This window comes from Bradyrhizobium monzae (assembly GCF_021458635.1).
Taxonomy (GTDB): domain Bacteria; phylum Pseudomonadota; class Alphaproteobacteria; order Rhizobiales; family Xanthobacteraceae; genus Bradyrhizobium.
On sequence record NZ_JAIRDQ010000006.1, the window covers coordinates 458611 to 515345 of the forward strand.

Consider the following 56735-nt stretch of genomic DNA (forward strand, 5'->3'; position numbering starts at 1 on the left):
ATCCGTAGCGACGGGCAGTCACACTTTGCGCCTCGCCCGCCAATCAGATAGAACGCTGGCCGCGTTAGTCCCGCCAGCGAGATCCGCCTCATGACCGAAATCTCCCCGCTCGACCAGGCCCGCATCCTGTCCGAAGCGCTGCCGCACATGCAGCAGTACGACGAAGAAACCATCGTCATCAAATATGGCGGCCATGCCATGGGCGACGAGGAGACCGCAAAGAATTTCGCCCGCGACATCGTGCTGCTCGAGCAGACCGCGATCAACCCGGTGGTGGTGCATGGCGGCGGGCCGCAGATCGCGACCATGCTCAAGCGGCTCGGCATCGCCTCGGAATTCGCGGCCGGTTTGCGCATCACCGATGCCGCGACCATCGAGATCGTCGAGATGGTGCTCGCCGGCTCCGTCAACAAGCAGATCGTCGGCTACATCAACGAAGCCGGCGGCAAGGCCGTGGGTCTCTCGGGCAAGGACGGCAACATGGTGAAGGCGTCGAAGACGACGCGTACCATCGTCGACCCGGATTCGAACATCGAGAAGGCGATCGACCTCGGCTTCGTCGGCGATCCCGAGAAGGTCGACCTCACGCTGCTCAACCAGCTGATCGGCTATGAGCTGATCCCGGTGCTGGCGCCGCTCGCGACCTCCAAGGACGGCCAGACGCTGAACGTCAACGCCGACACCTTTGCCGGTGCGGTCGCCGGCGCGCTGAAGGCCAAGCGTCTCTTGCTGCTCACCGACGTGCCGGGTGTGCTCGACAAGTCGAAGAAGCTGATCCCGCAGCTCTCGGTCAAGGACGCGCGCAAGCTGATCGCCGACGGCACCATTTCCGGCGGCATGATCCCGAAGGTCGAGACCTGCATCTACGCGCTCGAGCAGGGCGTCGAGGGCGTCGTCATCATCGACGGCAAGACGCAGCACGCGGTGCTGCTCGAGCTGTTCACCAACACCGGTACGGGAACGCTGATCCACAAGTGATGGAAGCGCAAGAAACGAAAACCGTCATGGCCGGGCTTGTCCCGGCCATCCACGATCTTTCGTCGCGCGCCAAGAACGTGGATGCCCGGGACTTTTCGGCCGAGTCGCGCTCCGCCCTTTTGCCCGGGCATGACGGGGAGAGAGCAAGGCGCCACCGCCGTTCCACCCTCACCCGCTTCCTGATGACCTTGCCGGCTGCGGCCATCTCGTTCTTCTTCTCCTCCGCGCCGGCGTTCGCCGACCTCAAGATCTGCAACCGCATGTCCTATGTCGTCGAAGCCGCGATCGGCATCGACGACAAGGCGGCGACTGCGACGCGGGGCTGGTTCAGGATCGATCCCGCGACCTGCCGCGTCGTGGTTCAGGGCACGCTCTCGGCCGACCGGATCCTGCTCAATGCGCGGGCGCTCGGCGTCTATGGTGCCTCGCCGATCCCGCAGAACGGCCGCGACATGCTGTGCGTGGCACAGGACAATTTTGTTATCGCGGCCGCGCGGCAGTGCCGCAGCGGACAGACCCAGGCTGCTTTCACGCAGATCACGCCGACGCAAGGCGACGACGGCAATCTCGTCGCCTATCTCGCGGAGGATTCCGAATATGACGACGAGCAGGCCCGTCTCGCCGGCATCCAGCGGCTGCTGGTGATCGCGGGCTACGACATCGGCGCGATCGACGGCGTCGACGGACCGAAGACGCAGGCTGCACTCGCTGCCTTCCTGAAGAGCCGCGGACTGTCCACCGACGTGGTTTCATCGCCGAATCTCTTCAAGACCATGGTCGATGCGGCGCAGTCGCCGTCGCCGAGCGGGCTGACCTGGTGCAACGACACGCCACACAAGGTGATGGCGGCGGTCGCGACCGACGACGGCAAGTCGGTGACGAGCCGCGGCTGGTACCGCATCGATCCCAAGACCTGCCTGCATCCGGACGTCGCCGGCCAGCCGAAGCAGATCTTCAGTTTCGCCGAAGCGGTCGATGGTGACAACCGCGCCATCAAGCTGAAGGACAAGCCGCTGAACTGGGGCGGCGACAAGCAGCTCTGCACGCGCGAAACCAAATTCGAGACCAACGAGCAGACCGATTGCGGCACGCGCGGATTCGCGCCGACGGGTTTTGGCGCAGTGGACATGAGCAGTGGCGGCAAGACGCTGCGGTTCGCTGTCCCGTGATTGAGAGAGTTGTGATGAAATCCCCCCGCGCCTTCAGCCACGTCGACACCTGGGTGTTCGACCTCGACAACACGCTCTATCCGCATCACGTCAATCTGTGGCAGCAGGTCGATGCGCGGATCGGGGAGTTCGTGTGCAACTGGCTGCAGGTCGGCCCGGAGGAAGCGCGCAAGATCCAGAAGGATTATTACCAGCGCTTCGGCACCACCATGCGCGGCATGATGACCCTGCATGGCGTGCGCGCCGACGACTATCTCGCTTACGTGCACAAGATCGACCATTCGCCGCTGGAGCCGAACCCGGCGCTCGGCAAGGCCATCGCAAAATTACCGGGGCGAAAACTGATCCTGACCAACGGCTCGGTCGATCATGTCGATGCCGTGCTGGCGCGGCTCGGTCTGGCCACCCATTTCGACGGCGTGTTCGACATCATAGCCGCCGAATTCGAACCCAAGCCGGCGGCCCAGACCTATCAGAAATTCCTGAGGCAACATGCGGTCGACCCGACCAAAGCCGCCATGTTCGAAGACCTCGCGCGCAACCTCACCGTCCCGCACGAACTCGGCATGACCACCGTGCTGGTGGTGCCTGACGGGACCAAGGAAGTGGTGCGCGAGGATTGGGAGCTTGAAGGCCGCGATGCCGCCCATGTCGACCACGTCACGGATCATTTGGCGAAGTTTTTGGTGCGGTCATTGTCACGGTAACCGCCGTCGTCCCGGGGCAAGCGACAGCGCAGACGCGGGATCCGTAACCACAGCGCTCCGCATGTCCGGGACGACCGTGGAGTATGCCTTGACTCCGTCCCTCCAAATCCCGAAAAAGCCCCCCAATCCATCAAAATTCCCGTCTGCTATTGAGGAAATCCCGATGTCCCTGTCCGCCCTGGAATCCACCATCAACAGCGCCTTCGACGCGCGCGACGGCATCTCGACCTCGACCAAGGGCGAGGTCCGCGACGCCGTGAACCAGTCGCTGGAGATTCTGGACAAGGGCGAGGCGCGCGTGGCCGAGCGCGGGGCCGATGGCAAGTGGAAGGTCAATCAGTGGCTGAAGAAGGCCGTGCTGCTCTCCTTCCGCCTCAACGACATGGACGTCATTCCCGGCGGCCCGGGTCAGGCGAACTGGTGGGACAAGGTGCCCTCGAAGTTCGAAGGCTGGGGCCCGAACCGTTTTCGCGATGCCGGTTTTCGCGCGGTGCCGGGCGCCGTCGTCCGCCGCTCGGCCTTCATCGCCAAGAACGTCGTGCTGATGCCCTCCTTCGTCAATCTCGGCGCCTATGTCGATGAGAGCACCATGGTCGACACCTGGGCCACCGTGGGCTCCTGCGCGCAGATCGGCAAGCGCGTGCATATCTCCGGCGGCGCCGGCATCGGCGGCGTGCTCGAGCCGCTCCAGGCCGAGCCCGTCATCATCGAGGACGATTGCTTCATCGGTGCGCGCAGTGAAGTCGCCGAGGGCGTCATCGTGCGCAAGGGCGCGGTGCTGGCGATGGGCGTGTTCCTGGGCGCCTCGACCAAGGTCGTCGACCGCGAGACCGGCGAGATCTTCATGGGCGAAGTACCGGAATATTCGGTGGTAGTGCCCGGCGCGCTGCCCGGCAAGCCCATGAAGAACGGCCAGATCGGCCCGAGCACGGCCTGCGCCGTGATCGTCAAGCGCGTCGACGAGCGCACGCGCTCGAAGACCAGCATCAACGAGCTGCTGCGGGATTGATCGGACGCGCATGACCGACGCTCTTTCGATTGCCCGCGATCTGATCCGCTGCCCCTCGGTAACCCCGGCTGACGCCGGTGCGCTGGGAGTGCTTGAAAAAGCCCTCAGCGCGGCGGGCTTCACCTGCCACCGCGTGACCTTCAGCGAACCCGGCACCGCCGACGTCGACAATCTCTATGCGCGGAACGGCACTGAAGGGCCGCACATCACCTTCGCCGGCCACACCGACGTGGTGCCGCCCGGCGACGAGAGCGCCTGGAGCGTCGGTGCATTTTCGGGCGAGGTGAAGGACGGTTTCCTGCACGGCCGCGGCGCGGTCGACATGAAGGGCGGCATCGCCTGCTCGGTCGCCGCGGTGCTGGAGCATCTCGCTGCGAACGACGGCAAGGCACGTACGGACGGCAAAGGTTCGATCTCGTTCCTGATCACGGGCGACGAGGAAGACGTCTCCATCAACGGCACCATCAAGCTGTTGCAGTGGGCCGCCGAGCGCGGCGAGAAATTCGATCATTGCGTGCTCGGCGAGCCCTCCAATGTCGAGACGCTCGGCGACACCATCAAGGTCGGCCGCCGCGGCTCGCAATCGGGCACGCTCTATGTCGACGGCGTGCAGGGCCACGTCGCCTATCCGCATCGCGCGGCCAATCCGGTGCCGGATATTTCGCGACTGATCGTGGCGATCTCGGACGAGCCGCTCGACCATGGCAGCGCGCAGTTTCAGGCCTCCAATCTCGAATTCACCTCGGTCGACGTCGGCAACAAGGCCAACAACGTCATCCCCGGCGAGGCCCGCGCAAAATTCAACATCCGCTATAACGACAACCATACGCAGGCGAGCCTGCGCGAGCTGGTCGAGACGCGCCTGGCAAAAGCCTGCGGCAACCGCATCCGCGCCCGCATCGTCTGGGAGCCCTCGAACTCCAACGTGTTCGTGACCAAGCCCGGCCCATTCACCGAACTCGCGGTCTCCGCGATCGAGGAAGTCACCGGCCGCAAGCCGGAGCTGTCGACCTCGGGCGGCACCTCGGACGCGCGCTTTATCTCGAGCTATTGCCCGGTGATCGAGTTCGGGCTGGTTGGCCAGACCATGCACCAGGTCAACGAGCGCGTGCCGGTCAAGGACCTGGAGCAGCTGACGAAGGTGTATCGCGGGATTCTGACGCGGTATTTTGGGTAGGCGCCGCGCTCGCCAAGCATTCCGCCGTCATGCCCGGGCTTGTCCCGGGCATCCACGTTCTTCAGTGCTCGCGACAAGAAAGAACGTGGATGGCCGGGACAGGCCCGGCCATGACGATGTGGTGAGAGTTCGGGCACTGGCCATGACGATGGGGTAAGAGAATCGACTCCCAACTAATAATCCACCTTCATCAGATACAGCCCCTCCGGCGGCGCGACGATGCCGCACGCCGCGCGGCTGCGGGCCTCCAGCGCTGCGGAGAGATCGTCCGCGGTCCAGCGGCCTTCGCCGACCCAGACCAGCGATCCCACCATCGAGCGCACCTGACTATGCAGGAATGAGCGCGCGGACGTGACAATGGTGATTTCGCGACCGTCGCTCAACACGTCGAGCTGGTCGAGCGTCTTCTCCGGCGACTTGGCCTGGCACTCGGTGTCGCGAAAGGTTGTGAAGTCGTGCTTGCCGAGCAGCCGCTGTGCGGCGGCATGCATCGCGTCGGCATCGAGCCGACGCGGCACGCGCCAGGCGTGGCCGATGTCGAGCGCGAGATTGGCGCGGGTGTTGACGACGCGGTAGCGGTAGTGGCGCTTCACGGCCGAGAAACGCGCTTCGAACGTGTCAGGGACGATCTCGGCCTCGAGCACAGCGATCGGATGCGGCCGCAAATGCGCATTCAAGCCATCGCGAAAACGGCCCTGCGGAAACTGCTTGTCGATATCGACATGCGCGACCTGACCGCGCGCATGCACGCCGGCATCGGTGCGGCCCGCGCCATGCACCCGCGCATCCGCGCCGGTCATTGCCTTCACCGCAGCCTCCAGCGCGCCCTGCACCGAGGGCAGCGTCTCCTGCACCTGCCAGCCGAAGAACGGCGCGCCGTCATATTCGATGGTGAGCTTGTAGCGGGGCATCAGACGAGCCGCATCGGCGGCTCAACCTTCACGCCGCGCAAAAAGTCCACGACCCGCATCCGGGCCTTGCCTTCGCGCTGCAGCTCTAGAATGCGGATCGCGCCTTCGCCGCAGGCGATGGTGAGCTGGTCATCGAGCACTTCGCCTGGCGCGCCGGCGCCCTTCGCGAGCTCGCAACGCAAAATCTTCACGCGCGCATTCTCAAGCTCGGCCCAGGCGCCGGGGAACGGCGAGAGGCCGTGGATGTGACGCAGCACTGCATGCGCGGGCTTGCTCCAGTCGATCCGGGCCTCCGCCTTGTCGATCTTGGCGGCGTAGGTGACGCCGTCCTCGCTCTGCTTCTTGAGCTGGAGCCCGCCGCGGTCGAGCGCGGCCATCGCGCGCGCCATCAGATCGGCACCAAGCCGGGACAGGCGATCATGTAGATCGACCGCCGTCATATCGTCGGTGATCGCGAGCCGCTCGGCCATGGCAACGTCGCCGGTGTCGAGGCCGACATCCATCTTCATCACCATGACGCCGCTCTCGGCATCGCCGGCCATGATCGCGCGATTGATCGGCGCGGCGCCGCGCCAGCGCGGCAGCAGCGAGGCGTGAAGATTGTAGCAGCCGAGCTTTGGCGCATCGAGGATCGCCTGCGGCAGGATCATGCCGTAGGCGACGACGACGGCCGCATCGGCACCAAACGCACTGAACTCGTCGAGTGCCTCCTGCGTCTTCAACGTCTTCGGCGTCAGTACGGGCACGCCGAGTTTTCGCGCAGCCTCTTCAACCGGCGTCGGCCGCAATTGCAGCCCGCGCCGCCCGCCGGGCTTCGGCGCGCGGGTGTAGACGGCCACGATCTCGTGGCCGTGCGCGACGAGCTCGAGCAGCGTCGGCACGGAGAAATCGGGCGTGCCCATGAAGATCAGGCGGAGGGGCATGTGGCGCGACAATCCTCGGAAACGAGCAAGGTACTCGTCATGGCCGGGCTTGTCCCGGCCATCCACGTTCTTCCTGCTCGCGGCGGCAAAGAACGTGGATGCCCGGCACATTAGCTTGAAGACGCGCTCCGCGCTTTCGGCCGGGCATGACGGCGGAGGACCTGGTTACTCCACGCGCTTGGCGGCTTTCTCGAATTTCTTGAGCACGCGGTCGCGCTTGAGCTTCGAGAGATAGTCGACGAACAGCACGCCGTTGAGATGGTCGATCTCGTGCTGGATGCAGGTGGCGTAGAGGCCTTCGGCGTCCTCTTCGTGCAGCTTACCGTCCAGATCCGTGAAGCGCACGCGCACCTTCGCCGGCCGCTCGACCTCCTCGTAATATTCGGGGATCGACAGGCAGCCTTCCTCGTAGATCGACAGGTCCTCGGAGGACGCGATGATCTCGGGATTGATGAAGACCCGCGGCTCCGGCTTGGTCTCGCCGTCCTGATCGGGCTTGGCGAGATCCATCGTGATCAGCCGCAGCGGCTGCGCGATCTGGATCGCCGCCAGCCCGATGCCGGGCGCGTCGTACATGGTCTCGAACATGTCGTCGGCAAGCTTGCGGATCTCCGGCGTGACCTTCTCGATCGGCTTGGAGACCAGGCGCAGCTGCTTGTCGGGCAGGATGATGATTTCTCGTAGGGCCATGGCCGCGATTTAAGCCGCGCGTGACAAGCGGTCAATGCGGTCGGGAACTGCGTTAACGGTCCGCTAACCATAAAACGTCAGGTTTTGTTAACCATAAAAATGAGGGATCGGTTAACCATAAATGTTCGCTATTCGTTCGTGCGCCCCGGCGAATCGGGTAGAAGAGCAGGCATGAACGAGATCATTTTCATGCTGGGCGACTGGCCGGTGCGCACGATCGACGCGCTGATCGGCTTCGGCGCCCTGGTTCTCATCCTTCTCGTGCTGATTGCGGTCGTGATCGCGCGCTCCGGGCGGCGCGGCGCGGAACTCGCAATGGCACACGCCATCCGGGCCGACGAGCTGGAGGAGCGGCTGAGCCAGGTGCTGCACGCCCAGAGCGAGGCCGCCGGCCGGGCCGACGCCATGACCCAGGCCCTGGCCGGCCGCCAGGCCGAGATGGCGCGCGCGGTCAACGAGCGGCTGGATTCGGTGACCCATCGGGTCGGCCAGTCCATGGAGCACTCGACCCGCAACACCATGGAGAGCCTGCGCGCGCTGCACGAGCGACTCGGCATCATCGACAACGCGCACAAGAACCTCACCGACCTCACCACGCAGGTGACGACGTTGCGCGACGTGCTCGCCAACAAGCAGTCGCGCGGCGCCTTTGGCCAGGCGCGGATGGAGGCGATCGTCCAGGACGGCCTGCCGAAGGGCGCTTACGAATTCCAGTTCACGCTCTCGACCGGCAAGCGGCCCGACTGCGTCGTGTTCCTGCCCGACCAGCGCCCGCTCTGCATCGATGCGAAGTTTCCACTGGAAGCGATGACGGCGCTGCACGATGCCCGCACCGACGAGGAGAAGCGCGCTGCCACTCAACGGTTGCGCGGCGATGTGATGAAGCATGTCAGCGACATCGCGGAAAAATACCTCGTCACCGGCGAGACCCAGGAGATGGCGCTGATGTTCGTGCCGTCGGAATCCGTCTACGCCGAGATCCATGACGGTTTCGACGACGTGATCCAGAAGGCCTATCGCGCCAAGGTCGTGCTGGTGTCGCCGTCGCTGCTGATGCTCGCGATCCAGGTGATGCAGCAGATCATGAAGGACGCGCGCATGCGCGACGCCGCCGACCAGATCCAGACCGAGGTGATCAAGCTCGGCGACGATCTCGGCCGCCTGCGCGACCGCGTGCTGAAATTGCAGAAGCACTTCGCCGACGCGAACGAGGACGTCCGCCAGATCCTGATCTCCGCCGACAAGATCGAAAAGCGTGCAGGGCGAATCGAGGAGCTCGATTTCAGCAAGACCGACGCGCCCGCAGACGGCCCGCGGCTGGTGACAACGGGCACGCCGGAGCTGTTTCCAAGGAAACTCCAGGCGGGGGAGTGAGGCCGAGTCGTCATGGCCGGGCTTGTCCCGGCCATCCACGCCTTTTCGACGGCACCAAGAACGTGGATGCGCGGGACGTAGGCGAGCGGAAGCGACGCCGTCCTTAGGACGGCTAAGCCCGGGCATGACGGTTTTGTAGCCGAGGCAGCGCCCCCAGAATCTGCTAACACCTCCCCATGACCGCACCCGACGCGACCTCCCCTGCCGCGACCTCTCCCCCTGCGACCTCCTGGCGCGACAGCCTGGCTGTCTACCTGCAGCCGCGGGTGCTGATCGTGCTGTTCCTTGGCTTCTCGTCCGGGCTGCCGCTGGCGCTGTCCGGCTCGACGCTGCTGGTGTGGATGCGCGAGGCCGGGGTCGATCTCAAGACCATCGGACTGTTTGCGCTGGTCGGCACGCCCTACACGCTGAAATTCCTGTGGGCACCGCTGGTGGATGCGCTGCATGTCCCGTTGTTCACGCGCGCATTCGGGCGGCGGCGGGGCTGGCTGCTGTTCTCGCAATTGCTGCTGATCGTCGCGATCCTGCTGCTGGCGATGACCGATCCGGCACGCTCGCCGTTCTATGTCGCACTCGGTGCGCTGCTGGTGGCGACGACGTCGTCGACGCAGGACATCGTGGTCGACGCCTTCCGCGTCGAGAGCCTGCCCGAGGGCGAGCAGGCCGCCGGCATGGCCGCCTACGTCGCGGCCTATCGCATCGGCATGCTGGTCTCGACCGCGGGCGCGCTGTTCATCGTCTCCGGCTTCGAGAGCACCGGCGTCACGCGCAATTCAGCCTGGATGTGGGGCTATGTGGTGATGGCGGCGATGGTGCTGATCGGGACCATCACGGCGCTCGTCGCGACCGAGCCCGAGCAATCGGTGCGGGCGGAAGCCGCGACGCAAACCGAGACCGCGTTCGCGCGCGTGTTGCACGCGGCGATCGGCGCCTTCTCCGAATTCCTCTCGCGCAAGGACGCGATGGCGGCGCTCGCCTTCGTCGTGCTGTTCAAGTTCACCGATGCGTTCTCGGGAACGATGACGGCGCCATTCGTGATCGACCTCGGTTTCACCCGCAACGACTATGCGGCGATCGTGAAGGGCGTCGGGCTCGCTGCGACGCTGATCGGCGGTTTTGCCGGCGGTTTTGTCGCGCGGCGTTACTCGCTGGCGACAGCCCTGTGGATCGGGGGCGTGGTGCAGGCGCTCGCCAACTTGTCCTTCTCCTGGCTCGCGGTCGCAGGCGCCAGCCAGTGGGCGCTCGCCTTCGCCATCACTTGCGAGAATTTCACCAGCGCCGTCGGCACCGTGATCTTCGTCGCCTATCTCTCGGCGCTGTGCCAGAACCCGCTGCACACGGCGACGCAATATGCGCTGCTCACCGCGCTCGCGGCGGTGGGGCGGACCTATCTCTCGTCGGGCGCCGGCTTCGTGGCTGATACGACCGGCTGGCCGCTGTTCTTCGTGATCTGCGTGCTGGTGGCGATCCCGAGCCTGGTGCTGCTGACGTGGCTGCAGAAGCGCGGGCATTTTGAGGCGCTGGGGCCGGTGCGGGTTTAGGCCCGGCACGCGCCACGCCCGCGATGCCCCTTACTTCCGCACTAAACTCCACTTCGTCACCACGGCCTCGCTCATCTGGCCGGGATCGCTGGCGCAGGCGATCTCGTCGACCTTGACCGAGATCTCCTTGCCGACGAACGATTTCAGCTGCGTGGCCTGCGCGTCGCTGGAGGTGACGAGCTGAAAGGTTTCAGGCCCGGTCTCGAGATCGCACAGTCCGTTCGGCGCCGGCAGGCGGCGTGGCTCTGAGGTGATCTGGTACATCGCGATTCGCTTGCCGGCGTTCTTGATGTCGCGGACCTTCATGGCGTTCAGCTCGCCCGAAAGCACCTCGCCGGTGCTGATCGGCTTGCCGGGCTTCGACGGCGGCGCCGCCGCCTCGCCGTCCTGCTGTGCGGCGATGGCCGGTGTCACCAGCAGCAGCATCGTCGCGACCAAAGCCGATCGTGTGGCGAAAAGTTTCGTCATGTCGTCCGTTCCGTCAAGTCTGGATGGCTAGAACAGGGTCCGCTGCCGCATCGCGGCCGATAGCGTGCCCTCGTCGAGATAATCAAGCTCGCCACCGACAGGCACACCATGGGCGAGCCGGGTTACTTTTACGTTGGCGTCCTGAAGCAGGTCGGTGATGTAATGCGCGGTGGTCTGCCCGTCGACCGTCGCATTCAGCGCAAGAATGATCTCGTGCACCTCGGCCGCATGCGCACGTGCGACCAGCGCGTCGATGGTGAGGTCCTGCGGGCCGACACCGTCGAGCGGCGACAGGGTCGCGCCCAGCACGTGGTAGCGCCCTTGGGTCGCATTGGCCCGCTCCAGCGCCCAGAGATCGGCGACGTCGGCGACGACGACGATGATGGCCGGATCGCGCTTCGGGTCGATGCAGACGGTGCAGGGATTCTGCGTGTCGATGTTGCCGCAGGTCTTGCAGACCTGAACCTTGTCCAGCGCAACCTGCAATGCCGACGACAGCGGCATCATCAGCGCTTCGCGCTTCTTGATCAGATGCAGCGCCGCGCGCCGCGCCGAGCGCGGGCCCAAGCCCGGCAGCCGCGCGAGAAGCTGGACCAGCCGCTCGATTTCGGGACCTGCGACCGCGCCCATATTACTGGCCGAACAGCCCCGGCGGCAGGCCGAGCCCGCCGGTCAGCGACTGCATCTTCTCCTGCATCGCCGTCTCCGCCTTGCGGCGAGCATCACCGAGCGCGGTGACGAGCAGATCTTCCAGCACCTCGCGCTCTTCGGCCTTCATCAGCGAGGGATCGATCTTGATGCCCTTGACGTCCATCTTCGCGGTCATGCGCACGGCGACGAGACCCCCGCCGGAGATGCCCTCGACCTCCACATTGGCGAGCTGCTCCTGCATCTCCTGCATCTTGGATTGCAGCTGCGCCGCCTGCTTCATCATGCCGAGAAAATCAGCCATGAGTCCTTGTCCTCAAAGTGCGTGTTCGTCCTTGGAAAGGTCGGGTCTAGAGATCGTCGTCGGCGTCGGAACCGTCGGGCGGATCGTCAGAGCCATAGTCGGCGTTAATATTGGATTCCGGCGTCTCGGGCGCAAGTCTGCGGACTTCGACGACTTTCGCGCCGGGGAAGCGCGACAGCACCTCCTGCACGCGCGGATCGGCCTCGGCGGTGCGCGCGTGTTCCTGCTTGGCCGCGTGGCTCACCGAACGCAGCGTCGGCTGGCCCTGCTCATTGGAGACGATCACGGTCCAGCGGCGGCCGGTCCACTGCTCGAACTTGCGCGCAAGCTCGGAGATCATGGTCTTGGAAGCGTTCGGCTCGAGCGCGACTTCCAGCCGGCCCTCCTCGAAACGAACGAGGCGCATGTCGCCTTCGAGCGCGCCCTTGGTCATGACATCGCGCTTCTGGCTGGCGAGCGCAACGAGCTGGGTGAAACTCGTGATGCGCAGCTGGGGTGCGGCCGCTTGCGGATCCGGCGCAGGTGCCGCCATCTGCGGCCGGGCGCCGCCGCCGAACGCTGTCGGCGATGAGGTCGGCATGCGAACCGGCGCAGCAGAGGTCACGAACGCCGCGGAGGCCATCGGTGCCGCCGGCGCGCCGCTGCGCGCAGCACCACTCGCGACCGGCGAACCGCCGCCGTTCTGCTCCAGCATCCTGATCGCTTCGTCCGGCGTCGGCAGGTCGGCGACATAGGCGATGCGCACCAGCACCATCTCGGCGGCCGCGGCGGGCCGCGTCGCGGCCTGCACCTCGGTGATGCCCTTGAGCAGCATCTGCCACATCCGCGACAGCACGCGCATCGAGATTTTCGAGGCGAAATCCTTCGCGCGCACGCGTTCGGTCTCGCCATAGGCCACGTTGTCGGCGGTCGCCGGCACGATCTTCACGCGGGTGACGAAATTGACGAACTCGGCGAGATCCGAGAGCACGACGATCGGATCTGCGCCGACGTCGTACTGGTCGCGGAACTCCTTGAAGGCGCTTGCAATGTCACCGCGCGCCAGCGAATCGAAGAGATCGATGACGCGGGTACGGTCGGCAAGGCCCAGCATCTGCCTGACCGCATCGGCCTTCACCTGGCCCGCCGCATGCGCGATGGCCTGATCGAGCAGCGACAGAGAGTCGCGCACCGAGCCTTCCGCCGCGCGTGCGATGATGCCGAGCGCCTCCGGCTCGATCTCGACGCTCTCCTTCGCCGCGATGTTCGCAAGGTGCTTCATCAGCACGTCGGCCTCGACGCGGCGCAGGTCAAAGCGCTGGCAGCGCGACAGCACGGTCACCGGAACCTTGCGGATTTCCGTCGTGGCGAACACGAATTTGGCGTGCTCCGGCGGTTCCTCAAGCGTCTTCAGGAAGGCGTTGAACGCCGCCGTCGACAGCATGTGGACTTCGTCGATGATGTAGACCTTGTAGCGGGCGCTGGCCGGCGCGTAGCGCACGCTGTCATTGATCTGGCGGACATCGTCGACGCCGGTATGCGACGCCGCGTCCATCTCCAGCACGTCCATGTGCCGGCTTTCCATGATCGCCTGGCAATGCACGCCGAGCGTCGGCATGTGGATGGTCGGGCCCTTCACCGAGCCGTCCGGCATCTCGTAGTTGAGCGCGCGGGCCAGAATGCGCGCGGTGGTGGTCTTGCCGACCCCGCGGACGCCGGTGAGGATCCAGGCCTGTGGAATGCGCCCGGTCTCGAATGCATTGGAGACGGTGCGGACCACGGCCTCCTGGCCGATCAGATCATCGAAGCTCGAAGGGCGGTATTTGCGCGCCAGCACGCGGTAGGGCGCGTTGGCGGCCTGGCCGGCGCTGTCTGGAGTGGGAGGGGCGCCAGCGTCGGTCATCGGTCAATCCGCAATGGAATGTCTCTCGGCTGGCTTTTGCGGACAGGAGCGCGCTGGCGGGAAGCCCGCCGGCGCAATTCGCTCGAAAAAACAGGTAGGAGACTGACGAGCGACCCGATCCGGACCTCGTTAGGGCTGCTTCCTTCCGGACCTGACCCGGTTGGCGAGTGGCTCGTCCACCGCCAATCTCCCGGTCCCTATTTGGGGCCAAAAGGGCGGGAAAGCAAGCGGGTATCCACGGATCTCGTCCTCCGTTGGAGGGACGACCGCCGGCCCGTTTGGATCCGACAGGCCCTCAACGCTCGCGCCGTGGAACTTCGGTGATTCGCGCAAATCGCTTGCGGTACTCGGCAGGCGTCACGCCGACATGGCGATGGAATGCACGACGCAGTGTATCGGCGTCGGCAAAGCCACAATGCAATGCCACCTGCTTCGGCGCTTCATTGCCGAACTCGAGCAGCCGCCTCGCCGCATTGACGCGGGCTTCCTCGACCCAAGTCGCAGGCGTAACGCCCACCTCGGCGCGGAACAGTCGTGCAAAGTGCCTCGAGCTCAGCTCCATGCGCGTCGCCAGGCTGGCAACGCTGTGGTCGAGCCCGGGATTGGCGGCGACCCAGCGCTGCAGCTCCTGCAGCGCTGCGCGGCCGGCGGGAACAGCTTCGCCCCCGCGGGTGAACTGCATCTGCCCACCTGGGCGTTTGAAGAACATCACCAGCTGGCTCGCGACCCTCATCGCCGTGTCGCGTCCAAGATCTTCTTCGACCAATGCCAGCGCGAGATCGAGCCCCGCGGTCACGCCGGCGGCTGTGCGGAGCTTTCCGTCGATGACGTAGATGGCATCCTTATCCACCGTAACCGACGGGAATTTTCTGGCCAGCGTGTCTGCAACCGCCCAATGCGTCGTGACTCGCCTGCCATCGAGGAGACCGGCAGCGGCGAGGAAGAAGGCCCCACTGCACACCGAGCCGAATCGGCGGGTCCTTGAGGTTCGTCGCCGCAGCCAATCGACAACGCTTCCATCTGTCGGGACTTCGGCTGCGTTCGGGCATCCCGCTACCAACAGGGTGTCGATGGGTTCCTGGAAGTCCCGGTCGACAATACGGTCAGGCATCAGCCGGACGCCTGAAGAGCTGCGGATCGGTCCCGGCTCAGCCCCCGCCACGAACAAGGCATAGGCCGGATAGCCGGCCTGCACGTTCGCCTCGGCAAACACATCGAGCGGTCCGGCGACGTCGAGCAGCTGCACGCCCGGCAGCGCCACGATCACGATCGTCCTCGGTTTCGGCTTTGCGCCCATGTCCGCCTCGATCCGGATTTGTCCGTCTTAGACGCATTACGTCGATTTAAGACAACGTAGCCTGGATTTACGTTGGGTGCGACCGAAATTTCAGGAGCTGATCATGTCAGACATCACCGAGGCCGCAATCATTCCCGACAGCAAACTGGCGCGCGCCATCACCGATTACATCCGCGATACCGAAACAGACCTGCTCTTCAACCATTCCAGCCGCGTTTACCAGTTCGGAGCGATGGCCGGCGTCCGCCGCGGGCTGACATTCGACCGCGAGCTGCTCTACGCCGGCGCCATGTTTCACGACATCGGCCTGGTGCCGGGCCATGGCAGCAGACACGAACGGTTCGAGGTCGACGGCGCTCACGCCGCGCGCGACTTCCTGCGCAGCCACGGCATTTCTGAAGCCGACGCCTACACGGTCTGGACCGCGATCGCGCTGCACACCACGCCGGGCATCCCTCAACACATGCATTCGGTCGTCGCGCTGGTGACCGCAGGCGTCGAAATGGACGTTCTCGGGCTCACCTACCGCGAATATTCCGACGCGGAGCGTGAAGCGGTCGTGAAGGCGTTTCCGCGAACGCCGCAGTTCAAGGAAGACATCATCCAGGCCTTCTACGACGGCATCAGGCATAGGCCGGACACGACGTTCGGAAACGTCAAGGCCGACGTCATCGCCGACAAGGAGCCGCATTTCCACCGCGGCAATTTCTGCAGCGTCATCCGCAACTCCCATTGGCATGGCTGAAGCCGCTTTGCGCTGTCGATTGCCAATCCCAACCCACATCATCAATCAGGAGACGACGACATGAGCGACAAGCGCCCCCACCTCACACACGCAACGGGTGCTCCCGTTAGCGACAATCTCAACATCATGACCGCCGGCCGTCGTGGCCCGGCACTGCTTCAGGATGTCTGGCTGATCGAGAAGCTCGCCCATTTCGATCGCGAAGTGATTCCGGAGCGACGCATGCACGCCAAGGGATCCGGCGCCTTCGGGACCTTCACGGTCACGCATGACATCTCCCGCCATACCAAAGCGAGGATCTTCTCGGAGATCGGCAAGCAGACTCCGATGTTCGCGCGCTTCTCGACGGTGGCCGGCGAGCGCGGCGCAGCTGACGCCGAACGCGACATCCGCGGCTTTGCATTGAAGTTCTACACCGAGGAAGGCAACTGGGACATGGTGGGCAACAACACCCCCGTGTTCTTCTTCCGCGATCCGCTGCGCTTTCCCGATCTCAATCATGCGATCAAGCGGGACCCGCGCACCGGGATGCGAAGCGCCGACAACAACTGGGATTTCTGGAGCCTGTTGCCGGAAGCCCTGCATCAGGTCACCATCGTGATGAGCGAGCGCGGCATTCCCAGAAGCTTCCGCCATATGCACGGCTTCGGGAGCCATACCTACAGCCTCATCAACGCCGCCAATGAACGAACCTGGGTGAAGTTTCATTTCCGGACGCAGCAGGGTGTCGAAAATTTGAGTGATGCCGAGGCGGAAACACTCATCGGCAAGGATCGCGAGACTCACCAGCGCGATCTGTTCGAAAGCATCGAACGCGGCGATTTCCCGCGCTGGACGCTGTTCGTGCAGGTCATGACCGACGATCAGGCCAAGGCATTTGCATTCAACCCGTTCGACCTCACCAAGGTTTGGCCGAAGGGCGAGTTTCCGCTGATCGAGGTCGGCTATTTCGAGCTGAACCGCAATCCAGAGAACGTCTTCGCCGAGGTCGAGCAGGCGTCGTTCTCGCCGGCCCATGTCGTGCCCGGCATCAGCTTCTCGCCCGACAAGATGCTACAGGCGCGGCTGTTCTCCTATGGCGACGCCGCGCGCTACCGCCTCGGCGTCAACCATCACCTGATTCCGGTCAATGCGCCGAAATGTCCGTATCACAGCTACCATCGAGACGGCGCGATGCGGACGGACGGCAATCTGGGCGGAACACCCACCTACTTCCCAAACAGCCGCGGCGAGTGGACCGACCAGCCCGACCTCAACGAACCGCCGCTAGAGATCGACGGCGCAGCGGCACATTGGGATCACCGCGTCGACGACGATCATTATCAGCAGCCGGGCAATCTGTTCCGCAAGATGAACCCGGCCCAGCGGCGGGTCCTGTTCGACAACACGGCACGCGCCGTCGGCGGGGCGGCAGTGCATATCCAGGAACGGCACATCGCCAACTGCACCAAGGCCGATCCCGCCTACGGGGCCGGTGTCCGTGAAGCGCTCTCACATCTTGCGGCCATTCACGCCGAGGCCGAAAAATAGGAGCGGTCGATCCGCACCGACATCTCGCCGTCTTCGGCGAACGGCGCCGACAAGGTGCCGTTCGCCTGACGCGCCGGCGTCAATTGCCTCCACCCAGGCGACCATTGCCCGGCGTTCGCATTTTTAAGGCGAGCAGCCGAAGTCTCTCAATTTTCTCGCGAAAATAGCTTGACCGGCCCGCTCACTGAACCGCGCCTGGCGCATCGCCGCGGCACTCTGCCGCGAAGCGCAGACTCAGACATTCGCCTCGGAAAGCGTCATGGCCGATAGGCTCCGTGCCTATCTTCAAGGCCCCGCTCATCCCTGAGGCAATCGAGTCTTGACAGGGCCCGTCCGGCGGCGCCTTAAATTCCTGCTGAACCGAAACAAAGGGTGCGCGGAGATCCAGAGCATTTTTCAATCAGCTTACGCCGATTGATGGGCGAATTTTTTGCGCGAGATCAACCACACACCTTCATCCAACCAGGAAAGCGATTCCTCAAAATGGTTACACGTCGTGATGTCGCATCGATTGTCGGACTTGGCGCGATGACTGCGGCCGCGCTGGCCTCTCCGGCCGTGGCGCAGACCGCGGCCGATCCCAACGAATCGACCTTTGCCCGCATCCGCCGCACCAAGAAGATGCGGATCGGCGCGGTCGGCGGCGGGGCGCCCTATTACATGAAGGACCTCGCCAGCGGCCAGTGGAAGGGTTTCTACATCGACATCGCCAAGGGACTGGCCGACGACATGGAGGCCGAGCTCGAGATCACAGAAACCACCTGGGGCAATTCGGTGCTCGATCTCCAGGCCAACAAGATCGACATCTTCTTTGGCCTCAACCCGACCCCGAAGCGCGCGCTGGTGGTCGATTTCTCGGTGCCCGTCTTCAACAACGCCTTCGGCATCCTCTGCAAGAAGGACTTCAAGCCGAAGAGCTGGGCCGAGCTGAACTCGCCCGACGTCAAGATCGCGGTCGACCAGGGCTCGTCGCACGACCAGGTCGTCAGCCGCCTGACGCCGAAGGCGCAGATCTCGCGGCTGAAGACCGCCGACGACGCCACCGCGGCACTGCAGACCGGCCGCGTCGATGCGCAATGCCTGATCACCATGCTGTCGCTGACGGTGCTGAAGAAGAACCCCTCGCTCGGCCAGTTCGTGCTGCCGACGCCGATCTTCGCCACCACGTCCAATGCAGGCTTCCGCCGCGAGAACGACAAGACGTTTCGCGATTACGTCAACACCTGGATCGACTTCAATAAGGGCCTCGGCTTCATCCGCAACGCGATCATCACCAACATGGAGCTGGTGGGCGTGACCGAAGCGGACATTCCGCCAGGCGTTTCGCTGTAAGTTCGCCTGGCGCATCCGCACCGTCATGGCCGGGCTTGTCCCGGTCATCCACGCCTTACCCGCGGCACCAAGAACGTGGATGCCCGGGACAAGCCCGGGCATGACGACGAGTTTCTGAACTGACCTCGGGTACGAGTTAAACACGCATGTATCAGTGGGACTTCGGCATCCTCTGGAGCTATCGCTGGCTCTTTCTCAACGGGCTCGGCGTCACCGTCGGCTTCACCGTGGTGATCGTGCTGCTTGGCCTCGTGTTCGGCCTGTTCGGTGCCTTCGGCAGCCTGTCGCGGTTCAGGGCCGTGCGCTTCACCGCGCTGACCTTCATCGAGGCGTTCCGCTGCACGCCGATCCTGGTGCAGCTGATCTGGTTCTATTACGCGCTGCCGATCCTCGCAGGGGTCGAAATGACGCCGATCACGGCCTCTGCGCTGGCACTGTCGCTCTATGGCGGTTCGTTCTATTCGGAGATCATCCGCGGCGGCATCATCTCGATCGACAAGGGCCAGTCGGAAGCGGGCGCCGCACTCGGCATGACGCCGGGACAAAGCATGCGGCGTATCGTGCTGCCGCAGGCGATCAAGCGCATGATCCCGGCGCTGATGAACCAGTCGATCATCCAGTTCAAGAACACCTCGCTGGTTTCGGTGCTCGCGGTGCCCGATCTGGTCTATCAAAGCCAGGTCGCCGCACATGACAGCTACCGGCCGCTGGAAACCTACACCGCCGTCGCGGTCGCCTATGCGGCGATCCTGATCCCGCTCACCATCATCGTCCGCCGCGGCGAGAAGCGACTGGCGGTCAGCGAATGAGCGAAACGTCCAAGACCACTTCGAAAATCGAGATCCGTGGCCTGCGCAAGAGTTTTGGCAGCAACGAGGTCCTGAAGAACATCGGCCTCGATGTTGCCAAGGGCGGCGTGGTGGCACTGATCGGGCCGTCCGGCTCGGGCAAGTCGACCCTGCTCCGCTGCATCAATCTGCTGGTCGCACCCGATGGCGGCAGCGTCCGGGTCGGCGATACACGGTTCCAGTTCGGCGACGGCGCAAAGCTGCCCGACGTGAAGACACTCGCGAGATTCCGCGCCACCACCGGCATGGTGTTCCAGCACTTCAACCTGTTCCCGCATATGACGGCGCTACAGAACGTGATGGAAGGACCGGTCACGGTGCGTCGCATGGCCAAGGCCGACGCCGAAAGGCTTGCGCGGGCCCAACTCGCCAAGGTGGGCCTTGCGGAGAAGGCCCAACAATATCCGGCGACGCTCTCCGGCGGCCAGAAACAGCGCGTCGCGATTGCACGCGCGCTCGCGATGGAGCCGGATGTCATGTTGTTCGACGAGGCAACGTCGGCGCTCGATCCCGAGCTTGTCGGCGAGGTCCTGAGCGTGATCCAGCAGCTAGCCTCCGAGGGCATGACCATGGTGATCGTGACCCATGAAATCGCGTTCGCGCGCGAGGTCGCAGACCGCCTGATCTTCATGCGCGACGGAATCGTGGTCGAGGAAGGCCCCGCGCGGCAGGTGATCGACAATCCAAGGGAAGCCGCCACGCGCGCCTTCCTCAGCCATTTCCACCGCACCGGCGCCCTGCCGCCGGCCAACGCGACATCATGATGCCCGATATCGACCGCGTCTATCTCGTCACCGGTGCCGCCAGCGGCATCGGTCGCGCCACCGCCAAATTGCTCGCGGCGCCAGGCGTCGCGCTTCTGATGCACACGCGCTCGAACGCCGAAGGGCTCGACACCACTGCGGCGGACGTGCAAGCGAAGGGCGCTGTGGTCGCAAAATGTCTCGGCGATCTCGCCGAGGAAGCAGCCGTCACCGACGCACTCTCCGCCACGCAACGCGCCTTCGGCCGGCTGGACGGACTGATCCTGGTCGGCGGCCACGCCCGCCGCGGCAGCGCGATCGGCACGCCGGCGGACCAGTTTCGCCAGGCGATGGATGAATCGGCACTGGCCTTCACGCGGATGGTCGAGGCGGCGCTTCCACTGCTGCGTGCGGGGCAAGATCCACGGATCGTCGCGGTGTCGTCCTTCGTGGCGCATGCGATCCGGCCCGAATTCTCGCCGTTCGCAGCAACGGCGGCGAGCCGCTCCGCGCTGGAAGCGCTGGTGCGGCTGAGCGCGATCGAGCTTGCGAAAGACGGCATCAATGTCAACGCGGTCGCGCCGGGCCTCATCGTCAAGGACAAGCCGAGCGAGAGCCGGCTGTCGCCGGAGCAGATCTCCGCGACCGAGGCGCTGATCCCGATGCACCGCCGCGGGCGGCCGGAAGAGGTCGCCGAGATCATCGCCTTCCTGGCGTCACCAAGAGCGTCCTACGTCACAGGCCAGATCTGGCACGTCAATGGAGGCCTGACATGACCGAAGCCACCATCGAACGTCTCCGCCTGTTCCTGATCGAAAGCCCGATCAAGATGGCGCGCCTGCAGGGCGTCGGCAACGTCAAGGGTACGGTGAAGCGCGTGCTGATCGAGCTCACCTCGAGCGACGGTGTCATCGGCTGGGGCGAGGCGGCGCCATGGGAGGTGTTCACGGGAACGGCTGAAGCGGCGTTCGCAGCACTCGACATTTACTTGAGGCCAATCCTGCTCGGCAAATCCGTGCGCCGCATCCGCGCGCTGATGGCCGAGCTCGACCGCGCGCTGGTCGGCCATGCAGAAGCAAAAGTCGCGGTCGAGATGGCATTGCTCGATATCGTCGGCAAATCGTCGGGTCTATCGGTTGCCGACCTGCTCGGCGGCCGCGTGCGCGACACGATCCCGCTGTCGTTCTCGATTGCCGATCCGGATTTCGCCGCCGATCTCGAACGCATGCGAAAAATGGTTCCGGACGGCAACGTCATCTACAAAGTCAAGACCGGCGTCAAACCGCATCGCGAGGACCTCGATCATCTCTCGGCGATCCGCAAGGAGTTCGGCGACAAGGTCGATTTGCGTGTCGACTACAACCAGGCCTTGGCGCCGTTCGGCGCCATCAAGATCCTGCGCGATGTCGAGGAGTTCGCGCCGACCTTCATCGAGCAGCCGGTGCCGCGCAAATTTCTCGACGTGATGGCGCAGCTCGCCGCGGCGCTGGAAACGCCCGTTCTGGCCGACGAAAGCTGCTTCGACCGCCGCGACATGATGGAGGTCGTGCGCCGCGAGGCGGCCGACGCGATCTCGATCAAGCTGATGAAGGCCGGCGGCCTGTTCGAGGCGCAGGCGATCATGGCGATCGCCGATATCGCCGGCCTGCCCGGCTATGGCGGCACGCTGTGGGAGGGCGGCATTGGCCTTGCCGCCGGCACGCAGCTGATCGCGGCGACGCCGGGCATCTCGCTCGGCTGCGAATTCTACATGCCGCATCACGTGCTGACCGAGGACGTGCTGGAAGAGCGCGTTGCCAATCGCGGAGGTCACGTTGTCGTGCCCGACGGCCCCGGCCTCGGCATTCGCGTGAGTGAGGCCTCGGTTCGCGCGAATGCGCGGGTGCTGGCGGAGGCGTAAGCCCGTCATTCCGGGTTCGCGCTTTGCGCGCCCCGGGACGACAGCGGAGCATGCCGCCCCCGCGGGCCCGATCCTTCCCCTCGGGGAATCGGTATCGTATGGTTCGGCCAAACGCGCCCGACTCCATCGGGCATTCTGGAAACGCATATGTCCGATCCCGCCTGGTCGCTGCACTCCCGCCTGAAAGAGGACACCATCGACATCGGCGATCTGCCGCTGTCGAAAGTGCTCGTCATCAAGGACGCGCATTATCCCTGGCTGCTGCTGGTGCCGCGGCGCGCCGATGCGGTCGAGATCATCGACCTCGACGAGGTCCAGCAGGCGCAGCTGATGACCGAGATCTCCCGCGTCTCGCGCGCGCTGAAGGAAATCACCAAATGCGACAAGCTCAATGTCGCAGCGCTCGGCAATCTCGTGCCGCAACTTCACGTTCACATCATCGCGCGCCGCACCAGCGACGCCGCCTGGCCGCGGCCGGTCTGGGGCGTGATGCCGCCCCTGGCGCATGACGCCACTGAAGTACAGAATTTCATCAGCGCACTTCGCCGAAAAATCTGGTTGGGTTGAAAGAACAAGAAATGTCAGCATTCGACTCGTTTCCGCTGGGGCAACCGGCCTTCGTCACCAACATCCTCGATCGCGCCGCGCATCTGCGCCGCGATGACGAAAAGCTGTTCGCGATGGAGCAAAAGCCGTCCTCGCGCGCCTATATCGTCTATCGCGACTCGCTGCTGGTGAAGCGCGACGGCGACAAGACGCGCGCGCTGCTCGGAATCGACGAGGCACTGAAATGCGGCGCCAATCCCGGCACGATCTTTCTGGGCTTGCGCGATGGCGCCGCGATCTTCGGCATGGGCCTGGCGCAGGCTGCCGCCGAGAAAATGATTGGCCGCGAGGACTACACCGTCACCGAGCTGCGCGGCATGGCGATGCAGGGCGCGATCCCGCCCGACGAGCTGTCGGCGGTCGCGATGGCGAAGTCGATGGTCGGCTGGCATCAGCGCCACGGCTATTGCGCCAATTGCGGCGCCCGCAGTGCGATGAAGGAAGGCGGCTGGAAGCGCGAATGCCCTGCTTGCAAGGCCGAACATTTCCCGCGCACCGACCCGGTCGTGATCATGCACGTCTCCTCCGGAGACAAATGCCTGCTCGGCCGTCAGAAGCAGTTTCCGCCGGGCATGTATTCCTGCCTCGCCGGCTTCGTCGAGGCCGCCGAGACCATCGAGGACGCGGTACGCCGCGAGATACTCGAAGAATCAGGTATCCGCTGCGCCGACGTGCAATACTACATGACCCAGCCCTGGCCCTATCCGTCATCCCTGATGATCGGTTGCAGCGCGCGGGCCTTGAACGAAGATGTCGTCGTCGATCATTCAGAACTCGAGGATGCACGCTGGTTCACGCGTGAGGAGGCTGCCCTGATGCTGAAGCGCACGCATCCCGACGGCCTCGCCGGCCCGCATCCCTTCGCCATTGCGCATCACCTGCTCGGCCGCTGGGTGCACAACAAGAGCTGACCGCCGATGGCTGCATCAAGGATCGCGCCGCGCATCCTCTGCATCGGAATTCCCGTGCGCGACCTCACCTTTCGGGTCGAGGCCGTGCCCGCGCGTGGCACCAAGGCGAACGCGACGCATTTTGCGGAAATTTGCGGCGGCAACGCGCTCAACGCTGCGATCGCGATTGCGCGGCTGGGCAGCCGCGCGTCGTTCGCGGGCCCCATGGGCGATGCCGGTGAAACATCGAGCCGCTTCATTCTCGATCTGATGGCCACCGAGGGCATCGAGTCCAAAGCAATCGTGCGCATGCCGGGCCTGATGACGCCGGTCTCGGCGATCATGATCGAGCCCTCCGGCGAGCGGACGCTGACGATCTATCGCGATCCCGCGCTGTGGACCGTGAAACTATCGGATGCAGACGAGCTCCTCGCCGATTGTCGGGCTGTCCTCGTCGAAAGCCGCTGCGGCGCCTTCTGCATTGACCTCTGCACCGAGGCACGGCGGCGTGGGATTGCCGTCATCGTCGGCGTCGATCGCGCGATGGCGCTGACCGACCCGCTGCTCACGGCCGCCTCGCATCTCTTGTTCTCAAGCGATCAGGTGCAGGAGACCGCCGATATCGCCGACGACGGCGAGGCGCTGAAGCGGCTCGCCAAGCTCACGCCAGCCTTCCTCGCCGCTACCCGCGGCCCGCAAGGCACGATCTGGCTGAACGAGACGGGCGTGCTCGAGGAGACGCTGGCCTTTCCGGTCGAGGCGGTGGATACGCTTGGTGCCGGAGACGCCTTCCAGGCCGCCTTCACGCTCCGCCTCGCCGAGGGCGGCGAGATACGGGAGGCGCTGCGATTCGCCGCGGCTGCCGCAGCACTGAAATGCACCCGCCATGGCGGCGGCCTCGCTGCCCCGCAACGCATTGAAGTTGAAGAGCTTTTGCGGACTCAGATGTAGAGCCATTCTGCGGCGGCGCCAAGATTATGGGGTTGCGAGGGAAGATTTTTCTCTATATGAGGGAAACAAACCCTCATATTGGAACAAAGTTCTTCAAATGACCGAACTCGCTGTCCAGCTCCCCGAGACCAGCCGCCGCCTCGACACCATCGACCGCAAGATCCTGATGGTGCTGCAGGACGATGCCTCCCTGTCCGTTGCCGAAATCGGCGACCGCGTCGGCCTGTCCTCGACCCCCTGCTGGAAGCGCATCCAGCGCCTGGAGGCCGACGGCGTGATCCTGAAGCGGGTGGCGCTGGTCGATCAGAACAAGATCGGGCTCGGCATCTCCGTGTTCGTGTCGGTGGAGAGTTCGGATCATTCCGACGCCTGGCTCAAGAAGTTCGCTGAAGCGGTCAGCGCCATGCCCGAGGTGATGGAATTCTACCGCATGGCCGGCGACGTCGATTACATGCTTCGCGTGGTGGTCGCGGACATGCAGGCCTATGACATCTTCTACAAGAAGCTGATCAGTGCCGTACCGCTGAAGAACGTCACCTCGCGTTTCGCGATGGAGAAGATCAAATCGGTCACGGCACTGCCGATCCCGGCCGTGGTCGCGGCCTGAGTCGCACCGCACGGAAGCTGTATCGCCCGGCTTCATGCGCAATTGCGCATCAGGACCGGGCAATCCAGTACGCCGCGGCTTCTCCGTATCCCACCAACGTCTCTGGAATACTGGATCACCCGCTTTCGCGGGTGATGACAGCGGTGGATACGGCAAGCGAAGGCTCGCCGGCTCCTGTTCAGATCTTCTGATTATACTCGCCGACCTCGGGGTGCGTACGCAGCACGCTGTTCACCATCTCGAACATGTCGTGCATGCGCTGCTCGGAGACCGGGCTTTCGACCACGACCACGAGCTCGGGCTTGTTGGAGGAGGCGCGCACCAGGCCCCAGCTGCCGTCTTCGACCGTGACGCGCACGCCGTTGACGGTGACGAGATCGCGGATCGACTGGCCGCCGATCTTGGCACCCTTGGCCTGCAAACCTTCGAAGTGCTTCACCACCTGGTCGATGACACCGTACTTCACCTCGTCGGCGCAATGCGGCGACATGGTCGGCGACGACCACGTCTTCGGCAGCGCGTTCTTCAAATCGGCCATCGACTTGCCGGACGCTCGGTCGAGCATGTCGCAGATCGCAAGCGCCGAGACGAGACCGTCATCATAGCCGCGTCCATACGGCTTGTTGAAGAAGAAGTGGCCGGACTTCTCGAAGCCCGCGAGCGCACCCGTCTCGTTGGTGCGGCGCTTCATGTAGGAATGACCGGTCTTCCAGTAAGCAGTCTTGGCGCCCTGCGCCTGCAGGACGGGATCGGTGATGAACAGGCCGGTCGACTTCACGTCGACGATGAACCGCGCGTCCTTGTGGATCGCCGACATGTCGCGCGCCAGCATCACGCCGACCTTGTCGGCAAAGATCTCCTCGCCGGTGTTGTCGACGACGCCGCAGCGGTCGCCGTCACCGTCGAAGCCGAGGCCGACATCAGCCTTGTGATGCAGCACCGCATCGCGGATGGCGTGCAGCATCTCCATGTCTTCCGGATTCGGATTGTATTTCGGGAAGGTGTGGTCGAGCTCGGTGTCGAGCGGAATCACCTCGCAGCCGATGGCTTCCAGCACCTGCGGCGCGAACGCGCCGGCCGTGCCATTGCCGCAGGCCGCAACGACCTTGAGCTTGCGCTTGAGCTTCGGCCGGCTGGTGAGGTCGGCGATGTAGCGCGCCGGATAGTTTTCGTGGAACTGGTAGGAGCCGCCGGCTTTGTTCTTGAAATCGGCGTTGAGCACGATCTCCTTCAGCCGCGTCATCTCATCGGGGCCGAAGGTCAGCGGGCGGTTGGCGCCCATCTTCACGCCGGTCCAGCCGTTGTCGTTGTGCGAGGCCGTGACCATGGCGACGCAAGGCACGTCGAGATCGAACTGCGCGAAATAGGCCATCGGTGTCACCGCAAGGCCGATGTCGTGCACCTTGCAGCCCGCCGCCATCAGGCCGGATATCAGCGCATATTTGATCGAGGCCGAATAGCCGCGGAAGTCATGGCCCGTGACGATCTCCTGCTTGACGCCGAGTTCCGCGATCAGCGCGCCCAGCCCCATGCCGAGCGCCTGCACGCCCATGAGGTTGATTTCCTTCTGGAACAACCAGCGCGCGTCGTATTCGCGAAAGCCGGTGGGCTTGACCATCGGCTCGGATTCGAAGGCGTAGGTGTTGGGCAAAAGCACGGATTTCGGCTTGGGAAACATTGAGACGGTCTCGTGAAATGGGCAGGAATTGCTGCAGCCTTAGCGAATGCCGGGCCGCAACGGAAGCCGGGAACGAAGGCCTATGGCCGATAATTGCGGCAGTTTGGTAACGGAAAATGATGCGCCGGAAGAGACCGGTATTCTGACCAGGTCGGCTATGGGCGCGCTATCTCATCTTCGACCGCGCCCTGAGAGGTTGCAGGGCCTGTTGAACGGTCTCCCACAGAAGATGGGCTGCAACGTCCTCATAATTGTGGCGATAAACATTGCCCGCCGCAGCCATCTGCCTCCATGCGATTGCGGGTGCCTCGCCTTCAGTTCCTCTGGAAGGCGGCGAGACGCTTCTGAAATTATCTCCAGGCATCGCGTCACCGGATAGACCGACCGCAGATCCGCCGCGAATGCCTCGCGATCGAGACCTCCGGCGAACTCAGTCGCCAAATCGATGTGATGCAGGATGTCTCGCAGAGTCCCGTCGGTGCGATCAGAAGGCATAGACAGCGTCGGCCGTCGCGGCGGGAGCGACGTATGATTTCAGGCCGTCGCGACTGACGACTTCAACCTGCCCATCAAAAAGGTTCGCGATATACTCTTTGAGCTCGACGTAGTCGAAGACCGTGATCCGCGCATCCGGATCGATCTCGACCATGATGTCGACATCGCTGCCGGAGTGATTTTCGCCCCTCGCCACCGAGCCAAACAACGCAGCATGCAAAACACCCCGCTCGCGAAGAGCAGGCTCAGACTTTCGCAGGATCGCTATCGCATCAGGGCTGTTCATGGGCAGAATATAGCACCCCGTTTACCCCACGGGAGACCCCCAAGGCGGGGCGAACTTACTGCTCAAGCACCATCTGGCCGTTGGCGTACTCAAAGCGCTTCAGGCGGGACAGGAAGGAGAGGCCGAGCAGGTTCTCGGACAATGCCTCATCCGGCAGCACCATGGCATCGACGTCACGCACGATGAGGCCGCCGACATCCAGCATGGCGATGCGGGTGCGCGCGGCCTTGATGGTGCCGTTGGCGGTGGTGACGGTGGCGTTGTAGTCGTTGCGCGAGGGACGCAGGCCGAAGCGGGCGGCCGAGGTCTCGTTCAGCGCCACCACGGAGGCGCCGGTGTCGACCATGAAGCCGATGCGCTGGCCGTCGATACGGCCGTCGGTCTGGAAGTGGCCACGGCCATCGCGGGGAATGTTGAGGCTGCGGCCGCCGACCGGCGCCGTGGTCGCAACCGCGACCGTCGTCTGCGGCGCTGACCTAGCGGACGCGGAGCTCATCTTGTCCGCCATCTGCGCCATGAACGTGCCGAGGCCGATCATGACGGCCGCGATGATCATAATGTTACGCATCACATCACTTCCGGGCCGAAAGCCCGATTTCATCACGCGGCACGCCGGTCCGCGAGCGCCGCCACGGCAGAGCCGGTGTCATTTTGACGAAAAGGATGAGCGTACGGTTAATGGCCGGGCGTGATTTCTCAGGTGCCGCGCGGTTTGACCCGCCGGGTCGGCAGCGCGCTTGCCGGATCTTCGGGCCAGGGATGCCGGGGATAGCGGCCGCGCATGTCGGAACGTACCGCGGCGTAACTGCCGCGCCAAAAACCGGGGAGATCGCGCGTCACCTGGACCGGGCGCTGCGCCGGCGATAGCAATTCCAGCACCAACGGCACCTTGCCGGCGGCAATCGACGGATGGGTGTTGAGGCCGAACAGTTCCTGGAGGCGCACGGCGATGGTCGGCCCCTGCTCGGCCTCGTAGTCGATCGCGAGCACGCTTCCCGTGGGCGCCTCGAAATGCGTCGGCGCCTCACGGTCGAGCCGCGCGCGCATCTCCCACGGCAATAGCGCCATCAGCGCGTCGGAAAGATCGCCGGCGGAGATGTCCTTCAGCGCGATTTTGTCGTAGAGCGCCGGCACCAGCCAATCGGCGCGCCGCGCGCTCAACCCGTCGTCGGAGAGATCGGGCCAGCGATCGCCCTCGGCCTTGCGCAGGAACATGACGCGGTCGCGCCATTGCTTGGCGGCCTTCGACCAGGGCAGCCGGTCAAGGCCGGCAGCGATCAGCCCGTCGGCAAAAATGCGCGCGGTGTCTTCCGAGGGCGACACGGCAAGCGTGGCCTCCGACAGCGTGATCGCATGCAGCACCCGCTTGCGCCGCGCGCGCAGCGCCATCGCGCCGCGGTCGAAGGAGATCTCGTCGGCCGTGTCGATATGCTCGGCGAAATGCCGCTCGATGTCGTCTTCGGCGATTTGCGCGGCGAGCAGGATGCGGCCGCTCGCGGCCGTTCCCGTCATCTCGCCGATCGCGATATAGGGCGCGCGGGCGAGCGACGAGGTCTGCTCCACCGCGGCCCCGCGGCCATTGGCAAGCACGAAGCTGCCATTGCCGCGGTTGCGCGCGACGCGATCCGGGAAGGCATAGGCGAGCATCAGGCCGGTGGAGAGATCCTCCTGCGGGCCTGCCTTCTCGGACGCCGCGACCTGCGAGGCCCAGCGTCGCGCGAGATCGCGCGCGCTCGCCGCCCGCGGCGAACGGTCGCGGCGGAATTGGTCGCGACGATGCTCGAGATCGGCTCCGTCACCGCCTAGCCCACGCTCGGTGAGGATGGCCGCGATCTCGGCCGCTTCTTCGCCCGCTCCGGCGCGATGCGAATCCACGATCATGCGCGCCAGCCGTGGCGGCAGCGCCAGCGCGCGCAGGCTTTTGCCTTCGGCTGTGATACGGCCGTCGCCGTCGAGCGCATTGAGCTCGGAGAGCAGGCTTTTTGCTTCCTTCCACGCCGGCTGCGGCGGGGGATCGAGGAACGACAACGCAGCAGGATCCGCGACGCCCCATTGCGCGAGATCGAGCACCAGCGAGGAAAGATCGGCGCTCAAGATTTCCGGCTGGGTGTAAGGCGCGAGCGACGCCGTCTGCGGCTCGTCCCAGAGCCGGTAGCATACGCCGGGTTCGGTACGGCCGGCGCGGCCGCGGCGCTGGTCGACTGCGGCACGCGCGGCGCGCACGGTCTCGAGCCGGGTCAGGCCGATGTCGGGCTCATAGCGCGGCACGCGGGCAAGACCGGAATCGACGACGATGCGCACGCCTTCGATCGTGAGCGAGGTCTCGGCGATCGAGGTCGCGAGCACCACCTTGCGCGTCCCTTTGGGCGCGGGCGCGATGGCGCGGTCCTGCACGGCGGCATCGAGCGCGCCGAACAACGGCACGATTTCGATGCTGGCATCCTGCACGCGCTCCGCCAGAAAATTCTGGGTGCGGCGAATTTCGGCGGCACCCGGCAGAAAGGCGAGCACCGAGCCGCTATCGGCACGTAGGGCCGACGCGATCGCGTCCGCCATCTGTCGCTCGATCGGCGCATCCGCCTTGCGGCCGAGATAGCGGGTCTCGACCGGAAAGGCGCGGCCCTCGCTCTCGACGACAGGCGCCTCGCCAAGCAGCTTTGCGACACGCGCGCCATCGAGCGTGGCCGACATCACCAGGATACGCAGATCCTCTCGCAGGCCCTGCTGCGCATCGCGCGCCAGCGCCAGACCCATGTCGGCATCGAGCGAGCGTTCGTGGAATTCGTCGAACAGGATGGCGGCCACGCCCGAGAGCTCGGGATCGTCGAGGATCTGGCGCGTGAAAATGCCTTCGGTCACGACCTCGATGCGTGTGGCCCGCGAGATCTTCGAGCCGAAGCGGACACGATAGCCGACCGTTTCGCCGGCGCGCTCGCCGAGCGACTTGGCCATGCGATCGGCGCTGGCGCGGGCCGCAATGCGCCGCGGCTCCAGCACGATGATCTTCTTGCCCTTGGCCCAGGGCGCATCGAGCAGCGCCAGCGGCACCCGCGTGGTCTTGCCGGCGCCCGGAGGGGCGACCAGCACGGCCGCGTTGTGCGCCTCCAGCGTGCGCGAGAGGTCATCGAGCACGGCATCGATCGGGAGGGGCGTGTCGAAGTTGCGGGGCAAGTATCTATCCGTTCGTCATGCCCAGGCTAAAGCGCGGAGCGCGTCTTCGCACAAAAGTCCCGGGCATCCACGTTCTGTCTGGCAGTGAACAAGACGTGGATGGCCGGGACAAGCCCGGCCATGATGGAATTATTCGCGGTAATCGTCAGCCCTGAACTGGCGGGCGGCCGACGCTCTCATAGGTGAAGCCGGCCGCAGCCATGTCTTCGGGGTTGAAGATATTGCGGAGATCGACGACGACAGGCTGCGTCATGACGCTCTTCAGCCGATCGAGATCGAGACCACGGAATTGCACCCATTCGGTGACGACGACCAGCGCGTCGGCGCCCTCAGCGCAGGAATAGGCGTCCTCGCTATAGGTGATGCTGGGCAGCTCGCCCTTGGCCTGCTCCATGCCGACCGGATCGAACGCCTTCACCTTGGCGCCCATGTCGAGGAGGCCGGTGACCAGCGGAATTGATGGCGCATCGCGCATGTCGTCCGTATCAGGTTTAAAGGTGAGACCAAGCACGGCGATGGTCTTGCCGCGCAGCGAGCCGCCGAGTGCCTGGCTTACTTTTCGCGCCATCGCGCGCTTGCGATTCTCGTTGACCGCCAGCACGGATTCGACGATGCGCAAGCTCACGTCGTAGTCCTGCGCGATCTTGATCAGCGCCTTGGTGTCCTTCGGGAAGCAGGAGCCGCCGAAGCCCGGACCGGCGTGCAGGAATTTTGTGCCGATGCGGTTGTCCAGGCCAATGCCGCGCGCGACCTCCTGGACGTTGGCGCCGACCTTTTCGGAGAGATCCGCGATCTCGTTGATGAAGGTGATCTTGGTCGCGAGGAACGCGTTGGCGGCGTATTTGATCATCTCGGCGGTGCGACGTTCCGTGAACATCAGCGGCGCCTGGTTCAGCGAAAGCGGGCGATAGATGTCGCCCATCACCTTGCGGCCGCGCTCGTCGGACGTGCCGACGACGACGCGATCGGGGAATTTGAAGTCGCGGATCGCCGCGCCCTCGCGCAGGAACTCGGGATTGGAGGCGACGACGACGTCGGCCTTGGGATTGGCCTCGCGAATGATGCGCTCGACCTCGTCACCGGTGCCGACCGGAACGGTCGACTTGGTCACCACGACGGTGAATCCGGAGAGCGACTGCGCGATCTCTTTCGCGGCAGCGTAGACGTAGGAGAGATCGGCATGGCCGTCGCCGCGACGCGACGGCGTACCGACCGCGATGAACACGGCGTCGGCATCCGCGACCGGCTTCGACAGGTCGGTGGTGAAGCTCAGGCGCTTGGCCTTCACATTGGTCGCGACCAGCTCGTCGAGGCCCGGCTCGTAGATCGGAATCTCGCCGCGGTGAAGCGCCGCGATCTTCTTCTCGTCCTTGTCGACACAAATGACGTCGTGACCGAAATCCGCAAAGCAGGCTCCGGACACCAGTCCCACGTACCCCGTGCCGATCATCGCGATGCGCATGAAAATCCCTGCTTTGGCTTGGTTAACGAAACCCCAACTCCGGGGCGGTTTAGCATTTTCCCGTCGGGAAGGAAGTGCCTGCATTTCCGAAACCGGCACGCGATTTGTACCAGTAAAGAAGTCGTAAACCACAAGGCCCCACACTGCCCCACGCTCACACAGAGCCCGGCGGAACTCGCGTCAATCAGGGACACCATGACACCATCAGGCACAATCGCCGCGAGCGAAGGCACCAGGGGCCTGGCGGCCGCGCGTGTCGATTGGGTCGACTATGCCAAGGGCATCTGCATCATCATGGTCGTGATGATGCATTCGGTGCTGGGCGTCGAGCTTGCCGCCGGCGAGACCGGTTTCATGCATGTGCTGGTGGCCTTCGCAAAGCCATTCCGGATGCCGGACTTCTTCCTGATTTCGGGCCTGTTCCTGCCATTGGTGATCGATCGGGACTGGCGAACCTATCTCGACCGCAAGGTGGTGCATTTCGCTTATTTTTATGTCGTCTGGGTGACAATCCAGTTCGCTTTCAAGGCGCCTGCTTTCGCGGCCGAAACCAGCTGGCGCGGCGCGGGCCTGCTCTATCTCGAATCCTTCATCGAGCCGTTCGGCACGCTCTGGTTCATCTACCTGCTGCCGATCTTCTTCGTCGTCACAAAACTGACACGACGAATCCCCGCACCCGCGATCTGGATCGTGGCGGCCGCGCTGGAGACGGCACGCATCGCAACCGGCTGGACGGCGATCGACGAATTCTGTGCGCGCTTCGTGTACTTCTATTCCGGCTATCTGTTCGCGCCTTACGTGTTCGCACTGTCCGATCGTGCGCGAAACCATCCCGCGCTGGCGCTCGCGGCGCTCGCGAGCTGGGCGTTGATCAATACCGGCCTCGTTGCGTTCGGCGCCAGCGAATGGAAGATCTTGTCGCTCGCGCTCGGCTTCGCCGGTGCATGCGCGATCATCACGATCGGTACGCTGCTTGCGCGCATGCACTGGTGCAACTTCCTGCGCTTCTGCGGCGAGCATTCGATCGTGATCTATCTCGCCTTCTTCCTGCCGATGGCCGCGACGCGCACCCTGCTCCTGCGCAGCGGAATCATCGCCGACATCGGCACGGTGTCGCTGATCGTCACCATCGTCGGCGTGCTGGGATCACTGGCGATCTGGCGGGGCGCGCTGCGGCTGCGCGCCGACTTCCTGTTCGAGCGGCCCGACGCGTTCTGGATCGCGCCGAAGAAGGCCGGGCCAATTTTGCAGGCGGCGGAATAGACAGCTCAGGGCCGCAGATACAAAGCCCCCGTCGTGCGCCCCGCTTCGAGATCTGCCTGCGCCTGCGCTGCTTCCCGCAAACTATAGGCTGTCCCGCTCGTCTGCAGGACGCCGGCGGTCATCGCGGCAAGCACACGCTCGGCAGAACGGCTGTAAGCATCGGCATCGTTCATGTGGGCCATGACGCTCGGCCGCGCCAACATCAGGCTGCGCCGCGGCCCGAGATCGTTGACATCGACGGACGGGATCGGCCCGGCCGACTGGCCAATGCTCGCCACGACGCCGAATGGCCGCACGCAGCCAAGTGTCTTCTGCAACGTCTCTGCGCCGACGCCGTCATAGGCGACATCGACGCCGCGTCCCTCAGTGAGATCGGCGATCGCTGCGGCGAAATCGGCGTCCCGCCCGACGATCACGTGAGACGCACCGGCAGCGCGGGCGATTTCGGCTTTCACCGGCGAACCGACCGTCCCGATCACGGCCGCCCCGGCCGCGCTGGCCCAACGTGTCAGAAGCTGTCCGAGCCCTCCTGCGGCGCTATGGACGAGAACCGTCGTCCCACGGCCAACCGGGAAAACACGATTGAGCAGCATGTCGGCCGTAATACCCTTGACGAACGTCGCGGCGACCGCCTCATCCGGCAGGCTGGCCGGAAGTTTGACACAGCGCCAGGCCGGCAAGTTGCGTTCGGACGCATAGGCGCCGACCGGCGCGCCCGCATAGGCGATGCGGTCCCCGACCTCGACGCCAGTCACCTCTGCGCCGAGCGCCGCAACGACGCCCACCGCCTCGATGCCAGGAATCCGCTCCGGCGGAAGCGGGTAAAGGCCCATGCGGTGATAGATGTCGATGGAGTTGACGCCGATCGCCGTCTGCCGCAGCCGGATTTCGCCCCGGCCTGGCGGCTGCAGATCGACGCGCGCCAGTTCGAGCTGCTCTACGCCACCGGGCGCCTTCAATCTCACGATCACGGTCATATCGAATCCTCCTGTCGACGACGGAAGAAACTATGGATTGGACCGGAAATCTGCGAAACTGCTCAATATCGAGATCCTGCTGTGAGATTTTGCACATATGGACTGGTCCGATCTGCAGCATTTCCTGGCGCTCGCACGCGAGGGCACCCTGTCCGCCGCGGCACGGAGCCTCAACGTCGACCATGTGACCGTGGCCCGCCGCGTCGCCGCCCTGGAGGAATCCATGTCGCTCAAGCTCGTGGACCGCAGGCCACGCAGCTATGAGCTCACGGAAGACGGCAAGCGCATTGCCAAGATCGGCGCCCCGATGGCGGAGACGGCGTTTGCAGTGGAACGCGCCGCGCAGGCCTCGAAATCCGAGCTCGGCGGCGAGATCACGATCAGCGCTCCACCTTCGCTCGCCAACCTCCTGATCGCGCCAAAGCTGATCCGATTGCGACAACAGCATCCCGGCATCACGATCAAGCTGATCGGTGAAAAGCGCACGGCCTCGCTCAATCGCCGTGAGGCCGATCTGGCGCTTCGCTTGTCTCGTCCGACAGAGCCGGGCCTGATCGCTCGCAAGATCGGCTATTTCGAGTTCGGCCTCTACGCCTCGCCCGACTATTTAAACGCGACGGCCCCGCATGCCTTTGCCTTCGTCGCCTACGATTCCAGCATGGATGAAGCTCCCCAGCAGCGATGGCTGATGCGCTTCGCCGGCACGCGCGAGATCGTGCTTCGCACCAACGACCTGGAGAACCAGGCCGCAGCGGCCAGGACTGGAATTGGGCTGGCCGCCTTGCCAAAATTCCTCGGCGAGGCCGACCCGCGGCTGGAACGCCATGATGTCGGCGGGCGGCCCGTCGGACGCGAGGTTTGGCTGGTTCTCCATCGCGACCTGCGCCGCACACCCGCCGTGCGCGCGGTGGCAAGCTTCATCGAAGGCTGCCTGTCCTGATGCCATCATTTGCCTGTGCGAGTCGGCAAAATAGCGATCCGTCGAGGCTGTCTTTTGCTGCAAAAATTCATACATTGCGGCCATGCCCAAGACATCCCCGAAGACCTCCGCCAAAGCCGAAACCAAACCCGCCGCTGCGACAGCTGCTGCCAAACCGGTCGCGGCGAAGGCGGCCGGCAAGGGCGATCACATCTTCCTGGTTGACGGTTCCGGCTACATCTTCCGCGCCTATCACGCGCTGCCGCCGCTCAACCGCAAGTCCGACGGCTTGCAGGTCAATGCCGTGCTGGGCTTCTGCAACATGCTGTGGAAGCTGCTGCGCGACATGCCCGCCGACAACCGGCCGACACATCTCGCCATCGTGTTCGACAAGTCGGAAGTCACGTTCCGCAACAAGATCTACCCCGAATACAAGGCGCACCGGCCGCCGGCACCCGACGATCTGATCCCGCAATTCGCGCTGATCCGAGAGGCCGTGCGCGCCTTCGACCTGCCCTGCCTGGAACAGGGCGGCTTCGAGGCCGACGACCTGATCGCGACCTATGCGCGGCAGGCATCCGATCGTGGTGCCCACACGACCATCGTATCCTCCGACAAGGATTTGATGCAGCTCGTGAACGACAAGATTACGATGTACGACACCATGAAGGACCGGCGGATCGGCATTGCCGAGGTGATCGAGAAGTTCGGCGTGCCGCCGGAGAAGGTGGTCGAGGTCCAGGCGCTGGCTGGCGATTCCACCGACAACGTGCCCGGCGTCCCCGGCATCGGCATCAAGACTGCGGCCCAGCTGATCGTCGAATATGGCGATCTTGAACAACTCCTGTTCCGGGCCACCGAGATCAAGCAGCCGAAGCGGCGCGAGGCGCTGATCGAGAATGCCGAGAAGGCGCGGGTCTCGCGCCAGCTCGTGCTGCTCGACGACAAGGTTGATCTCGAGGTACCGCTGGATGACCTCGCCGTCCACGAACCCGATGCGCGCAAGCTGATCGCATTCCTGAAGGCGATGGAATTCACCACGCTGACGCGCCGTGTCGCCGACTATTCGCAGATCGATCCTGCCAATGTCGATGCCGATGCGAGCAACAGCAGCGGGGCGCGAGGCGGCGACAGCGCAAAAGCAAGATCGTCCGAGGCATCGGGCGATCTCTTCGCGACTCCTGCGACCGTCGTAAAGGGCGGCGACAAGGGCGACAAATCGGCGAGCATCAAGGGCGCGCCGATCTCGCTCGCAGCGGCGCGCGAGGAAGCCTTGCGCAAGCTTCCCGTCGACCGGGCAAAATACCAGACGATCAAGACGATCGCCGAGCTGAACGGCTTCATCGCGCGCATCCATGATGCCGGTCACGTCGCGATCGAGATCAAGGCCAACTCCATCGACCCGATGCAGGCCGATCTGTGCGGCGTCGCGCTGGCGCTGGCACCGAACGAGGCCTGCTATGTGCCGCTGGCGCACAAGCAGTCCGGCGGCGGGGCGGGCCTGTTCGACGCGGGCCTCGCGCCGGACCAGGTCAAGCACACCGAGGCGATCGAAGCGCTGAGGCCGGTGCTGGAAGCCGCGGGCGTCCTCAAGATCGGCTTCGACGTCAAATTCGCCGCCGTGATGTTGGCGCAGCACGGCATCACCTTGCGCAACGCCGATGATGCGAAACTGATCTCCTACGTGCTCGACGCCGGCCGCGGCTCGCATGAGCTGGATTCGCTGTCCGAGCGCTGGTTCGGCCACGCCATGCTGAAGGAGAGCGAGCTGCTCGGCAGCGGCAAGGGCAAGATCACCTTCGACCAGGTGCCGATCGACAAGGCCGCGCCGTTGTCGGCCGAAGGCGCCGACATGGCGCTGCGCGTCTGGCGCGTGCTGAAGCCGCGCCTCGTCGCCGAGCACATGGCGACCGTGTACGAGACGCTGGAGCGGCCGCTGGTCTCCGTGCTCGCGCGCATGGAGCGACGCGGCATCTCGATCGACCGCCAGGTGCTCTCGCGTCTCTCCGGCGACTTCGCCCAGACCGCCGCGCGGGTCGAAGCCGAGATCCAGGAGATCGCGGGCGAGCCCGTCAATGTCGGCAGCCCCAAGCAGATCGGCGACATCCTGTTCGGCAAGATGGGACTATCAGGCGGCACCAAAACCAAAACCGGCGCGTGGTCCACCACCGCGCAGGTGCTGGATGAGCTCGCCGAGCAGGGCCACGATTTTCCGCGGAAGATTCTGGAGTGGCGCCAGGTCTCGAAACTGAAATCAACCTACACCGACGCGCTGCCGACCTACGTCAATCCGCAGACCCATCGCGTGCATACGACCTACGCGCTGGCCGCGACCACGACAGGCCGGCTGTCGTCGAACGAGCCGAACTTGCAGAACATCCCGGTCCGCACCGAGGACGGCCGCAAGATTCGCCGCGCGTTCATCGCGGCGCCCGGCCACAAGCTGGTCTCCGCCGACTATTCGCAGATCGAGCTGCGGCTGCTGGCGGAGATCGCCGACATCCCCGTGCTGAAGCAGGCGTTTCGCGATGGGCTCGACATTCACGCGATGACGGCATCGGAAATGTTCGGCGTGCCGATCAAGGGCATGCCGAGCGAGATCCGCCGCCGCGCCAAGGCGATCAATTTCGGCATCATCTACGGCATCTCGGCGTTCGGCCTCGCCAACCAGCTCGGCATCGCCCGCGAAGAAGCATCGGCCTACATCAAGAAATATTTCGAGCGCTTCCCCGGCATCCGCGCTTATATGGACGAGACGCGCGACTTCTGCCGCGGCCACGGCTACGTCACCACGCTGTTCGGCCGCAAGTGCCACTATCCCGACATCAAGGCCTCCAACGCCTCGGTGCGCGCCTTCAACGAGCGCGCCGCGATCAACGCGCGACTTCAGGGCACTGCCGCCGACATCATCCGCCGCGCGATGACGCGCGCGGAGGACGCATTGGCCGAGAAGAAACTCTCGGCGCAGATGCTGCTCCAGGTGCATGACGAACTGATCTTCGAGGTGCCGGACGCCGAGGTCGAGGCGACACTTCCGGTCGTGCAGCACGTGATGCAGGACGCGCCGTTCCCGGCCGTGCTGCTTTCGGTGCCGCTGCATGTCGACGCGCGTGCGGCGAAGAATTGGGACGAGGCGCACTGATCCATCAGCGCGCCCGCCACCGGGCGAGGCACAGGGGCGAACCCGCGTGAATGATCTCACTCCGCTGCTTGCCTTCGCGCTGACCGCGCTCGTGATCGAGATTACACCCGGTCCGAACATGACTTATCTCGCGGCGCTGTCGCTCTCCAGCGGCATGCGTACGGGCTTTGCTGCAGTGGCCGGCATTGCGCTTGGGCTCATGACCTATGGCGTCGTCGCGGCATTCGGCCTCGCTGCCGCGATCGATCATTCGCCGCTGCTGTACGGCTTGTTGCGCTGGGGCGGTGTCGCTTATCTGCTGTGGCTCGCCTGGGAGGCATGGTCGGGCAAGGAGGACGTCGCGCCCGATAAGGCACGCGACGGCGATGCGCAGCCATGGCCGGCGTTCCGGCGGGGACTGATCACCAATCTGCTGAATCCCAAGGCAGCCGTCTTCTACGTGGCGGTGCTGCCGGAGTTCGTGCGCGCGGAAGCAGGATCGGTCATCAGGCAGACCCTGCTTCTCAGCATCGTCTATGTCGCGATCGCAACCTTGATCCATGCGATAATCGTCGCGCTGGCGGGCTCGCTGCAATCGACCATCGACGTCGCAAACAACCGCAAGACCGTGCGTCGCGTTTTCGCTCTGGCTTTGGTCGCGATAGCCATTTGGTTTGCCCTCACGACGGGGCGATCGAATTGAATTGTCCTCCGTGCAATTGCGTCGTGGCACCGCTGGGCCGCGCATAATAGAACCGGCGTATCTCCCGCACCAGGTTCACCCATGCCCCACACCTCCGCCCTGCTCGGCTTCGCCCTCGTCTGCCTCGGTCTCGTGCTCACGCCCGGGCCGAACATGATCTATCTGATCTCGCGCTCGATCACGCAGGGGCCGGCGGCTGGCATCGTCTCGCTCGGCGGCGTCGCATTGGGCTTCGTGTTCTACGTGCTGTGCGCGGCGTTCGGCATCACGGCGCTGTTGCTCGCCATTCCCTTTGCCTATGACGCGCTGCGCTTCGCCGGCGCCGGCTATTTGTTCTGGCTTGCCTGGCAGGCGGTGAAGCCGGGCGGGCGGTCGCCGTTCCAGGTGAAGCAGCTCGCAATCGACAGCCCGCGCAAACTGTTTGCGATGGGGCTCGTCACCAATCTGCTCAATCCGAAGATCGCGATGCTGTATCTGGCGCTGCTGCCACAGTTCATCGATCCCGCCGCGGGCAGCGTGCTGACGCAGTCGCTCGTGCTCGGCGCGATCCAGACCGCGATCAGTGTCAGCGTGAATGCGATCATCGCGCTCGCGGCCGGATCAATCGCGCTGTTCCTGGCGAGCCGACCGAGCTGGACGCTGGTGCAGCGCTGGCTGATGGGCACGGTGCTCGCCGGGCTTGCGGTCAGGATGGCGGTCGAGGCCCGGAAGGTGTGAGGCCTTCTGCACCCTCCTCCCTCCAGGGGAAGGTGAGCTCAATCCAGCTTCGCGTCCATCCCCCGCTTCACGGCCGGGCGGGCCATCAGCGCGTCGTACCAGCGCTTGACGTTGGGGAAGTCAGCGAGCTCGACCTTGTGGCGCGGATGGCGCCAGGCCCAGCCCAAAATGGCGAAATCGGCGACCGAGAGATCGCCGGCGACGAAGTCGCGCCCGTCGAGGCGGCGGTCCAGCACGCCGTAGAGCCGGCGGGTCTCGGCCATGTAGCGCTTCAAGCCGTAGGCGCGGTCCTGCTCGTTCTCCAGCGCGATGAAATGATGCACCTGGCCCGGCATCGGCCCGAAGCCGCCCATCTGCCACATCAGCCATTCGTAGACGGGGATGCGGCCGCTGAGCGATTTCGGCAGGAATTTGCCGGTCTTTTCGCCGAGATACAGCAGGATCGCACCGGACTCGAAAATGCTGACCGGCTTGCCGTCCGGTCCTTCGGGGTCGACGATTGCGGGGATCTTGTTGTTGGGGGATAGCTTGAGGAACTCCGGCGCCATCTGCTCGCCCTTGCTGATATTCACCGGGATCACCTGGTAAGGCAGCCCCATTTCCTCCAGCGCGACCGAGATTTTGCGGCCGTTCGGCGTGTTCCAGGTGTGCAGCTCGATGGTCATTTGCCGGTTTCCTTGCCCAATTCCCTTGCCCAGTTTCCCTGCCCAGTTTCCCTGCCGAGATCTCGGGCATCCACCTACTCCAGAAAGTTGCACCCCCACAACCGGCGGACCGGGATGGCCGATCCCTGTTGACGGGGGACGCCCCCTCTGGAATGTCACCGCCGTCGCGGATAAATTCCGCCACCTTCAAAACGCTCCCGAGGGACCGCCGTGTCGAAATCAGCCTCTCGCGCCCGCCTGTTCGAAATCATCCGCCGGCGCTCCTTCGGCCGCGGCGAGGTGACGCTCGCGTCGGGCCGCAAGAGCGATTTCTATTTCAACCTCAAACCGACCATGCTCGACCCCGAGGGCGCGACGCTGCTCGCCGAGCTGACCTATGAGACGCTGAAGGACGACAATCTCGATTTCATCGGCGGACTCGAGATGGGCGCGGTGCCGCTGGCCGGTGCACTGGCGCAGATCTCCTGGATCAAGGGCCATCCGATCGCGGCCTTCTTCGTGCGCAAGAAGCCGAAAGAGCATGGCGCCAAGCTCGCGATCGAAGGTTTGCCAAGGGGCGAGACGCTCGATGGCAAGCGCGTCGTGATCGTCGAGGACGTCACCACGACCGGCGGCTCGGCGATGAAGGCTGTGGAATCCGTGCGCGAGACCGGCGCCGAAGTGGTGCTGGTGCTGACCATGGTCGACCGCGAGGAAGGCGCCACCGACACCTTTGGTGCGGCCGGACTGCCGTTCCGCTCGCTGTACAAGGCGTCGGAATTTTTGAAGGCTTAACGGCGCGGCGCGCCACCCTCAACCCCTCATTTACCATCCCACTCTATGGTGAATCATCCGCTGAGACCCGCGAGGGTCTCTGCAGGTTCGGTAGCGTCGGGTGGAGTGAGCGTTGCGTACAGAGTTGTCCCATGCGCGCCGGCGGCGTCGCGCGATGCTGGTGGCCGCCACCCTCGTTGCAGCACCGCTGCTTGCGGCTCCTGCCCCGGTTTCGGCCGAAGGCCTGTTCGACTTCTTCTTCGGCGGAGCCCCGCAACGCCCGCAGCGCGACGTGCCGCAGCAGTCGAACTCCTTCGTCGATCCCTTCGCCAGTCAGCAGAATCCTGCCGCCCAGCCGCAATATGTGCCGCCGACCCGCTCGGCAGCCGCCGGCGGCTCGGGCCCAGCCTTCTGCGTGCGCAGCTGCGACGGCAAATATTTTCCGCTGATGCGCGGCCTCACCTCGCCGGCGCAGATGTGTCAGGCCTTCTGTCCTGCCAGCACGACAAAGGTGTTTTTCGGCTCCTCGATCGACGGGGCCTATAGCCAGACCGGCGAGCGCTATGCCGACAGCGAGAACGCGTTCGCCTATCGCAAGGCGCTACGCGCGGACTGCACCTGCAACGGCCGCGAGCCGGCCGGGCTCGCCCCGGTCGATTTGACGCTGGATTCCTCACTGAAAGCCGGCGACGTCATCGCGACCACCGACGGCCTGGTCGCCTATACCGGTGTCCGCCTCGGCATGGAGCAGACGGCGGAGTTCACCCCGGTCGCCTCCTATCCCGGCCTTACCGCACAGGTCCGCGCCCGGCTCGGCGAGATGAAGGTCGCCCCGGTGCGGGCGGAGACGGTGGCGGCAGATGCGCCCGCAGCCGAGATCGTGCGTGAGACGCTGCCCGATGTCACCGTGCCGAAGTCGCCAGCGAGATCGGAGAAGCGCGCGGGACTGGATTAGGCGCAGCTCTAAACTCCGCCGTCGCTGCGCTATCTCCCGATAATCACCCCGATCACATTCGGCGCCGCCAGATATTTCTCCTCGATCGCGGCACGCGCGGCAGCGCGGTTTTCAGCCGTCAGCAGGCCGCGCTTCTCGGCCAGGATCATCCAGCAGAAGCCCCACCAGTCCGTCAGCATGCCGGTCTCGCTGATGAGGTCATAGCCCTGCTCCGCTGCGAAGATGCGCGCATGCGCTTCGTCCAGCGTGTCGAGGAAGTGATGATCTTCGGCTGCGAACAGATCGTCGCTGATGTCGTCGATGGTGTAGCCCCAGATCGACTGGCACACCGCGTTGAACTCGCGGTCGAACTGGTCGTCGTCGACGGCATAGCGCCTCGCTGCCTGGTGCAGCCGCGACAGCGACCGCGCGAAATCGGCGATCCGGGTGAGGGCAAATTGATCGAAGGCAATGGTGGACATGTAGTCCTCGCGACGGCTGTCAGACGCTAGATATTGTGTCGGCAATGCGCCGAATCACAATGATATATCAAAGACTTGCTAAAGTGTTCTTAATTTGTTCTGGAGATTGGCGATCAAGGTCGAGAGTCTTCCCTCCTAGTAGAAGGGTTTGTTGGAGGGCCGACACGTGAGACTGCAGGATGCAATCCGAATGGCACTGGAGCTAGGCCGCCCGACAGGTTTCATCACATTCGATCAGCTCAACGACTTGTTGCCATCGAACAACGTGACGCCCGAAGACATCGAAGCGGTCATGCGTGCGCTCAGTGACGAAGGAATAAATATCGTCGAAAGTGATCCGTCATAAATTTCGCCAGTACGACGTTGGAGAGAGCTCGTGCGCGCGCATCAATTCGCCGCCGACATCAACCGATCCCCGCACGCGCTCGCATAAAACTTCCCTCCGCATTGACGCTTGATGGCGGCGCAGCGCGCGGCGGGCGTGGCGTTTTGCGGGACGGCAAAGCCGCAGCTGAGGCCGTCGGCGCTGCGTTTGCCGGCGGCGAAGGCGGCGCTCGAGGTGGCGATGCAGATGACAAGAAGCGCTGCAGCGGCGATTTCGATCAGCAGTCTCATGGGGCGTCTCCTCCACAGTGATGGCTGAATCTGTGGTCAATGTAGCACCAAATCGGCGTTCCTCCGTGGTGCCCCGGGTTCCCAAACCGGCCCGTTACTTGCATAATTTTGCGCCAGCGCAGTGCACGGCCGCGCCAGGGATGGTTCCGGTGCAGGGGCAAGACGCGTAGGGTTCAGTGGTGTTCTCGCGACCAGGAAGTGACGGCCTTGCAAGATCAATCGTTCCAGCCAAATTTCCCCGCCCCCAGTCAGCCCATCGACGAACTCGCGTTGTCGGAGATCAAGGGCGCGATCCTGGCGAAGCTGCGCCTTGCCATCGGCAAGGATGCGGGCATGGCGACCAAGCACGACTGGTACCAGGCCGCGGCGCTCGCATTGCGCGACCGTATCGTGCATCGCTGGCTCACGGCCGAGAAGCGCAGCTACGACGCAGGCCGCAAGCGGGTCTATTATCTCTCGCTCGAATTCCTGATCGGCCGCCTCTTCACCGATGCGCTCAACAATATGGGCCTCTTGAAGATCTTCGAGGTCGCGCTGGGCGATCTCGGCGTGTCGCTACCTGAGTTGCGCAAATGCGAGCCGGACGCCGCCCTCGGCAATGGCGGCCTCGGCCGTCTCGCCGCCTGCTTCATGGAGAGCATGGCGACGCTGTCGATTCCCGCAATCGGCTACGGCATCCGCTACGATTACGGCCTGTTCCGCCAGATCATCAATCAAGGCTGGCAACAGGAATATCCGGACGAATGGCTCGGCTTCGGCAACCCCTGGGAATTGCAGCGGCCGGAAGTGATCTACGACATCAATTTCGGCGGCGACGTCGAGCATGTCGACGACAAGGGCCGCGACCGCGCGATCTGGCACGCGAGCGAGACGGTGCAGGCGATCGCCTATGACACGCCGATCGTCGGCTGGCGCGGCCAGCACGTCAACGCACTGCGGCTGTGGTCGGCGCGCTCGCCCGATCCGCTCAAGCTCGACGCTTTCAACAAGGGCGACTATGTCAGCGCCAGCGCCGAGCAGTCGCGCGCGGAAGCGATCTGCAAATTCCTCTATCCGAACGACGAGAGCCCGGCGGGCCGCGAACTGCGGCTGCGTCAGGAATATTTCTTCGTTTCGGCCTCGCTGCAGGATCTCATCAAGCGGCATCTCGCCTCCGACGGCCAGCTGCGCAGCCTGTCGTCCAAGGTCGCGGTGCAGCTCAACGACACGCATCCGAGCCTCGCCGTCACCGAGTTGATGCGCATCCTGGTCGACCTCCACAATTTCCGCTGGGACGAGGCCTGGAAGATCACGGTCGCCACTCTCTCCTACACCAATCACACGCTGCTGCCGGAAGCGCTGGAGACCTGGCCGGTCGAGCTGTTCGAGAAGCTGCTGCCGCGCCATCTCGAGATCATCTATCGCATCAACGTGCAGCACCTCGCGCTGGCCGAAGCACGCGCCCCCGGCGACATCGACTTCCGCGCCTCGGTCTCGCTGATCGACGAAAAGAGCGGCCGCCGCGTGCGCATGGGCCAGCTCGCCTTCGTCGGCTCGCATCGCATCAACGGCGTCTCGGCGATGCATTCGGATTTGATGCGCGAGACGGTGTTCCACGATCTCAACCATCTCTATCCCGGCCGCATCACCAACAAGACCAACGGCATCACCTTCCGCCGCTGGCTGATGCTGGCGAACCCGAAGCTGACCGACCTGCTGCGCGAGACCTGCGGCGAGGCCGTGCTCGACGACCCGACCCAGCTCTCGCTGATCGAGGCGCGCGCCAGCGACGTCGAATTCCAGAAGAAATTCCGCGCCGTCAAGCTCCACAACAAGACCGCATTAGCGCGCCTGATCGGCGAGCGGCTCGGCATCAAGGTCGACCCGACTGCACTGTTCGACGTGCAGATCAAGCGCATCCACGAATACAAGCGCCAGCTGCTCAACGTCATCGAGACTGTTGCGCTGTATCAATCGATCAAGGACGATCCCAACGGCAATTGGGTGCCGCGGGTCAAGATCTTCGCCGGCAAGGCGGCGGCGAGCTACAAATACGCAAAACTGATCATCAAGCTCATCAACGACGTCGCCGAGGTCGTCAACAACGATCCCGCCATCGGCGGCAAGCTGAAGGTCGTCTTCCTGCCCGACTACAATGTCAGCCTCGCCGAAGTGATCATTCCTGCGGCCGACCTGTCCGAGCAGATCTCGACCGCCGGCATGGAAGCTTCCGGCACTGGCAACATGAAGCTGGCACTCAACGGCGCCATCACCATCGGCACGCTCGACGGCGCCAATATCGAGATCCGCGACCAGGTCGGCGTGGAGAACATCGCAATCTTCGGCATGGAAGCCGGCGACGTGATGATCCGGCGCAAGCAGGGGCTGGACGCCTCCGACGTGATCCGCAACTCGCCAAAGCTCAAGCGTGCCATCAACGCCATCGGCACCGGCGAATTCTCGCCCGGCGATCCCGGTCGGTTCGAATCCATCGCGCATGCGCTGCGCTATCTCGACCATTACATGGTCAGCGCCGATTTCGATTCCTATTACGAGACGCAGCGTGCGGTCGACGCGCGCTGGCAGGTGGCGCCGGCCTGGACCCGCGCCTCCATCCTCAACGTCGCGCGCATGGCGTGGTTCTCCTCCGACCGCACCATCCGCGAATATGCCGAGGAAATCTGGAACGTGCCGGTCAATCCGGTCACACCGCCATTCCAGGCGGCAGAGGATTTGCGCGACGCAGCTAGCTGATTTTTCCGCAGCGTGAAATCGGCGTTACCTGCGAGGTTATTGCATCTCGCAGGGCGGATGATGATATGACTGTCGTCATCCCCAAGCGCCATCGGTCTGGATTGCGTCGCTGCGCTCGCAATGACGGTGGGGAGACACCGAGGACCAGGAATGCACGCCAAGCTCCCGCACCCGTTCGACGACGCTACCCGTATCACCGCCGGTGACTCGAGCTGGCAAGGCCACACCAGCGACGACTATTGGGCCTTTGTCGGCCCGTTCGGTGGCGCCACCGCCGCGACCATTTTGCGTGCGCTGATCGAACATCCGCAACGCGCCGGCGATCCGCTGGCACTGACCGTCAATTACTGCGCGCCGATCACCAAGGGCCCGTTCGATCTCGACCTGCGGCTGGTGAAGGCCAACCGCTCCAGCCAGCACTGGAGCGTCGAACTGTCGCAGGGCGGCGGCGAGGTCGCGACGCTCGCGACCGCCGTCTTCGCCGAGCGCCGGCCGTCCTGGGAACACCGGGTAGCGCAATATCCTGAGACAAAGCCGTTCGAACAAACGCTGCCGTTCCCAAATATCAAGGCATCCTGGGCCAACCAGTACGAATTCCGCTTCGTCGAGGGCGAGATGCGGCTCGGCCCGCCGCAGGCCGAGCTCGCCAGCACCTATTCAAAGATCTGGATCAGCGATCGCGAGCCGCGCAAGCTCGACATGCCGTCGCTGATGTCGATGTCGGACGCTTTCTTCGGCCGCATCTTCCATGTCCGCCGCGAGCTGGTGCCGTTCGGCACGGTGTCGCTGACGACGTATTTCCACACCGACACAGAAGAGCTCGCGGCCGAAGACATCACCCGCGTGCTCGCGACGGCCGATTCGAAGATCATGCACAAGAGCTACGCGGACCAGAACGCCGAGCTGTGGTCGCCGAACGGACGGCTGCTCGCGACCACGACGCAGATTGCGTATTTCAAGGCCTGACTGCATCCGCAGGCTCGTCATTGCGAGCGCAGCGAAGCAATCCAGACTGTCTCCGCAGACGGATTCTGGATTGCTTCGCTGCGCTCGCAATGACGGTGGAGAGATGTCGCGGAAAACAAAAAGGGCGGCCTCACGGGCCGCCCTTTCTCATTCGATGCAGCGGAAGCTTCACTCCGCCGCGAGTTTCACGTCCGGCGCAGCCGCACGCACCTCGGCGTCGACCTGGGCTTCGAACTTGGCAAAGTTCTTCTGGAACATGCCGACCAGCGCACGCGCCGTCTTGTCGAACTCGTCCTTGTCCTTCCAGGTATTGACCGGATTGAGGATCTCGCTCGGCACGCCCGGCAGCGCGGTCGGGACCGCGAAGCCGAAATATTTGTCGGTGCGGAATTCGACGTTGCGAAGCGAGCCGTCGAGCGCGGCGGTCAGCAGCGCGCGCGTCACCTTGATCGGCATGCGCGAACCGGTGCCGTACTTGCCGCCGGTCCAGCCGGTGTTGACCAGCCAGCAGTCGACATTGTGCCGGGCGATCAGGTCACGCAGCATGTTGCCGTAGACGCTGGGGTCGAGCGGCAGGAAGGGCGAGCCGAAGCAGGTGGAGAATTCCGGCTGCGGCTCGTTGCCGAGACCACGTTCGGTGCCGGCGACCTTGGCGGTGTAGCCGGAGAGGAAGTGGTACATCGCCTGCGCCGGCGACAGTTTTGCGATCGGCGGCAGCACGCCGAAGGCGTCGGCGGCGAGCATCACCACGTTCTTCGGCTGCGGCGCGCGGCCGGTGCGCGAGGCGTTCGGGATGAAGTCGAGCGGATAGGCCGAGCGCGTGTTCTCGGTCTTGGAGCCGTCGTCGAAATCGACGATTCGGGTGTCCTCGTCGAGCACGCAGTTCTCGAGCACCGCGCCGAAGCGCGTCGAGGCAGCATAGATCTCGGGTTCGGCTTCCTGCGAGAGCTTGATGCACTTGGCGTAGCAGCCGCCTTCGAAGTTGAAGACGCCGTTCGGGCCCCAGCCATGCTCGTCGTCACCGATCAGCGTGCGGTTGGGATCGGCCGATAGCGTGGTCTTGCCGGTGCCGGACAGGCCGAAGAAGATCGCGGAATCGCCCTGGGCGCCGACATTGGCCGAGCAGTGCATCGGCATCACGCCGCGCTCGGGCAGATAATAGTTCAGCGTGGTGAAAACCGACTTCTTCATTTCGCCGGCATAGTATGAGCCGCCGATCAGCACGATCTTGCGGGCGAAGTCGATCGCGACGACGTTCTCCGACTTGCAGCCATGGCGCTTCGGATCGGCGCGGAAGCTCGGCATATCGATGATGGTGAGCTCGGGCGTGAAGCTCGACAGCTCGACCGCCTCGGGGCGGATCAAGAGCGTGCGGATGAACAGCGAGTGCCAGGCGAGCTCGGTAAAGACGCGGGTCTTGATCCGGTAGGCCGGATCGGCACCGCCATAGAGGTCCTGCGCGAACAGGCTCTTGCCTTCGGCGTGCTTGAGGAAGTCCTGATAGAGCGTCTCGAACTGCTCCGCGGTGATCGACTGGTTGCCGGCCCACCACATCTTCTTGTCAGTGGTCGCGTCACGCACCGTGAACTTGTCCTTCGGGCTGCGGCCCGTGAATTCGCCGGTGTCGGCACAGAGCGAACCGTCGGCGGACAGCACCGCCTCGCCCGCGGAGAGCGAGTATTGATACAGCTGCGGTGCGCCCAGGTTCCAGTGAACCTGCTTGAGATTCTTTAAGCCGAATTTGTCGGCACCAAAGGCACCGTTGCGCACGCCCGTCTCTTGCACGAAAAGTCCTCCTAGAACCCGCGACACATAGCGCGACCTAACCTTGGCGCCATCGCAGTCACCGTGAATTATAGGCCGTCGGCCTCGGTTGGACGACCTAATACTGATGAACGCGGACGTTGCCAAGCTGATCCCGCAGGATTTGGTTTATTCAAGGACCGCGCCAAACGTCGCGCATGACTGCCCTGAGCACGCTCATGCGAAAATCACGGATGATCGCGCAACCAAACGCGTGTTTCGGCGTTATCCGGTGTTTTGCGACGCACAATCGGGCGACGGTCTATCGTACCGCACCTTCGCCAATGAGCGCGAACGGCCCCCACATCGCAGGATAGGCATTGCGGGGCGACGAGGCGTCATCAACGTACGCCAACATCGCGCGCCGCAGCGCTTCGGCCCTGCCGATTCTTGGTTCGTTTTTGAGCAGATCGAAAGTCGAAGTGGTCAAGCGGGTAGCAGCCTCTGAATCCACTGCCCAATGCGAGACCAAGAGCGCACGAGCGCCGGCATAGAAGAAAGCGCGCGCCAGTCCTGACAGGGCCTCGGCTCCCGGCTTGTCGCCCGCGATCGTGTTGCAGGCCGACAGCACGACCCAATCCGCATTGAGCTTGAGCTGTGCAACTTCGCTCGCCGTAAGCAGACCATCGTCGAGCTCCGACGGCTGGTCGGGAATCGACAGAGCAAGCGATGGCTCGCCCACACCCTTGATGTCGCCGGCGACGAGGCCATGGGTCGCAAAGTAGATGATGCTGTATTGAGCAAGCGGTGCACGCTTGAGCGTCGCTTCGCTGGCATCGCGGCCAAGATGAATGTCGGCATCAGTCGCACCGACATCCTTCGCTACGGCGTTGAGCTCGTCTGCAGTATCAGGCAGTTGCGGCAACGCTTGCGCAAGCCGCGCGCGATCGACGCCCGCGCCGCGCCAGAAGTCGGTGTAAGCGATGGTCGCGATGCTGCGCGCGGCAACCTTGCCGCTCGCAGCGCGACGTTCGCCGGCCCCACCTTCGGCCGGATTGAACACGGGATCGCCGAAGCCGGTCATCGGCTTGACGCCCAGATCCTTGCGCGCAACGGCGCGCAGCGATTTCAGGCTGACCACCGATGGCAGCACCGAGACAGCCTGACGCCGCAGCAGCCAGGCGGCGCTGCGATAACCTTCGAGCGTCTCCGGGATCGCAGCTTGCGGTGGCTCCGTGACGAGCAGATGAAACGGCAGCGCGGTGAGTGCGCCCGACGGCACCGTGAGCAGGCTGCGCTTGTCCCTGGTTAACGCCTCGACCGGGCCGAGCAGCGTGACATAGAGCTCGTTGGCGAGCGCGAGGTCGAACAAGCCCGATTTGCCGGAGCCGTCGCGCGCCTTGCCGACATCGAGACCCCGGCGGAAAGACGTGACCTTCTGCGCCAGCGCGTCTGCGCCAAGCGGGATCTCCTTCCAGTCGGCACCCTCGCGCGTGATGGCGATGACATAGCTCCGGTTGTCGACGACCGAATAGAGCACCATCACCTCATCGGCCGACAGCAGCGGCTGGCCGTCCCTGACCGTCAACGGCAGCGGGTTGGAGAGCGAGGCATAGTCGGGGAATTCAATGCCGAGCGTCTTCTGCAGGCCGGCGCGCTCGCTTGCGATGGCTGCGATCCGCGCGCGGCTGCGTTGCTCGGAGACGACGTCGCGCTGCGCCGACGGCTTCGACACGGCCGCGATGATCGCCTTGTCCAGCGCCTCGGATTCAGCTCCGAGATCCTGGTCCTTGCGCACCAGCTCGGCGAGACGGTCGCTGCCGGCGGCGAGCCGCACCGCGAGCTTGTTCACGGCCGATGCGGCGGAGGATTGCGTGCCGCGCTGGATCGCGGCGAGCGCCTCGTCCAGCGCCTTGTCTTGCGGCAGCAGCGATTGCTGTCGCGCCGCGAACAGGATCGGCAGCACCACGCGCAGCTGCGCGCGATCGTTCGCGAGCGTCTTTTCCGCGAGCGGCAATGCGTCCGCGGTTCGCCCGGACACAAAGAGGAAATAAGCGAGATTGCTGGTGGATGTCGCGACGTCAGGATGATCCGGCCCAAGCGCATGCTCGCGGATGGCGAGCGCGCGGCGGTACAGCGGCTCGGCATCGGCATAGCGCTGCTGGTGCTCGTAGAGGCCGGCGAGATTGTTGAGGGACCGCGCGACGTCGGGATGATCGGGCCCCAGCACTTTTTTGCGGATCGCAAGCGAGCGCTTGATCGGCGCTTCGGCATCGGCGTCGCGGCCGAGATCGCGATCGACCTGGCCAATGTTGTTCAGGACCGTGGCGACCGCTGGATGCTCGGGCCCGGCGGCCTTCTGGTAGATCGCGAGCGCGCGCTGAAACAGCGGCTCGGCTTCGGCCTGGCGCTGCTGCCTGACATAGAGCGTGGCCAGATTGTTGAGGGCTTGGCCGACATCGGGATGCTCGCGTGACAGGCTCTTCTCCCGGACGGCCAGCGCGCGCTTGAACAGCGGCTCGGCCTCGGCAAAGCGGCTCTGTCGCTGATACAGCGCGGCGAGATTGGTCAGTTCGGCCGCGACCAGTGCGTTGTCCAGACCGAGCGACTTCTCCATCAGTGCGATCGAACGCTTGTAGAGCGGCTCGGCGAGGTCGTCCCTGCCCTGACCGGCATGGACCTGACCGAGATTGTTCAAGGCGGCCGCAAGTTCGCGACCGTTGTCACTCTTCTCCACGCTCGCAACCATCGCCTGCGCCAGGGGAAGCGCTTCGGAATATCTGCCGGCCTTGGTGAGTTCGTTGATCCTGGCGCTCTCCGTCGCGAGATTGCCCTTCTGGGCAAGGCTGGGCGTGGCCGGCGATGCAGTGATCGCGAGCGCCAAAGCGGCGACCAGCGCCAAACGACGGCGTGTCATGAACCCTCTCGCTGCGCGCCTTGAGACCATACGGTCTTGGGTCGCAGCGATGGGCAGCAGCGTTCAAATTGTCGCGTTCAGCCCGCCTTCGCGCGCGCCTCGCCAGCGAGGCGGACCAGCATCTTGCGTAATGCCGCGCCATCAGTGGCCCGCTCCGGAAAATCCAGCCGCAGCGCGGTCTGGCCGTCCTGCATGTCGAGGCCTTCGGGGTCACAGCCGGTGCAGCGCCAGTCGCCCGCGGCCGCGCCGAGCAGCCGTGTTGCGTAAAGGCCCATGGCGTCGCGATGATCGGCATTCATGTGCTCGACCGCCCCCTCCTCCGCCGCCAGCAGACCCTCGGCGCCGACGAGGTCCGTGAGGAACTGCTCCGGCTTCAGATCAACGATTCGGCCAAAGCCTGCGACCAGATGGGTTCCGGTGGGGCGGATCCGGAAGAACGAAAAATCCCTAAATGAGACAAAGGCTTCCGCCGTCGGATGGGCATTGAGATACCGCCGCTGGAGCAGATCCCTCTCGTCCTCGGCCTGTTCGGCCCGGCCGGACAGCATGATCCGGGCGCCTTCCAGCGGATCGCCCGCGACGCGCTCGTCCAGCATCAGGGAGACCCGGTTGTCTGCGAGGATGTTCCTGGTATGAACCGCCAATCGGGAGATCAGCAGGATCGGCGAGCCGTCGGGATGGCTGGCCAGATTGACCAGGGAACAGTAGGGATCGCCGCTGCCCGGCATAAGCGTCGCGAGCGCCCCCTGCCGCGACCGCCTGAGCAGCGATTTGGCGAGCGTCTGGGGAGCGAAATCGGGGGTCGGTTGCATGGGGTTTCTCGGCTCAGGTGGTTGCAAGGCAGGCCTTTTTTCGGGTAAACGAAGGTCTGGTTATGGGTCGAAACGCGGCGAATCTGCCGTGTTTCGTGGAACTTGGTCACACTTCAGCCCAGCTTGCATTGCTCGGTGACAAGGTTCGAATGCCAATTCGGCACCCATGTATGCGGCGCATCACTGGATTGCTCGCCGTTTAAGCCACGACCCAAACGGAAAGCAGAAAGCAGAGGCTCATGCCCACAATCGCTTTGGTCGACGACGACCGCAACATTCTCACATCCGTCTCGATCGCGCTGGAAGCCGAAGGCTATCGCATCATGACGTACACCGACGGTGCATCAGCGCTTGACGGATTCCGCACCACCCAGCCCGATCTCGCCATCCTCGATATCAAGATGCCGCGCATGGACGGCATGGAGACGCTGCGCCGTCTCAGGCAGAAGTCCGACCTGCCGGTGATCTTCCTGACCTCCAAGGATGAGGAGATCGACGAGCTGTTCGGCCTCAAGATGGGCGCCGACGATTTCATCCGCAAACCGTTCTCGCAGCGCCTGCTGGTGGAACGCGTCAAGGCGGTGCTGCGTCGCTCGGCCCCGAAGGATCCGACGGTCGCGCCCAAGGAGAACGATGCCAAGGCGCTCGACCGCGGCCTGCTGCGCATGGACCCGGAACGTCATACCTGCACCTGGAAGAACGAGCCGGTGACGCTGACGGTCACCGAATTCCTGATCCTGCAGGCGCTGGCGACCCGACCCGGCGTGGTCAAGAGCCGCAACGCGCTGATGGACGCCGCCTATGACGACCAGGTCTATGTCGACGACCGCACCATCGACAGCCACATCAAGCGGCTGCGCAAGAAGTTCAAGGTGGTCGACAACGATTTCGAGATGATCGAGACGCTCTACGGCGTCGGCTACCGCTTCAAGGAAGCCTGAGGCGCACGCGCTTTCACGACAGTTGAGGGCTGCGCCGGTTCTGATTCCATCAGAACCGGGCATGCCCTGAAGCGCCATCGCGCTTCAGGTTATCGTTTGAGCATGATCTTTCGGAAAACCGCTGCACACTTTTCCGGATCATGCTCTAGGATGCGGGGACCGTCGCACGAGCTGTCCTAACGCGGGCGTGAGCATTGCTTGACCGAACGCAGCCTGATCCGAGTTCGAACGCCGAGGACGTTACCGCCCACGGCGCCTCGGAGCATGAGGACAGACCGGCCGCGCGAGGCTGGGGACCGCTGAACTGGCTCAAGCGCGCCGGCCAGTTCTTCTTCGCGCTGTCGTTCTCGAGCCTCACCCGCCGCATCGTCTCGCTCAACCTCGCGGGCCTCGTCGCCCTGGTCGCGAGCATCCTCTATCTGTCGCAGTTCCGCGCCGGCCTGATCGATGCGCGCGCGCAGAGCCTGCTGGTGCAGGCCGAAATCATCGCCGGCGCCATCAGTGCCTCGGCGACGGTGCAGACCAACGCGATCACCGTCGATCCCGAGCGGCTGCTCGACCTGAAATTGGGTGAGAGCTATGGCGGGCCCGACGATTCGCTGGATTTTCCGATCAATCCCGAGCGCGTTGCGCCGGTGTTGCGCACGCTGATCTCGCCGACCAAGACCCGCGCGCGGATTTTCGATCCCAACGGCTCGGTGTTGCTCGATAGCCGTGACCTCGACGTTCTCAGGGCCTTTCCGCTGCCGCCACCGTCCGAGAAGCCCGGACTGGTCGAGCGCGCCATGGTCGCGACCCGCACCTGGCTGAATCGCGGCGACCTGCCGCTCTATCGCGAACTCGGACGCGAGAACGGCAATGGCTATGTTGAAGTCGCCGATGCGCTCCAGGGCCAGAAGCGCTCGATGGTGCGTGTCAATGCGCGCGGCGAGGTGATTGTCTCGGTTGCGGTCCCGGTGCAGCGCTCACGCGCCATCCGTGGCGCGCTGATGCTGTCGACGCAGGGCGACGAAATCGATCAAATGGTCACGGCCGAGCGCCTCGCAATTCTGAAAGTCGGCGGCGTCGCAGCCGCCGTCATGATCATGCTGTCGCTGCTGCTCGCGAGCACGATCGCAGGCCCCGTGCGCCGGCTCGCCGACAGCGCCGAGCGGGTCCGCCGCCGCATCAAGACCCGCGTCGAGATCCCCGACTTCACCCGCCGCCGCGACGAGATCGGTCACCTCTCCGGCGCGCTGCGCGATATGACCAACGCGCTTTACAAGCGGATCGAGGCGATCGAGATGTTCGCCGCCGACGTCGCCCACGAGCTGAAGAACCCGCTGACCTCGCTGCGGTCCGCGGTCGAGACGATGCCGCTGGCGCGCAACGAGAACAGCCGCGCCCGCCTGCTCGAGGTGATCGAGCATGACGTCAAGCGCCTCGACCGCCTGATCTCGGACATCTCCGATGCGAGCCGGCTCGATGCCGAATTGCAGCGGCAGGATGCGATCCCGGTCGATCTCAAGCGGCTCCTGGGCACGCTGGTTGCCGTTGCCAATGAAACCAAGCTCGGCCACGACGTCGCGGTCGAGGCGCGCTTCGAGGGCCGCAGCCCGACCGACAATTTCGCGGTCACGGGCCATGATTCGCGGCTCGGGCAGGTGGTCTCCAACCTCCTCTCCAACGCGCAGTCCTTCTCGGAGGCCGGCAGCAAGGTGCGCCTGACCTGCCGCCGTGTCCGCGGCGAGATCGAGATCGTGGTCGACGACGACGGCCCCGGCATTCGCGACGACGCGCTGGAGCGCATCTTCGAGCGCTTCTACACCGACCGGCCGCATCAGGGCTTTGGCCAGAACTCCGGCCTCGGCCTGTCGATCTCCAAGCAGATCGTCGACGCCCATGGCGGGCGCATCTGGGCGGAGAATCGCGCCGGTCCCACTGACGAAGATGGCGCGCCGACGGTTGCCGGCGCACGCTTCGTGGTGAGGCTGCCGGCGCTATGAGCCAAGGCAGCTTGAACGACGGCGAGCCGAGCGTTCACGCCTCCGCGGTCAAGGTCGGCCCCCTGGCGGTGCTGATCCGCGGGCCATCGGGCGCCGGCAAGTCGCGCCTTGCCTTCGATTTGATCATGGCGGGGCGCTCAGGTGTGGTCGACAGCGCCATCCTGGTCGGGGACGACCGTGTCCATCTGGCGACAGTCGGCAATGAAATTACGGTCCGCCCCGCGCCCCTCCTGGCCGGGCTGATCGAGATTCGCGGGCTGGGACTCCGCGGCTGCGACTTCGTGGAGCATGCGACAGTCGGCCTCGTGGTCGATCTGGACGCCGACGACGCCGAACGGCTGCCGCCGCCCGAATTGCTGAAAACCACCATTTTCGGTGTTGAAATACCGCGAATCCCGGTCAGGCGCGGCGATTCACCCCTCCCCTTGGTTGTCGCAGCCTTGACCACTACCAAGAGTTAACCTCCGCCTAACCCTTGAGGCGATTGTTTGAAGGGAAATGGTAACCATATGAACCCCACACTCGCGACCGAATAGACCGGCGCAGCTCCCCTTATCCATCCGTCTAGATTCAGGGAGATACGCAACATCCCCCCTTGCGCGGGGGCTCTGGATGGTCAAAGTGGCGCGTTCGTGCGGTGCACCAAAAGCGCCCGCGGGAGTTTTCCGATGATTGGTCTAGTACTTGTGACCCACGGGCGCCTTGCCGACGAATTCAAGGCAGCGCTTGAGCATGTCATGGGCCCACAAAAGCAAATCGAAGCGATTACGATCGGTGCCGAAGACGATTCCGATCTCTGCCGAAGCGACATCATCGAGGCGGTTAACCGCGTCGATTCCGGCGACGGCGTTGCGATCCTCACCGACATGTTCGGCGGAACGCCGTCGAACCTCGCGATTTCCTGCATGAGCCGGCCGAAGGTCGAAGTGCTCGCGGGCATCAACCTGCCCATGCTGGTGAAGCTCGCCAAGGTTCGCGAGGAGCGTCCCCTGCCCGACGCGATCGCGATGGCCCAGGAAGCCGGTCGCAAATATGTCACCATTGCCAGCCGGGTGCTCGCCGGCAAATGAGCGACGACGCGCCACAAGCCGGGACTGGCGTGCCCGCGGGCGCGATCTCCAAAGAACTCCTGATCATCAACAAGCGCGGCCTGCATGCGCGGGCCTC

The 56735-nt window shown here is 64.4% G+C and carries 53 protein-coding genes, 1 other RNA gene and 2 pseudogenes (2 of these 56 only partly in view); 34 read left to right on the forward strand and 22 right to left on the reverse strand.

Annotated features, from left to right (window positions below; genetic code table 11):
- The 6 genes from K3F49_RS24000 to dapE form a co-directional block, all read left to right on the forward strand.
- On the forward strand, window positions 1-8 hold the final stretch of the coding sequence (locus K3F49_RS24000) for a DUF423 domain-containing protein (RefSeq protein ID WP_234683474.1). The gene continues 325 nt to the left of window position 1, outside the view; the window shows 8 of its 333 coding nt (coding positions 326-333); its start codon lies off the left edge, out of view; the stop codon is at window positions 6-8.
- 82 nt (window positions 9-90) lie between these two features.
- Window positions 91-978, forward strand: coding sequence for an acetylglutamate kinase (argB, locus tag K3F49_RS24005; protein ID WP_234683408.1), 888 nt, complete (start codon window positions 91-93; stop codon window positions 976-978).
- A 182-nt stretch (window positions 979-1160) separates the two neighbouring features.
- Entirely contained in the window at window positions 1161-2147 is a 987-nt protein-coding gene (locus K3F49_RS24010) for a DUF1036 domain-containing protein (protein ID WP_234683475.1), read from the forward strand.
- Between the two features lie 14 nt (window positions 2148-2161).
- Window positions 2162-2854, forward strand: coding sequence for a pyrimidine 5'-nucleotidase (locus tag K3F49_RS24015; protein ID WP_234683409.1), 693 nt, complete (start codon window positions 2162-2164; stop codon window positions 2852-2854).
- 163 nt (window positions 2855-3017) lie between these two features.
- Window positions 3018-3863 (forward strand): 2,3,4,5-tetrahydropyridine-2,6-dicarboxylate N-succinyltransferase, encoded by an 846-nt coding sequence (gene dapD, locus K3F49_RS24020; RefSeq protein ID WP_234683410.1) that lies wholly within the window; start codon window positions 3018-3020, stop codon window positions 3861-3863.
- Between the two features lie 10 nt (window positions 3864-3873).
- The gene (dapE, locus tag K3F49_RS24025; RefSeq protein WP_234683411.1) at window positions 3874-5040 is read left to right on the forward strand and encodes a succinyl-diaminopimelate desuccinylase; all 1167 of its coding nucleotides are present in this window, start codon (window positions 3874-3876) and stop codon (window positions 5038-5040) included.
- Window positions 5041-5213: 173 nt separating this feature from the next.
- Here the strand turns inward: dapE and truA are convergent, their stop codons facing one another.
- The 3 genes from truA to def form a co-directional block, all read right to left on the reverse strand.
- On the reverse strand, window positions 5214-5951 hold the full coding sequence (gene truA / locus K3F49_RS24030; RefSeq protein ID WP_234683412.1) for a tRNA pseudouridine(38-40) synthase TruA: 738 nt from the start codon (window positions 5949-5951) through the stop codon (window positions 5214-5216).
- Window positions 5951-6874, reverse strand: coding sequence for a methionyl-tRNA formyltransferase (gene fmt / locus K3F49_RS24035; protein ID WP_234683413.1), 924 nt, complete (start codon window positions 6872-6874; stop codon window positions 5951-5953). The genes truA and fmt overlap by 1 nt, the downstream gene beginning before the upstream one ends.
- Before the next feature lie 165 nt (window positions 6875-7039).
- Entirely contained in the window at window positions 7040-7564 is a 525-nt protein-coding gene (gene def / locus K3F49_RS24040) for a peptide deformylase (protein ID WP_234683414.1), read from the reverse strand.
- 171 nt (window positions 7565-7735) lie between these two features.
- Here def and K3F49_RS24045 point away from each other — a divergent pair, with 171 nt between their 5' ends.
- Together K3F49_RS24045 and K3F49_RS24050 are read left to right on the forward strand one after the other, a co-directional pair.
- Window positions 7736-8938, forward strand: coding sequence for a DNA recombination protein RmuC (locus K3F49_RS24045; RefSeq protein ID WP_234683415.1), 1203 nt, complete (start codon window positions 7736-7738; stop codon window positions 8936-8938).
- A 176-nt stretch (window positions 8939-9114) separates the two neighbouring features.
- Window positions 9115-10479 carry an AmpG family muropeptide MFS transporter gene (locus K3F49_RS24050; protein ID WP_234683416.1) on the forward strand — a complete coding sequence of 455 codons (1365 nt, stop codon included), beginning with the start codon at window positions 9115-9117 and terminating at the stop codon, window positions 10477-10479.
- Between the two features lie 30 nt (window positions 10480-10509).
- Here the strand turns inward: K3F49_RS24050 and K3F49_RS24055 are convergent, their stop codons facing one another.
- The 6 genes from K3F49_RS24055 to K3F49_RS24080 form a co-directional block, all read right to left on the reverse strand.
- Window positions 10510-10947 (reverse strand): hypothetical protein, encoded by a 438-nt coding sequence (locus K3F49_RS24055; protein ID WP_234683417.1) that lies wholly within the window; start codon window positions 10945-10947, stop codon window positions 10510-10512.
- Between the two features lie 27 nt (window positions 10948-10974).
- The gene (gene recR / locus K3F49_RS24060) at window positions 10975-11577 is read right to left on the reverse strand and encodes a recombination mediator RecR (protein ID WP_212303944.1); all 603 of its coding nucleotides are present in this window, start codon (window positions 11575-11577) and stop codon (window positions 10975-10977) included.
- Between the two features lies 1 nt (window position 11578).
- Window positions 11579-11899, reverse strand: coding sequence for a YbaB/EbfC family nucleoid-associated protein (locus K3F49_RS24065; protein WP_212303945.1), 321 nt, complete (start codon window positions 11897-11899; stop codon window positions 11579-11581).
- A gap of 46 nt (window positions 11900-11945) precedes the next feature.
- Entirely contained in the window at window positions 11946-13781 is a 1836-nt protein-coding gene (locus tag K3F49_RS24070) for a DNA polymerase III subunit gamma/tau (RefSeq protein WP_234683418.1), read from the reverse strand.
- A 94-nt stretch (window positions 13782-13875) separates the two neighbouring features.
- Window positions 13876-13972, reverse strand: an RNA gene (ffs, locus tag K3F49_RS24075) — signal recognition particle sRNA small type.
- Window positions 13973-14076: 104 nt separating this feature from the next.
- Window positions 14077-15078, reverse strand: a complete 1002-nt coding sequence (locus K3F49_RS24080) for a GlxA family transcriptional regulator (RefSeq protein WP_234683419.1) — start codon at window positions 15076-15078, stop codon at window positions 14077-14079.
- Window positions 15079-15181: 103 nt separating this feature from the next.
- On the opposite strand from K3F49_RS24080, the gene K3F49_RS24085 reads away from it, so the two are divergent.
- From K3F49_RS24085 to K3F49_RS24135, 11 genes are all read left to right on the forward strand, one after another.
- On the forward strand, window positions 15182-15823 hold the full coding sequence (locus K3F49_RS24085; RefSeq protein WP_234683420.1) for an HD domain-containing protein: 642 nt from the start codon (window positions 15182-15184) through the stop codon (window positions 15821-15823).
- Between the two features lie 60 nt (window positions 15824-15883).
- A complete protein-coding gene (locus K3F49_RS24090; protein ID WP_234683421.1) occupies window positions 15884-17353 on the forward strand; it encodes a catalase in 1470 nt (489 codons plus the stop codon).
- Window positions 17354-17836: 483 nt separating this feature from the next.
- Window positions 17837-18685, forward strand: coding sequence for a transporter substrate-binding domain-containing protein (locus K3F49_RS24095; RefSeq protein WP_148775942.1), 849 nt, complete (start codon window positions 17837-17839; stop codon window positions 18683-18685).
- A 146-nt stretch (window positions 18686-18831) separates the two neighbouring features.
- Window positions 18832-19494, forward strand: a complete 663-nt coding sequence (locus K3F49_RS24100) for an amino acid ABC transporter permease (RefSeq protein WP_234683422.1) — start codon at window positions 18832-18834, stop codon at window positions 19492-19494.
- Complete coding sequence (locus K3F49_RS24105; RefSeq protein WP_234683423.1) at window positions 19491-20297, forward strand: amino acid ABC transporter ATP-binding protein; 807 nt, start codon at window positions 19491-19493, stop codon at window positions 20295-20297. The genes K3F49_RS24100 and K3F49_RS24105 overlap by 4 nt, the downstream gene beginning before the upstream one ends.
- Window positions 20297-21052: an SDR family NAD(P)-dependent oxidoreductase gene (locus K3F49_RS24110; protein WP_346657344.1), complete on the forward strand. Its 756-nt coding sequence runs from the start codon at window positions 20297-20299 to the stop codon at window positions 21050-21052. Before K3F49_RS24105 ends, K3F49_RS24110 begins: the two co-directional genes overlap by 1 nt.
- Window positions 21049-22176 carry a muconate cycloisomerase family protein gene (locus tag K3F49_RS24115; RefSeq protein WP_234683425.1) on the forward strand — a complete coding sequence of 376 codons (1128 nt, stop codon included), beginning with the start codon at window positions 21049-21051 and terminating at the stop codon, window positions 22174-22176. Before K3F49_RS24110 ends, K3F49_RS24115 begins: the two co-directional genes overlap by 4 nt.
- Before the next feature lie 147 nt (window positions 22177-22323).
- The gene (locus K3F49_RS24120; protein ID WP_092226841.1) at window positions 22324-22743 is read left to right on the forward strand and encodes an HIT domain-containing protein; all 420 of its coding nucleotides are present in this window, start codon (window positions 22324-22326) and stop codon (window positions 22741-22743) included.
- A gap of 11 nt (window positions 22744-22754) precedes the next feature.
- Window positions 22755-23693, forward strand: coding sequence for an NAD(+) diphosphatase (gene nudC / locus K3F49_RS24125; protein ID WP_234683426.1), 939 nt, complete (start codon window positions 22755-22757; stop codon window positions 23691-23693).
- A 6-nt stretch (window positions 23694-23699) separates the two neighbouring features.
- Complete coding sequence (locus tag K3F49_RS24130) at window positions 23700-24623, forward strand: PfkB family carbohydrate kinase (RefSeq protein WP_234683427.1); 924 nt, start codon at window positions 23700-23702, stop codon at window positions 24621-24623.
- Between the two features lie 97 nt (window positions 24624-24720).
- Window positions 24721-25230, forward strand: a complete 510-nt coding sequence (locus K3F49_RS24135) for an Lrp/AsnC family transcriptional regulator (RefSeq protein WP_234683428.1) — start codon at window positions 24721-24723, stop codon at window positions 25228-25230.
- 178 nt (window positions 25231-25408) lie between these two features.
- Here K3F49_RS24135 and K3F49_RS24140 read toward each other — a convergent pair whose 3' ends face one another.
- The 6 genes and pseudogenes from K3F49_RS24140 to K3F49_RS24165 all read right to left on the reverse strand — a co-directional run bounded on the left by K3F49_RS24140 (window position 25409) and on the right by K3F49_RS24165 (window position 32322).
- Complete coding sequence (locus K3F49_RS24140) at window positions 25409-26908, reverse strand: phosphomannomutase/phosphoglucomutase (protein WP_234683429.1); 1500 nt, start codon at window positions 26906-26908, stop codon at window positions 25409-25411.
- Between the two features lie 166 nt (window positions 26909-27074).
- Window positions 27075-27403 (reverse strand): annotated as a pseudogene (locus tag K3F49_RS24145) (HepT-like ribonuclease domain-containing protein).
- The gene (locus tag K3F49_RS24150; protein ID WP_234683430.1) at window positions 27393-27689 is read right to left on the reverse strand and encodes a nucleotidyltransferase family protein; all 297 of its coding nucleotides are present in this window, start codon (window positions 27687-27689) and stop codon (window positions 27393-27395) included. The pseudogene K3F49_RS24145 and the gene K3F49_RS24150 overlap by 11 nt, the downstream one beginning before the upstream one ends.
- 55 nt (window positions 27690-27744) lie before the next feature.
- Window positions 27745-28257: a TIGR02281 family clan AA aspartic protease gene (locus tag K3F49_RS24155; protein ID WP_234683431.1), complete on the reverse strand. Its 513-nt coding sequence runs from the start codon at window positions 28255-28257 to the stop codon at window positions 27745-27747.
- Window positions 28258-28385: 128 nt separating this feature from the next.
- Window positions 28386-30860: an ATP-dependent helicase HrpB gene (gene hrpB / locus K3F49_RS24160; protein ID WP_234683432.1), complete on the reverse strand. Its 2475-nt coding sequence runs from the start codon at window positions 30858-30860 to the stop codon at window positions 28386-28388.
- 145 nt (window positions 30861-31005) lie between these two features.
- Window positions 31006-32322, reverse strand: coding sequence for a UDP-glucose dehydrogenase family protein (locus K3F49_RS24165; protein ID WP_234683433.1), 1317 nt, complete (start codon window positions 32320-32322; stop codon window positions 31006-31008).
- A 195-nt stretch (window positions 32323-32517) separates the two neighbouring features.
- Here K3F49_RS24165 and K3F49_RS24170 point away from each other — a divergent pair, with 195 nt between their 5' ends.
- Entirely contained in the window at window positions 32518-33585 is a 1068-nt protein-coding gene (locus tag K3F49_RS24170; RefSeq protein ID WP_234683434.1) for an acyltransferase family protein, read from the forward strand.
- Between the two features lie 5 nt (window positions 33586-33590).
- Here the strand turns inward: K3F49_RS24170 and K3F49_RS24175 are convergent, their stop codons facing one another.
- Entirely contained in the window at window positions 33591-34562 is a 972-nt protein-coding gene (locus K3F49_RS24175) for a quinone oxidoreductase family protein (protein WP_234683435.1), read from the reverse strand.
- A 97-nt stretch (window positions 34563-34659) separates the two neighbouring features.
- Between K3F49_RS24175 and K3F49_RS24180 the strand changes: the two genes are divergently transcribed.
- From K3F49_RS24180 to K3F49_RS24195, 4 genes are all read left to right on the forward strand, one after another.
- Complete coding sequence (locus K3F49_RS24180; protein WP_234683436.1) at window positions 34660-35502, forward strand: LysR family transcriptional regulator; 843 nt, start codon at window positions 34660-34662, stop codon at window positions 35500-35502.
- An 82-nt stretch (window positions 35503-35584) separates the two neighbouring features.
- Complete coding sequence (gene polA, locus K3F49_RS24185; RefSeq protein WP_234683437.1) at window positions 35585-38623, forward strand: DNA polymerase I; 3039 nt, start codon at window positions 35585-35587, stop codon at window positions 38621-38623.
- A 46-nt stretch (window positions 38624-38669) separates the two neighbouring features.
- Window positions 38670-39305, forward strand: coding sequence for a LysE family translocator (locus K3F49_RS24190; protein WP_234683438.1), 636 nt, complete (start codon window positions 38670-38672; stop codon window positions 39303-39305).
- Window positions 39306-39386: 81 nt separating this feature from the next.
- Window positions 39387-40022 (forward strand): LysE family translocator, encoded by a 636-nt coding sequence (locus K3F49_RS24195; RefSeq protein ID WP_234683439.1) that lies wholly within the window; start codon window positions 39387-39389, stop codon window positions 40020-40022.
- A 38-nt stretch (window positions 40023-40060) separates the two neighbouring features.
- On the opposite strand, the gene K3F49_RS24200 is transcribed toward K3F49_RS24195, so the two are convergent.
- Window positions 40061-40687 carry a glutathione S-transferase family protein gene (locus K3F49_RS24200; RefSeq protein WP_234683440.1) on the reverse strand — a complete coding sequence of 209 codons (627 nt, stop codon included), beginning with the start codon at window positions 40685-40687 and terminating at the stop codon, window positions 40061-40063.
- 210 nt (window positions 40688-40897) lie between these two features.
- Between K3F49_RS24200 and pyrE the strand changes: the two genes are divergently transcribed.
- Window positions 40898-41461 carry an orotate phosphoribosyltransferase gene (gene pyrE, locus K3F49_RS24205; RefSeq protein ID WP_234683441.1) on the forward strand — a complete coding sequence of 188 codons (564 nt, stop codon included), beginning with the start codon at window positions 40898-40900 and terminating at the stop codon, window positions 41459-41461.
- A 154-nt stretch (window positions 41462-41615) separates the two neighbouring features.
- Window positions 41616-42395, forward strand: coding sequence for a DUF2865 domain-containing protein (locus tag K3F49_RS24210; protein ID WP_234683476.1), 780 nt, complete (start codon window positions 41616-41618; stop codon window positions 42393-42395).
- Between the two features lie 29 nt (window positions 42396-42424).
- Here K3F49_RS24210 and K3F49_RS24215 read toward each other — a convergent pair whose 3' ends face one another.
- Window positions 42425-42856 carry a hypothetical protein gene (locus tag K3F49_RS24215; RefSeq protein WP_234683442.1) on the reverse strand — a complete coding sequence of 144 codons (432 nt, stop codon included), beginning with the start codon at window positions 42854-42856 and terminating at the stop codon, window positions 42425-42427.
- 190 nt (window positions 42857-43046) lie between these two features.
- On the opposite strand from K3F49_RS24215, the gene K3F49_RS24220 reads away from it, so the two are divergent.
- A complete protein-coding gene (locus K3F49_RS24220) occupies window positions 43047-43202 on the forward strand; it encodes an RNA polymerase sigma factor region1.1 domain-containing protein (RefSeq protein ID WP_234683443.1) in 156 nt (51 codons plus the stop codon).
- A 41-nt stretch (window positions 43203-43243) separates the two neighbouring features.
- Here the strand turns inward: K3F49_RS24220 and K3F49_RS24225 are convergent, their stop codons facing one another.
- Window positions 43244-43471: a hypothetical protein gene (locus K3F49_RS24225; protein ID WP_234683444.1), complete on the reverse strand. Its 228-nt coding sequence runs from the start codon at window positions 43469-43471 to the stop codon at window positions 43244-43246.
- A 207-nt stretch (window positions 43472-43678) separates the two neighbouring features.
- Between K3F49_RS24225 and K3F49_RS24230 the strand changes: the two genes are divergently transcribed.
- Both K3F49_RS24230 and K3F49_RS24235 read left to right on the forward strand, forming a co-directional pair.
- On the forward strand, window positions 43679-46204 hold the full coding sequence (locus tag K3F49_RS24230; protein WP_234683445.1) for a glycogen/starch/alpha-glucan phosphorylase: 2526 nt from the start codon (window positions 43679-43681) through the stop codon (window positions 46202-46204).
- Between the two features lie 150 nt (window positions 46205-46354).
- The gene (locus K3F49_RS24235; protein ID WP_234683446.1) at window positions 46355-47170 is read left to right on the forward strand and encodes an acyl-CoA thioesterase; all 816 of its coding nucleotides are present in this window, start codon (window positions 46355-46357) and stop codon (window positions 47168-47170) included.
- Between the two features lie 168 nt (window positions 47171-47338).
- On the opposite strand, the gene K3F49_RS24240 is transcribed toward K3F49_RS24235, so the two are convergent.
- The 3 genes from K3F49_RS24240 to K3F49_RS24250 all read right to left on the reverse strand — a co-directional run bounded on the left by K3F49_RS24240 (window position 47339) and on the right by K3F49_RS24250 (window position 52642).
- Entirely contained in the window at window positions 47339-48955 is a 1617-nt protein-coding gene (locus K3F49_RS24240) for a phosphoenolpyruvate carboxykinase (protein ID WP_234683447.1), read from the reverse strand.
- A 280-nt stretch (window positions 48956-49235) separates the two neighbouring features.
- Complete coding sequence (locus tag K3F49_RS24245; protein ID WP_234683448.1) at window positions 49236-51830, reverse strand: CHAT domain-containing tetratricopeptide repeat protein; 2595 nt, start codon at window positions 51828-51830, stop codon at window positions 49236-49238.
- A gap of 77 nt (window positions 51831-51907) precedes the next feature.
- Window positions 51908-52642 carry a HugZ family pyridoxamine 5'-phosphate oxidase gene (locus K3F49_RS24250; RefSeq protein ID WP_234683449.1) on the reverse strand — a complete coding sequence of 245 codons (735 nt, stop codon included), beginning with the start codon at window positions 52640-52642 and terminating at the stop codon, window positions 51908-51910.
- A gap of 239 nt (window positions 52643-52881) precedes the next feature.
- Here K3F49_RS24250 and K3F49_RS24255 point away from each other — a divergent pair, with 239 nt between their 5' ends.
- The 5 genes and pseudogenes from K3F49_RS24255 to K3F49_RS24275 form a co-directional block, all read left to right on the forward strand.
- Window positions 52882-53583, forward strand: a complete 702-nt coding sequence (locus tag K3F49_RS24255; protein ID WP_027535781.1) for a response regulator transcription factor — start codon at window positions 52882-52884, stop codon at window positions 53581-53583.
- Between the two features lie 194 nt (window positions 53584-53777).
- Entirely contained in the window at window positions 53778-55568 is a 1791-nt protein-coding gene (locus K3F49_RS24260; protein WP_234683450.1) for a sensor histidine kinase, read from the forward strand.
- Window positions 55569-55579: 11 nt separating this feature from the next.
- Window positions 55580-56047: pseudogene (locus K3F49_RS24265) on the forward strand (HPr kinase/phosphorylase).
- A 189-nt stretch (window positions 56048-56236) separates the two neighbouring features.
- Window positions 56237-56638 carry a PTS sugar transporter subunit IIA gene (locus tag K3F49_RS24270; protein ID WP_007597752.1) on the forward strand — a complete coding sequence of 134 codons (402 nt, stop codon included), beginning with the start codon at window positions 56237-56239 and terminating at the stop codon, window positions 56636-56638.
- On the forward strand, window positions 56635-56735 hold the start of the coding sequence (locus K3F49_RS24275; protein ID WP_234683451.1) for an HPr family phosphocarrier protein. It continues 217 nt past the right edge of the window; only the first 101 of its 318 coding nucleotides appear in the window; the start codon lies at window positions 56635-56637; its stop codon lies off the right edge, out of view. Before K3F49_RS24270 ends, K3F49_RS24275 begins: the two co-directional genes overlap by 4 nt.

Excerpts from the sequence above, each read along its gene's own strand:
- argB (WP_234683408.1), top strand. The coding sequence starts at position 91 with ATGACCGAAATCTCCCCGCTCGACCAGGCCCGCATCCTGTCCGAAGCG.
- K3F49_RS24010 (WP_234683475.1), top strand. The coding sequence starts at position 1,161 with ATGACCTTGCCGGCTGCGGCCATCTCGTTCTTCTTCTCCTCCGCGCCG.
- K3F49_RS24015 (WP_234683409.1), top strand. The coding sequence starts at position 2,162 with ATGAAATCCCCCCGCGCCTTCAGCCACGTCGACACCTGGGTGTTCGAC.
- dapD (WP_234683410.1), top strand. The coding sequence starts at position 3,018 with ATGTCCCTGTCCGCCCTGGAATCCACCATCAACAGCGCCTTCGACGCG.
- dapE (WP_234683411.1), top strand. The coding sequence starts at position 3,874 with ATGACCGACGCTCTTTCGATTGCCCGCGATCTGATCCGCTGCCCCTCG.
- truA (WP_234683412.1), bottom strand. The coding sequence starts at position 5,951 with ATGCCCCGCTACAAGCTCACCATCGAATATGACGGCGCGCCGTTCTTC.
- fmt (WP_234683413.1), bottom strand. The coding sequence starts at position 6,874 with ATGCCCCTCCGCCTGATCTTCATGGGCACGCCCGATTTCTCCGTGCCG.
- def (WP_234683414.1), bottom strand. The coding sequence starts at position 7,564 with ATGGCCCTACGAGAAATCATCATCCTGCCCGACAAGCAGCTGCGCCTG.
- K3F49_RS24045 (WP_234683415.1), top strand. The coding sequence starts at position 7,736 with ATGAACGAGATCATTTTCATGCTGGGCGACTGGCCGGTGCGCACGATC.
- K3F49_RS24050 (WP_234683416.1), top strand. The coding sequence starts at position 9,115 with ATGACCGCACCCGACGCGACCTCCCCTGCCGCGACCTCTCCCCCTGCG.
- K3F49_RS24055 (WP_234683417.1), bottom strand. The coding sequence starts at position 10,947 with ATGACGAAACTTTTCGCCACACGATCGGCTTTGGTCGCGACGATGCTG.
- recR (WP_212303944.1), bottom strand. The coding sequence starts at position 11,577 with ATGGGCGCGGTCGCAGGTCCCGAAATCGAGCGGCTGGTCCAGCTTCTC.
- K3F49_RS24065 (WP_212303945.1), bottom strand. The coding sequence starts at position 11,899 with ATGGCTGATTTTCTCGGCATGATGAAGCAGGCGGCGCAGCTGCAATCC.
- K3F49_RS24070 (WP_234683418.1), bottom strand. The coding sequence starts at position 13,781 with ATGACCGACGCTGGCGCCCCTCCCACTCCAGACAGCGCCGGCCAGGCC.
- K3F49_RS24080 (WP_234683419.1), bottom strand. The coding sequence starts at position 15,078 with ATGGGCGCAAAGCCGAAACCGAGGACGATCGTGATCGTGGCGCTGCCG.
- K3F49_RS24085 (WP_234683420.1), top strand. The coding sequence starts at position 15,182 with ATGTCAGACATCACCGAGGCCGCAATCATTCCCGACAGCAAACTGGCG.
- K3F49_RS24090 (WP_234683421.1), top strand. The coding sequence starts at position 15,884 with ATGAGCGACAAGCGCCCCCACCTCACACACGCAACGGGTGCTCCCGTT.
- K3F49_RS24095 (WP_148775942.1), top strand. The coding sequence starts at position 17,837 with ATGGTTACACGTCGTGATGTCGCATCGATTGTCGGACTTGGCGCGATG.
- K3F49_RS24100 (WP_234683422.1), top strand. The coding sequence starts at position 18,832 with ATGTATCAGTGGGACTTCGGCATCCTCTGGAGCTATCGCTGGCTCTTT.
- K3F49_RS24105 (WP_234683423.1), top strand. The coding sequence starts at position 19,491 with ATGAGCGAAACGTCCAAGACCACTTCGAAAATCGAGATCCGTGGCCTG.
- K3F49_RS24110 (WP_346657344.1), top strand. The coding sequence starts at position 20,297 with ATGCCCGATATCGACCGCGTCTATCTCGTCACCGGTGCCGCCAGCGGC.
- K3F49_RS24115 (WP_234683425.1), top strand. The coding sequence starts at position 21,049 with ATGACCGAAGCCACCATCGAACGTCTCCGCCTGTTCCTGATCGAAAGC.
- K3F49_RS24120 (WP_092226841.1), top strand. The coding sequence starts at position 22,324 with ATGTCCGATCCCGCCTGGTCGCTGCACTCCCGCCTGAAAGAGGACACC.
- nudC (WP_234683426.1), top strand. The coding sequence starts at position 22,755 with ATGTCAGCATTCGACTCGTTTCCGCTGGGGCAACCGGCCTTCGTCACC.
- K3F49_RS24130 (WP_234683427.1), top strand. The coding sequence starts at position 23,700 with ATGGCTGCATCAAGGATCGCGCCGCGCATCCTCTGCATCGGAATTCCC.
- K3F49_RS24135 (WP_234683428.1), top strand. The coding sequence starts at position 24,721 with ATGACCGAACTCGCTGTCCAGCTCCCCGAGACCAGCCGCCGCCTCGAC.
- K3F49_RS24140 (WP_234683429.1), bottom strand. The coding sequence starts at position 26,908 with ATGTTTCCCAAGCCGAAATCCGTGCTTTTGCCCAACACCTACGCCTTC.
- K3F49_RS24150 (WP_234683430.1), bottom strand. The coding sequence starts at position 27,689 with ATGAACAGCCCTGATGCGATAGCGATCCTGCGAAAGTCTGAGCCTGCT.
- K3F49_RS24155 (WP_234683431.1), bottom strand. The coding sequence starts at position 28,257 with ATGCGTAACATTATGATCATCGCGGCCGTCATGATCGGCCTCGGCACG.
- K3F49_RS24165 (WP_234683433.1), bottom strand. The coding sequence starts at position 32,322 with ATGCGCATCGCGATGATCGGCACGGGGTACGTGGGACTGGTGTCCGGA.
- K3F49_RS24170 (WP_234683434.1), top strand. The coding sequence starts at position 32,518 with ATGACACCATCAGGCACAATCGCCGCGAGCGAAGGCACCAGGGGCCTG.
- K3F49_RS24175 (WP_234683435.1), bottom strand. The coding sequence starts at position 34,562 with ATGACCGTGATCGTGAGATTGAAGGCGCCCGGTGGCGTAGAGCAGCTC.
- K3F49_RS24180 (WP_234683436.1), top strand. The coding sequence starts at position 34,660 with ATGGACTGGTCCGATCTGCAGCATTTCCTGGCGCTCGCACGCGAGGGC.
- polA (WP_234683437.1), top strand. The coding sequence starts at position 35,585 with ATGCCCAAGACATCCCCGAAGACCTCCGCCAAAGCCGAAACCAAACCC.
- K3F49_RS24195 (WP_234683439.1), top strand. The coding sequence starts at position 39,387 with ATGCCCCACACCTCCGCCCTGCTCGGCTTCGCCCTCGTCTGCCTCGGT.
- K3F49_RS24200 (WP_234683440.1), bottom strand. The coding sequence starts at position 40,687 with ATGACCATCGAGCTGCACACCTGGAACACGCCGAACGGCCGCAAAATC.
- K3F49_RS24210 (WP_234683476.1), top strand. The coding sequence starts at position 41,616 with ATGCTGGTGGCCGCCACCCTCGTTGCAGCACCGCTGCTTGCGGCTCCT.
- K3F49_RS24215 (WP_234683442.1), bottom strand. The coding sequence starts at position 42,856 with ATGTCCACCATTGCCTTCGATCAATTTGCCCTCACCCGGATCGCCGAT.
- K3F49_RS24220 (WP_234683443.1), top strand. The coding sequence starts at position 43,047 with ATGGCACTGGAGCTAGGCCGCCCGACAGGTTTCATCACATTCGATCAG.
- K3F49_RS24225 (WP_234683444.1), bottom strand. The coding sequence starts at position 43,471 with ATGAGACTGCTGATCGAAATCGCCGCTGCAGCGCTTCTTGTCATCTGC.
- K3F49_RS24235 (WP_234683446.1), top strand. The coding sequence starts at position 46,355 with ATGCACGCCAAGCTCCCGCACCCGTTCGACGACGCTACCCGTATCACC.
- K3F49_RS24245 (WP_234683448.1), bottom strand. The coding sequence starts at position 51,830 with ATGACACGCCGTCGTTTGGCGCTGGTCGCCGCTTTGGCGCTCGCGATC.
- K3F49_RS24250 (WP_234683449.1), bottom strand. The coding sequence starts at position 52,642 with ATGCAACCGACCCCCGATTTCGCTCCCCAGACGCTCGCCAAATCGCTG.
- K3F49_RS24255 (WP_027535781.1), top strand. The coding sequence starts at position 52,882 with ATGCCCACAATCGCTTTGGTCGACGACGACCGCAACATTCTCACATCC.
- K3F49_RS24270 (WP_007597752.1), top strand. The coding sequence starts at position 56,237 with ATGATTGGTCTAGTACTTGTGACCCACGGGCGCCTTGCCGACGAATTC.